This window comes from Aquitalea magnusonii (assembly GCF_003202035.1).
In the GTDB taxonomy this organism is placed as follows: domain Bacteria; phylum Pseudomonadota; class Gammaproteobacteria; order Burkholderiales; family Chromobacteriaceae; genus Aquitalea; species Aquitalea magnusonii.
The window spans coordinates 1-55090 of sequence record NZ_QJKC01000014.1 but is presented as its reverse complement, the minus strand read 5'-3'; the positions used below and the strand labels follow the sequence as shown (position 1 = coordinate 55090).

Here is a 55090-nt window from a genome sequence, read left to right as displayed (position 1 = left end):
GTGGCCGGCATGCTGACCGCCGCCGGCGGTGCCACGGCACATGTGGCCATTCTGGCGCGGGCACTGGGCATTCCGGCCCTGGTGGCCTGCGGGCCTGCCGCCCTGCAATTGCACAGCGGGCAACAGGTCTTGCTGGATGCCAGCCAGGGCTGCTGCCATCCCGCTCCGGATGAGCGCACCCTGAGCGAGGCGGCCACGCGCATCGCCGCGCTGGCCCAGCGACGACAGCACATGCAGGCCTGCGCCAATGCCGCAGCCGTCACGCTGGACGGCGTCAGCATCGAGGTGGCCGTCAATATTGCCAATGCCGATGAAGCCCGCGACGGCCTGCGCCATGGTGCGGACAGCGTGGGCCTGACCCGCACCGAATTCCTGTTTATCGACAGGCAGCAGGCACCGGATGCCGCCGAGCAGCAACAGGCTTACCAGGCGGTGCTGGATGCCATGCCGGAACGTCCCGTCATCATCCGCACCCTGGATGTGGGGGGCGACAAGGAACTGCCCTATCTGCAGCTGCCGGCCGAGGAAAATCCGGCGTTGGGCTTGCGTGGCATCCGCAGCGGCTTTGCCGACCCGGCCCTGCTCGACCTGCAGCTGAATGCCCTGTTGTCGGTACAGCCGCTGTCGCGGCTGCGCATCCTGCTGCCGATGATCAGTGAAGTGGACGAACTGTTGCGGGTACGACAGCGGCTGGAGCTGCTGGCCGGCCAACTGGGCTTGAGCGAGCGTCCGCAGCTCGGGGTGATGATCGAAGTGCCTGCCGCCGCCCTGCTGGCCGACCAGCTGGCCCGCCATGCCGACTTCCTCTCCATCGGCACCAATGACCTGACCCAGTACACCCTGGCCATGGACCGCTGCAATGCCACGCTGGCATCGCGGATGGATGCCCTGCACCCGGCGCTGCTGCGGCTGATCGCCATGACGGTGGCGGGCGCACGCCAGCATGGCAAGTGGGTGGGCGTATGCGGTGCGCTGGCCTCCGATCCGGTCGCGGTGCCGGTACTGGTCGGACTGGGGGTGAGCGAGCTGTCGGTCAGCCCCGGTCTGGTGCCGGAGATCAAGAGCCGCATCCGCGGGCTGGACTATGCCGAATGCCAGCGCGAAGCAAGCGCCATGCAGCGGCTGACGGCTGCCAGCGAAGTACGTCAACGCGCACAACACTGTTGGCCGGCTGCCTGAGCCGGCTTGCGGACAAAACAGGATGGCCGTCAGGCCATCCGATAAACTCAAGGAGGAGTAGAGGTGAGTACACAAAACAAGTTTGCCGGCATCCAGCAGCTGGGCCGTGCCCTGATGCTGCCGATTGCCGTGTTGCCGGTGGCCGGCCTGCTGTTGCGCCTGGGCCAGCCCGATCTGTTGGACATCAAGGTGATGGCCCAGGCTGGTGATGCCATTTTCGGCAATCTGGCGCTGATTTTTGCCATCGGCGTGGCCGTGGGCTTTGCCCGCGACAATAATGGCGCCGCCGGCCTGGCCGGGGCCATCGGCTATATGGTGCTGACCGCGGTGCTGAAAGTGATGCCCGACACGCTGCTGGGCTACGATGTCTTCAAGTCGCTGGTGCATCTCGATCCTGCGGGCAAGCCTTTCGCCATCAACATGGGGGTGCTGGCCGGCATTCTGGCCGGCCTGGTGGCCGGTGTGCTGTACAACCGCTACAAGGACATCAAGCTGCCCACCTATCTGGCCTTCTTCGGTGGCCGGCGTTTCGTGCCGATTGCCACCGGCTTTGCCATGCTGCTGCTGGGCGTGGTGTTGGGCCTGGCCTGGCCGCCGGTGCAGAACGGCATCGACGCGCTGGGCAAGTGGCTGATCGGGGTGGGGGAGATTGGCCTGTTTATCTACGGTGTGCTCAATCGCCTGCTCATCGTCACCGGCCTGCATCACATCCTCAACACCATCGTGTGGTTCCAGGTGGGTGATTACACCGATACGGCCGGCAAGCTGGTTCATGGCGACCTCACCCGCTTCTTTGCGGGCGACAGGAGCGCCGGCATGTTCATGAGCGGCTTTTTCCCGGTGATGATGTTCGGCCTGCCCGCGGCCTGCCTGGCCATGTATCGTGCCGCCAAGCCGGAAAACAAGGCCGCGGTGGGCGGCGTGCTGTTCTCGATGGCGCTGACGGCTTTTCTGACCGGGGTGACCGAACCGGTCGAATTCGCCTTCATGTTCCTCGCGCCGGTGCTGTATGCCATTCATGCCGTGCTGACCGGTGTTGCCATGGCGCTGATGTATGCACTGGGCGTGCACCTGGGCTTTGGCTTCTCCGCCGGCCTGTTCGACTACCTGCTCAATTTCGGCATTGCCCAGAAACCACTGCTGCTGCTGCCGGTGGGCCTGCTGTATTTCGTCATCTATTACGGCCTGTTCAGCTTCTTTATCCGCAAATTCAATCTGCAGACCATGGGGCGGGAAGATGCGCCGCAAGTCGCCGTGCAAGTGCTTGCCGGATCGGCGCGCGCACATGGCTTCATCCTGGCGCTCGGTGGGGCGGCCAACCTGAAAGCAGTGGATGCCTGCACCACCCGTCTGCGCCTGCAGGTGGCGGATAACGCCAAGGTGGACGAGGCTGCGCTCAAGGCCCTGGGCTCGCGTGGGCTGATCAAGCCGGCGGCTGGCAGTGTGCAGGTCGTGCTGGGGCCGGAGGCCGATCTGATCTCTGATGAAATCCGCACGGCCCTGCAGCAGGGTGTTGCGGTGACGGATAACGCAGCCCCGGCGGTGGTGGTGAGCAGCGTCAAGGCCGTGGCCAGCAGTGGCCAGCGTAACGACTGGCTGCAGGCCCTGGGCGGAGCAGCTAATGTAAAACATGTGGAGGCCGTGGCCGGCAGCCGCCTGCGGGTGGAAGTGGCCGATGCCAGCCTGGTGGATGAACAGGCCCTGCACGCCCTGGGCGCGCGTGGCGTGACCACATTTTCCGGCAATCTGCTACATGTGGTATTGGCAGAAGACCCTGCTCCTTTTGCCAGTTTGTTACAGGGCTGAGCACAGCCGGGCACTACAGGGCGGCGGGCCTTGCCCGACAAGGATTTCACCGCTTTGTTGGTAGCCTGCACACTACTTTTGTAGTCACTTGCTTACAGAGCAAAAGGAGCAGAAATTGAATGGCGCAGGGCACGCTTAGATGACCTTGCGCCATTATCATTTTGGAGGATGCATCATGACGTTGAAAGTTGCCATTAATGGTTACGGCCGTATCGGCCGCATGGTGGTCCGCGCCTGGCAGGAGCGCTTTGCTGACCGCGATATCGAGATCGTGGCCATCAATGACCTGGGCAAGCCGGAACTGCACGAACACCTCACCCGCTTTGACAGCGTGCATGGCCCCTTCGGTGGCACCATCGCACTGGAAGGCGATGCCCTGGTGGTGAACGGCAAGCCGATCAAGCTGCTGTCCATCCGTAACCCGGCCGAGCTGCCGTGGAAGGAACTGGGCGTGGACGTGGTACTGGAATGTACCGGCATCTTCACCAAACGCGACAAGGCCGCCCTGCATCTGGAAGCCGGTGCCAAGCGCGTGCTGATTTCCGCTCCGGCCAACGATGCCGATGCCACCGTGGTGTTCGGTGTCAACGACGATGTGCTCACCAGCGCCATGACCGTGGTATCCAACGCTTCCTGCACCACCAACTGTCTGGCTCCGCTGGTACAGCCACTGATCGATACCATCGGTATCGAACGTGGCCTGATGACCACCATCCATGCCTACACCAACGACCAGGTGCTGCTGGATACCGATCACTCCGACCTGCGCCGTGCCCGTTCTGCCGCCGTGTCGATGATCCCGACCAAGACCGGTGCCGCTGCTGCCGTCGGCCTGGTGCTGCCCAAGCTCAAGGGCAAGCTGGATGGCTTTGCCGTCCGCGTTCCGGTCAGCAATGTCTCGCTGGTCGACCTGACCTTCACCTCCTCGCGCGATACCACGGTGGAAGAGGTCAACGAGCTGATCACCGCCGCTGCCAAAGGCCGTCTGGCTGGCGTGCTGGCCGTCAACACCCTGCCGCTGGTTTCGCGTGACTTCCTGCACCACCCGGCTTCCAGCGTGTTTGATTCCACGCTGACCCGCGTCATCGCTGGCCGCGAAGTCAAGGTACTGTCCTGGTACGACAACGAGTGGGGCTTTGCCAACCGCATGCTGGACACCTCGCTGGCCTGGGTGGCTGCCAAGTAATCCGTCTCCCCCTGGTGGCGTCAGAACCACCAGGGGGAAACCGGTGCAGTAAACCCGGCAGGCATTGGTCAGAAGATGCCTGCCTGGGTGCTTCGTTCGTAGATGTGCTTCTATATGGTCTCTCCCAAGAGTTTGGCCGAAGAATCGTCGATTCTTCGGCCATTTTTTTGCCTGGGATGTACCGTGTCGGCCGCGGCTTTCAGTCGTCCTGCAGCAGTTGCGGCATGCGCGGTGCAACCGGCATGTCGATGATGATGGAGGTCTTGGTATCGCCAAACTGCATCAACTGGGCAATCAGTGCCTGCAGGCTGGGCATGGTATCGACTGCCACTTTCATCATCAGGCCGCTGGTGCCGGTGATGGAGGCGCACTCCAGTACCTGCGGCATATTGCGGATTCTTTCCAGCACCACGTAGTACTCCAGATGCTTCACCGTCAGCTCGATCATGCAGAAAATGGGCAGACCAACCTTGGCCGGATCGATCTGGGCATGGTAGCCGGTGATGACGCCTTGTGCTTCCAGCTTGGCCACCCGGTCGGCAATGGCCGGTGCCGACAGGTTCACCCGCCGGGCCAGTTCGGCAAAGCTGATACGGGCATTTTCATGCAGGGCAGCCAGAATTTTTTTGTCGAATTTATCCATACTACGAATCGAAAGTTTCATGGCTTAAAAAAGCCATTTTACAAGGCATTAATGCGAAAAATCCCATATTTTCACATTAAATTATTGCTGCCAGCTCCGTACAATGCCTGCCGTATCAGAGCTGTTTCGGCACTGTCCCGCCGGGATGGCTCTTGTCCGGATTCGTTGCTGATGGGTTCATTTGCATGTAACCCGTTTGAAACTGTCCTGGTGATCTCTTTGTCCCTGGTCTCAAGTCAGACAAACAAATTTTTGACGAAGGCCATTCCGGGTCTGCCTTGTGGCAGGCCCGTTTTTTTTGCCTGTTTTCCGGGCCAGGCATGGCAAGATGACAGCCTTGCCCCCTGTGCTGGCGCGTGCGGTAAAAGTTTCGGCAACTATTTAAGAAATGTCATATTTCTGTAATCGCTGGTTTTTATCCTTGCCATAATCAAACCGGGACTGGACCGATACATGGCTGCCAATATTTTGCTTGTTGAAGACGAACCGGCGATTCAGGAACTGATCGCCTTTAACCTCACCCAGGCGGGGCATCACGTCTTGCGTGCCAGCACGGCCGAAGCTGCCCTGACCCTGGTGCGCAATGCACTGCCCGACCTGGTGTTGCTGGACTGGATGCTGCCGGGTGCTTCCGGGGTGGATATCGCCAAGCGCCTGCGTTCGGACGAACGCACCAAGCACATCCCCATCATCATGCTGACTGCCCGCTCCGACGAGCAGGACAAGATTACCGGGCTGGAGTCCGGTGCGGATGACTACATCACCAAACCCTTTTCGCCGCGCGAGCTGCTGGCCCGCATCAAGGCCGTATTGCGTCGCCGCGCGCCGCAGATGACCGATGATGCGGTCGAGGTGCAGGGCTTGCGGCTGGACCCGATCACCCATCGCGTCAGTGGCAATGGCGGCACCATCGATCTGGGGCCGACCGAATTCCGCCTGCTGCATTTCTTCATGACGCACCCGGAGCGTGTACACTCGCGTTCCCAGCTGCTGGATCAGGTGTGGGGCGATCATGTCTTCGTGGAGGAGCGTACGGTCGACGTGCATATCCGCCGCCTGCGCAGTTCGCTGGAAACCACCGGCCATGATGCCCTGATTCAGACCGTTCGCGGCACAGGTTACCGTTTCTCCACCCAGCAGTGAGGCAGTCTTGCGAGAATTCCTGCAGCGTACCCTGGTTTGGCTGATTGTCATCCTCTTCATCGGCCTGGGCTTCTGGGCCTTCAGCGGCCCGATTGAAGGCCTGATCGCTGCCTGTCTCAGCCTGCTGGCCTGGCTGGGATTTCATCTCTATCACATTGCCCTGTTGCTGCGCTGGCTTGACCACCCCACGGCCGAACGGGTGCCGGATGGTTTCGGTGCCTGGCATACGGTGTTCATGACCTTGTACCGCACCATGCGTACCCAGATGCAGAGCAAGCGCAAGCTGACCAATGTGCTGGAGCGCTTCATCAATGCCGGCGAGGCCATGCCGGATGGGGTGGTGGTGCTGGACGAGCATGACCGTATCGAGTGGATCAACCCGATGGCGATGGAGCATCTGAACCTGGACCGCAAGCAGGATGTGGGTAACCAGATTCTCAATCTCATTCGCCAGCCCAGCTTTCATGCCTACATGAAAAACGCCAGCTTCAGTCAGCCGCTGGTGTTGCAGTTTACCCAGCCGCGCGAGCTGGTGATCTCGGTGCAGCTGGTGCCCTTCGATTCCACGCGCAAATTGCTGCTCAGCCGCGACATCACTTCGCTGGAGCGGGTGCAGACCGTGCATCGCGATTTTGTCGCCAATGTTTCGCATGAACTGCGTACGCCGCTGACGGTGGTGGGCGGTTTTCTCGAGACGCTGTCCGACATGGAAGAAGTGGATCAGGCCACACTCAGCCACTTTCTGCCGATGATGATGGAGCAGTCGCGGCGCATGCAAAGCCTGGTGGAAGATCTGCTGACCCTGTCGCGGCTGGAAAACAGCCCCAAGGCCGCGGTGGCGGAAAAGGTCAACATGCAGCTGATGCTGGATACCCTGATGGTGGAGGCCGAAGGCCTGTCGCAGGGCCGGCACCAGATCAGGCTGGAAAGGGATTGCAGCCAGTGGTTGTGGGGCAGTGCGCAGGAGCTGCATTCGGCGTTTGGCAACCTGGTATCCAATGCCGTGCGTTACACCCCGGAAGGCGGCGCCATCACCCTGTCGTGGAAGGCCGAAGGCGAACGCCTGCGTTTTTCCGTCAAGGACAGCGGCATTGGCATTCCGCGCGAGCATATCCCGCGGCTGACCGAGCGCTTTTACCGGGTGGATCGTGGCCGTTCCCGCGGCAATGGCGGCACCGGCCTTGGCCTGGCCATCGTCAAGCATGTGATTGCCCGCCACAACGCCAGGCTGGATATCAAGAGCGAACCGGACAAGGGCAGTACCTTCAGCGTGATTTTCCAGCGCGAGCGTTCCGCCGAACCGGAAAACGGCTCCCACAGCGCCTGATTGGCGCCATGGCTGGCCAGCAGGCTGCGCCGGCCACGGTCGGCCGGCTGGGCTGCTGGTCTGGCCAACCCTCGCCAGCCCGCCTCATGGCAGGTAGGATGGCAGCTTCCACCGCCAAGGAGCTGGCATGCTGCATCATGTGGTGTTGTTGCGTTTTACCGCGGCGTCCACGCCGTCCGACATTGCCGAAATCAGCCGGCGTTTTGCCGCCTTGCCTGCGCTGATCGCCGGCATCCAGTCCTTTGCCGGCGGGCCGGATTGCAGCCCGGAAGGCTTGCAGCAGGGTTTCACCCACGGCTGGCTGTTAAGCTTTGCCGACGCGGCCGCCCGTGATGCTTATCTGCACCACCCGGCCCACCTGGATTTCGTTTCTTTCCTCAAACCATTTGTTGATGACGTTTTAGTCAGTGATTTCCATGCAAGTTAACGGAAAATCGCTGCGTTTGGGGCTTGGCCTGCCTGCGCTGGCGCGCTAGGATATTCCTCCATAATGCAAACTACCCTGTTCCCGGACCACACCATGAATCGTCTGCAATCCATTCGTCAGTTCGGCCAGCGTATCTGGCTGGATAATCTGTCCCGTGAACTGCTGGCTTCCGGCCAACTGGCCACCTTGCTGCAAGAAGACGGCATTGCCGGCGTGACTTCCAATCCGGCCATTTTCTACAAGGCCATCAGCAGCGATGCCAGTTACCAGGGTGATCTGGCACAGCTGAAAAGCAATGCCGCGCTCAGCGCAGAGCAGCGCTACGAGGCACTGGTGGTGCCGGACATCCAGGCCGCATGCGACCTGTTGCTGGAGCAGTACCGCAGCAGCCAGGGCAATGATGGCTATGTCAGCCTGGAAGTGTCGCCGGCCCTGTCGCACGACGAAGCCGGCACGCTGGCTGCGGCACGCCGCTTGTGGTCCGAGATCGGCCGTCCCAACGCCATGATCAAGATCCCGGCCACGCCGGCCGGCATCCGCGCCTTCCAGACGCTCACGGCCGAGGGCATCAACGTCAACATCACCCTGCTGTTCAGCCTGCCGCAGGTGGAAGCGGTATGGGATGCCTATATCGACGGCCTGAGCGCACGCCACGCCGCCGGCAAGCCGGTGTCCGGCATCAAGGCCGTAGCCAGCTTCTTCCTGTCGCGGGTTGACAGCCTGCTGGACCCGCAACTGCCGGCAGCCTTGCAAGGCAAGACCGCCATTGCCCTGTCCAAGGTGGCTTACGCCCGCTATCAGCAGCGTTTCCATGGCAGCGAGTTTGCTGCGCTCAAGGCTGCCGGTGCCTGGCCGCAATTCCTGCTGTGGGCGTCCACCGGCACCAAGAACGCCGCTTACTCCGATGTGCTGTACGTGGAAAGCCTGATTGGCGATGAAACCGTCAATACCGTGCCGGATGGCACGCTGGCGGCCTTCCGTGATCACGGCGTGGCTGCGCTGACCTTGCCGCAGGATGCGCAGCAGGCCCAGATCACCCTGCTGGAGGTGGCTGAGGCCGATATCGACCTGGTGGCGGTCGGCGACAAGCTGCAGCAGGATGGGCTCAAGCTGTTTGAAGATGCATTCGCCGCATTGTTGCAACTAACGGCCTAAGACTGGCGGCAGCCGCTAACGCAAAAAGGATGCCTTGCGGCATCCTTTTAGGCTGCTGACAGCGTGATTTGGCAGGATTCTACTGGACCCGGCACAGCCGGGCCTTCCAGTTGACTTATCGACTCCGCAGCCTTTCCATCTACTCCCAATCCCCCCGCCCTTGCCCTGCAAGGGAGCCCCGCTTTCCTTCCAGAAAGCGCGAAGGCGTTTTGAAAGGATGCCTGACGGCATCCTTTTTTGCTTTAGGACCGGCGGGTGTTCAGCAGGCTTGCTGACGGCGCTGGGCCATGTGCTGGCCGGCCACGCGCAACTCCTCGGCATTCAGGGTGGCGGCTGCGGTCGGAATCAGCCAGGCCTCTTCCGATGCCGCATGCTCGCGGTACTGACGTACAAACTCGGCCACGGCATTTTCGCTGATGCTGTCGATTTCGCCATTGCGCAGGGCGCGCAGATCATCGCGAATGGCATTCCAGCAGGAATGCAGATAGCCGTGCTCGGCCTCCAGCTGTTCGATGCGCGGGGCTGCCGTGGGGACGCGCTCCAGCAGGATGGGGAACAGTTCTTCTTCCTCGTCGATATGGTGGGCGGGGCCGGCGACGTCAAAATAGCGGATCACGCCATCGATGGTGTTCTTTACCGCCTCATTCACGCCATGTTCGGCGATATAGCCCGGCAGCTTGTCCAGCTGGTCGCAGAAGCGGCGGATCTTGTCATGGCAGGCCAGCAGCATGTCCAGGGGTTGTTCGAAGCTGGCGCTGCCGGTGTTGCCGATATCATTCAGGGTAAGCATGGTGGGAAGCCTCAAGCTGGGTGAATGGATCGAGTGTGCCGTGCTGCATTGCAAAAAACCATGATTCTGCTCAAATGCGCGGCACTCGGTTCGCAGCGGCCGGCGCTGCTGGCACAATAGGACATTGTGCGCCCTGCCAGGGTGGCTTGCCCAGCGCAATGCGCGGGCGGGGGCAGGGTGGCGATGTGGCGGCGGCAAAGACCGGCGAGAAAGGCAGCAATGGACATTCCGTTTGAAATCAGGCCAATACGGCTGGACGACCCGCAACTGGCAGCCGCGGCGCTGCGTATCCAGCTGTTGGCGCATCAGGTGGAGTGCGCGTGGCTGGATTATCCCCAGCTGCCGCTGATGTGGCCTGATCTGGCTGCCGTGATGGCCTGCCGCGACCGTGTGCTGGGCGCCTTTGAGGGCAATGTGCTGCGTGGTGTGCTGGTGGCAAGCCAGCGCCAGCAGGGCGGCTGGCATATCGAGCGCACGGTGGTGGACCCGGCCTGCTTTGGCGATGGCTGGGGTTACCGCTTGCTCAATCATCTGCTGGCGGATGCCGACGAAGTCAGCGTGGATACCGCCGAGGTCAATGCCGCGGCGGTGGCGCTGTATCACAAGGCGGGTTTTGTGCTGGAACAGCGCTGGAAGGTGCCGGATGGCTTGGTGCTGTGGCGCATGGTCTATCAGGCCGGCCGTGTGCAGCCGGTGCTGCATCTGGATGCCAATGGCTGGGTGCGCGAAGCGCGACAGATTCCTTCACCCAATTGTGATGCCCGCGAGGGCGGGGCGGCCGAATTGCTGGTCATTCACAATATCAGCCTGCCGCCCTATCGCTATGGCGGGCAGGCCGTGTCGCAGCTGTTCACCAATACGCTGGACCCGGCGGAAGATCCTTTCTTTACCAGCATTCAGCACTTGCGCGTCTCAGCGCATTTCTTTATACGCCGCAGCGGACAGCTGTTGCAGTTTGTTTCCGTGCATCAGCGTGCCTGGCATGCCGGGGTGTCCAGCTGGCGCGGGCGCGAGCGTTGCAATGACTTTTCGGTAGGGATAGAGCTGGAGGGCTGCGATTTCGAGCCCTTTGCCGATGCGCAGTACCAGATGTTGCTGGCACTATTGCGCGAATTGCGCAGCCAGCTGCCCTTGCGCGGCATGACCGGACATGAGGATATTGCCCCGGGGCGTAAAACCGATCCCGGCCCTTACTTCGACTGGGCCAGGGTGCGAAGGGAAATCGACCTGCCGGCGTAGTGGCGTCACTACATAGTAAAATTTCAGCCGTTTTGCCTCATGTGGCCGACTGTTTTGCGTCGGCCATTTTTGTGCTCAGCGCGATGCCGGCGGCCGGTGACTGCCACCATTCAAGTGGCAAGTACTTGTATTGAATGGGATTTTATTGTGCCTGCTGGTGCTTTGTAATCGATTACATTGCATGAATATGGCATGGCAAATAAAAAAGGCAGGCTGAAAAGCCTGCCTTTTGATGTAGTTGCTTGACTACAGTTCGACTTGCGCGCCCAGTTCCACGACGCGGTTGGTCGGAATCTGGAAAAAGTCGGTGGCGCGCAGCGCATTCTTGCTCATCCACACAAACAGCCGTTCGCGCCAGCGTGCCATGCCCGGACGCTCGGTGGAGATGATGGTTTCGCGCGACAGGAAGAAGGAGGTATCCATCAGCTCGAAAGCCAGGCCATCGGCTTCGCACAGTTCCAGCACATTGAGCACGCTCGGGTCTTCCTTGAAGCCGTAGCGGGCCACCACGCGCCAGAACGAGGGTGACAGCTGCACCACTTCCAGCCGCGATTCATCGTTGATGTAAGGCACATCCTCGGTGCGGATGGTCATCAGCACGATACGGTCATGCAGCACCTTGTTGTGCTTCAGATTATGCAGGAGCGCATGCGGTACGCCATGCAGGGTGCTGGTGAGGAAGACCGCCGTGCCCTGCACACGGGTGGGCGGGAAGGCTTCCAGGTTTTCGATAAAGCTGTCCAGCGGCAAGGCCTGTTCGCGCAGGCGGTCAAACAGCAGTTTGCGGCCCTGTTTCCAGGTGGTCATCAGCAGGAAGATCACCATGCCCAGCACCAGCGGCAGCCAGCCGCCGGAGAACAGCTTGAGCAGGTTGGCGCTGAAGAAGGCGGCGTCGATGATGCCGAAGATAATGGTCACGCCCAGCGCCAGCGGCAGCGGCCAGCGCCAGTTGACCCGTGCCACCACGAAGAACAGCAGGGTGGTGATCAGCATGGTGCCGGTCACGGCAATGCCGTAGGCAGAAGCGAGGCTATCCGACGTCTGGAAGGTCAGCACGACTACCAGCACGGCAATCAGCAAGGCCCAGTTGACGAAGGGCAGGTAGATCTGGCCGATTTCCTTTTCCGAAGTATGGGAAATCTCCATGCGCGGGCTATAGCCCAGCTGGATGGCCTGGCGGGTGAGCGAGTAGGCACCGGAAATCACCGCTTGCGAGGCAATCACCGTGGCCAGGGTGGCCAGGATGATCAGCGGCAGCAGCGCCCATTGCGGGGCCAGCATGAAAAAGGGATTCTCAATGGCCTTGGGGTTCAGCATCAGCAAGGCACCCTGGCCGAAATAATTCAGCACCAGTGCCGGCAGCACCAGGCCATACCAGGCGCGGCGGATCGGTGTTTTGCCAAAGTGGCCCATGTCGGCATACAGCGCCTCGGCTCCGGTCAGTGCCAGTACCACCGAACCCAGGGTCAGATACGCACCAACACCGTGCTGGTAGAGGAAGCGAACGGCATGCAGGGGGTTGATGGCGGCCAATACCGCAGGCGCTTGCAGGATTTGCAGCAGGCCCAGCACGCCGATCGTGCAGAACCAGAAGGTCATGACCGGTCCGAACAACATGCCGACACTGGCCGTACCAAAGCGCTGCAGGATAAACAGGAAAACCAGCACCACGATGGCCAGGGGCAGGATGTACGGACCCATGCTGGGACTGAGCACTTTCAGGCCCTCGGCCGCTGACAGGACGGAAATGGCCGGGGTGATGATGGCATCGCCATAAAACAGCGAGGCACCAAACAGGCCCAGCAGCACCACCTTCCAGCGTGCCGAATGGGTGATGTAATGCCTGGCCAGCGCCATCAGCGCCATGATGCCGCCTTCGCCGTGGTTATCGGCACGCAGGACAAAGGCCACATATTTGATGGAAACCACAAAAATCAGCGACCAGAAAATCAGGGAAAGAATCCCCAGGATGTTATCCGGTGTGGTAGCCATGTTGTGGCTGGTGAAACATTGTTGCAAGGTATACAGCGGGCTGGTGCCGATATCCCCGTACACCACGCCCAGCGCAGCCAGCGTCAGGCCGGTCATGGCTTGTTTATTGTGAGCCTGCATGATTTGTGTGCGTTCTTTGTGTAGTTAAGCATGCAATGCCATCCGCTTTCCGTGTTTGTTGCGGCGCAAGAAAATCGAATGGCCTGTGAGCGCGAAGGTTACTACTGAGTCGGGGCAGCGCCAAGCTAATGCTGTGTTCCTGCCAGTTTTACCTTGGGCCATGTAGGGGGAAAACGACAAAGCGCCGCGGATTTTCCCCTGCTACCCTGCCAGCATGGGGCTGTGGACGGGATGCTTTCCCGCCAAGGCCGCAAAACGCTACAATCATCCCCATTTAGCCGAATACCAAGGACGCATCATGCGCGCATCGCAGTTTTTCATTTCCACCCTGAAAGAAGCCCCCGCCGACGCCGACATCACCAGCCAGAAGCTGATGATTCGTGCCGGTTTCATTCGCAAGCTGGCCGCCGGCATTTACTCCTGGATGCCGATGGGCCTGCGCGTGGTGCGCAAGGTGGAAAATATCGTGCGCGAAGAAATGAACCGTGCAGGTGCCATCGAAGTGTCGCTGCCAGTGGTGCAGCCGGCTGGCCTGTGGCAGGAATCCGGCCGCTGGGACACCATGGGCGAGGAAATGCTGCGCTTCAAGGACCGCCACGAGCGTGACTTTGCCCTGCAGCCGACCGCCGAAGAAGTGATTACCGACATCGCCCGCAGCGAGCTGCGCAGCTATCGCGCCTTGCCGAAAAACTTCTACCAGATCCAGACCAAGTTCCGCGACGAACGCCGGCCGCGTTTTGGCGTGATGCGTGGCCGCGAATTCACCATGAAGGATGCCTACTCCTTCGACCGCAGCGCTGAAGCGGCGGGTGCCAGCTACGAAAACATGTACAACACCTATTGCCGCATCTTCGACCGCCTGGGCCTGACCTACCGTGCCGTGGCGGCCGATACCGGTGCCATCGGCGGCGACCGCTCGCACGAATTCCAGGTGATTGCCGATACCGGCGAAGATGCCATCATCTACTGCCCGGACTCCGACTACGCCGCCAATATCGAGTTGGCCGAAGCCGTGGCCCCGGCCGGCGAACGCCCGGCCGCCACTGCCGCGCTCACCAAAGTACACACCCCCAAGGTCAAGACCATTGCTGACCTGGTGGCATTCCTGAACATCGACATCAAGAGCACGGTCAAGGCGCTGGTGGTGGAAGGCGCCGAAGGCGAGGCGGTACTGTTGCTGGTGCGCGGCGACCACGAACTGAACGAAGTGAAGGCTGAGAAAATCGCCGGCATCAAGAAACCGCTGACCATGGCCAGCCCGGCACTGATCCGCGAAGCCTTTGGTGCCAATCCGGGTTCGCTTGGTCCGGTGGGCTTCAAGGGCCGCATGATTGCTGACCGTACCGTGGCCAAGATGGCCGACTTTGTCATCGGCGCCAACGAAGACGACCAGCACTACACCGGTGCCAACTTCGGCCGCGACTGCGCCGAGCCGGAAGTGGCCGACATCCGCAATGTGGTGGCCGGTGACCCCAGCCCGGACGGCAAGGGCGTGCTGGCCATCCAGCGCGGCATCGAAGTGGGCCATGTGTTCTATCTGGGTACCAAGTACTCCGCCGCCATGAACGCCACCTTCCTCGACGAAGACGGCAAACCGAAACCGTTTGAAATGGGCTGCTACGGCATTGGTGTCACCCGTATCCTGGGCGCCGCCATCGAGCAGAACCACGACGACAAGGGCATCATCTGGCCGGACAGCCTGGCCCCGTTCAATGTGGTGATCTGCCCGGTGGGCTACGACCGCTCGGCCGAAGTGAAAGCCGCTGCCGACAGCCTGTATGAGGCCCTGCTGGCCAAGGGCGTGGATGTGATCATCGACGACCGTGGCGAGCGTCCGGGCGCCATGTTTGCCGACTGGGAGCTGATCGGTGCACCGCACCGCGTCACCATCGGCGACCGTGGTCTGAAAGAAGGCAAGGTGGAATACCAGCAGCGCCGTGATGCCACGGCAACGCCGGTTGCCGCAGATGCTATTCTGGAACATCTGCTCGCCAAGCTCGCCTGATGAAAATCCTCCTGACGCTGTGTGCCCTCACCACCATGCTGGCCTTGCCGCCGGCGTGGGCGGGTGCGCAGCGCGAGGAGGCGCTGGCCGCCAATGTGGCCTCGGCCATGAGCCGCACCATTGCCGATGTCAATGCGCCACGGCTGGTGTTCGATACGCCGCAGGAAGGCCAGGCCTGGCTGGCCGAGATGTCGCGCCGGCTGCAAAAGCGCATTCCGGATGCCTGGATGCGCGAGCGGCTGCTCACCGCCATCCAGTACGAAGCCACCCGCGCCGGACTGGACCCGCAGCTGGTGCTGGGGCTGATCCAGGTGGAAAGCGGCTTTAACAAATACGCCATCTCACCGGTCGGTGCCCGTGGCCTGATGCAGGTGATGCCTTTCTGGGTGCGCCAGATTGGCAATCCGCAGCACAATCTGTTCGAACTCACGCTCAATCTGCGCTATGGCTGCACCATCCTGCGCCATTATCTGGACATGGAGCGTGGCAATCTCTATCGCGCCCTGGGACGCTACAACGGCAGCCTGGGCCGGCCGGAATATCCCAATCTGGTGATTGGCGCCTGGAAGAAACAATGGTCCTGGACTGCGCCTGTACCAGTCAAAGTGGCTGGCAGTAACCTGCCTTTAGGCCAGTAGACTTTGCACGCAAATAGCGTGCATTTTTCTTTCCTCTTCGCTTGAGGATTTTGCATGTTCTCCCTCCCACGCACTGCCACCGCGCCGTTTTGTCCCTCCGAAGTCCAAGGCAGTATCCGCATCGACGCCCAAGCCACCTGGTGGCAGCGGCTGCGCCGCTTTGCCGGCCCCGGCCTGCTGGTGGCCGTCGGCTATATGGACCCGGGCAACTGGGCGACGGATATCGAGGCCGGCTCGCGTTTTGGCTATGGCTTGCTGTGGGTGGTGGCGCTGTCCAGCGTGGTGGCCATTGTGCTGCAGCTGATGGCGGCGCGGCTGGGACTGGTCACCGGCATGGACCTGGCGCAGGCCAGTCGCGAGCGTTACGGCCCGGCCGGGCGCCTGTTGCAGTGGCTGAGTGCCGAACTCTCGATCATCGCCTGCGATGTGGCCGAGGTACTGGGCTGCGCCCTGGCCTTCAAGCTGCTGTTTGGCGTGCCGCTGGCCTGGGGCGTGGGGCTGACGGCTTTCGACACCCTGATTGTGCTGGGGATGAAGGGCAAGGGCTTCCGCCAGATCGAGGCGGTGGTGCTGGGCTTGATTGCCACCATCGCACTGTGTTTTGCCATCCAGGTGTTCATGGTGGGGCCGGACTGGCAGGCAGTGGCGCGCGGCCTGTTGCCATCCAGCCCCGGTGCGGACCTGCATCAGGCGGTGGTGCTGGGGCTGGGCATCGTCGGTGCCACCATCATGCCGCACAATCTGTATCTGCATTCTTCCATTGTGCAGACCCGGCGGGTGGAGGGCGGGCGGCATGGCCTGCGCGACACGCTGGCGCTGTGCCGCGTGGATACTGTGCTGTCCTTGTTGCTGGCCATGCTGGTGAACGGGGCTATCCTGGTGCTGGCCGGTTCGGCCTTCCATGTGGCTGGCCAGCCGGTGGTGGATGATATCGAACAGGCCTACCGGCTGATCACGCCGCTGGCCGGCGGGGCGGCGGCGCTGCTGTTCGGCCTGGCCTTGCTGGCCTCCGGGCAAAGCTCCACCCTCACCGGTACGGTGGCGGGGCAGGTGATCATGGATGGCTTCCTGCAAGTGCGTATTCCCTGCTATCAGCGGCGGCTGATTACCCGTGGTCTGGCCTTGCTGCCGGCGCTGCTGGGCGTGCTGTGGCTGGGGGAAGGGGCTGTCGGGCGCATGCTGGTGTGGAGTCAGGTGGTGCTCAGCCTGCAATTGCCGCTGGCGATGTGGCCCTTGCTGCGTATCACCGCCGACCGGCAGCAGATGGGGGAATTTGCCTTGGCACCGGCCATGCAATTATTGGGCTGGCTGCTGTTCGTGCTGATTTGTGGTGCCAACCTGCTGTTGCTGGTGGGGCTGTAAATGAAAAAAGCCGCAGTGATGCGGCTTTTTTGCTGAAATGGCTAGCGCCTGGATCAGTCTTCCTGGGTTTGCAGCAGCTTTTTCAGCAGGCCGGCCAGTTGCACTTTTTCGGTCTCGTCCAGGTTTTCCATCAGCTCGGCTTCCGCCGCCAGATGATTGACCACGGCCTCTTCGATCACGGCAAAACCCTTGGCGCTCAGTGTCACAATTACGCCACGGCGGTCTTCCGGGTCGGGCGAGCGGGTGACCAGGCCGGCTTCTTCCAGCCGGTTGATGCGGTTGGTCAGTGCGCCGGAGGAAATCAGCACCATGCCCTGCAACTGGTTGGGCGACAACTGGTAGGGCTCGCCACGGCGGCGCAGTGCGGCCAGCACGTCGAATTCGCCGACATTCAGGTTGTAGCGGGCCAGATCCTGCAGTACCCGGCGGGTAATGAAATATTCCATCCGTACGATACGGCCGATAACCTGAGTGGACGAGGGGTCCAGGTCGGGACGTACTTCATTCCAGAGGGCGACGATACGGTCGATCTGATCGGGCTGTTGATGCATTCTGCGTGCTTCCAGGTAAGGGAGGGGCAAGGCTTTCCGTTCCGGGCGCAAAGAGTATCATGTGTTTGTGCTAAAATATCTTCACATAAAGATATTTGATCGTAACATATCGCCAGTGCACTGATTTTGCAGGCTGCGCTAGCCACCCAGCGAGGATGAGCCGGATGAAAACCGCAGTACGTGGCGCCATGATCAGTTTCCGGGCCGACCCCTTCCTCCATCCTGCCGCAGCGTGTCTGCACTATGACAGCGATGCCCTGATCATCATGGAAGACGGCAAGATCAGCGCCTTGGGTCCGGCTGCCAGCCTGCTGCCCGCCTTGCCGGCAGATGTCCCGCTGCAGCACTTTCCGCACGGCGTGCTGCTGCCCGGCTTTATCGATTGCCATGTGCATTATGCGCAGACCGAGATGATGGCGGCTTTTGGCGCACAACTCATCGACTGGTTGAATGACTACACCTTTGTCACCGAGCAGGGTTTTGCCGAGGGTGAACACGCGCGCGAGGTGGCACGGCTGTTTTTGCAAGAGCAGTTGCGCAATGGCGTGACCACGGCCTGCGTATTTGGCACCGTGCACCCGCATTCGGTGGACGTGCTGTTCGAAGAGGCGGCCCGCTACGGCTTGCGACTGATTGCCGGCAAGGTCTGCATGGACCGCCATGCACCGGCGGCACTGCTGGATACGGCGCAGGCCGCCTATGATGACTCGCTGGCACTGATACGGCGCTGGCATGGGCGCGGCCGGGCCGAATACGCGCTGACGCCACGCTTTGCTCCCAGCTGCAGCCCGGCACAGCTGGACGCGCTGGCCGTACTGGCCCGTGAGTATCCGGATGTGCTGATCCAGTCACATGTGGCGGAAAACCTCGATGAACTGGCCTGGGTGCAACAGCTGTTTCCACACTGCCGTGACTATGCCGATGTCTACGACCGGCACGGGCTGCTACGGCCACGGGCGGTCTTCGGCCACGGCATTCACTTGTCGGATGCGGAAATCGCCGCCTTTGCCGACAGCGGTGCGGCGCTGGCGCATTGCCCCACTTCCAACCAGTTTCTCGGCTCGGGCAGCCTGGACCTGCGCCGGCTCAAGCAGGGCGCACGACAGGTGGCGCTGGGGCTGGGGACGGATGTGGGCGCAGGCACCAGCTTTTCCATGCTGCAGACCATGCAAGCGGCCTATGTCGCGGCACAAAGCCACGGCAATGCGCTGACGGCGGTGCAAGCCTGGTATCTGGCCACCCGTGGCGGTGCCGCAGCACTGGGTATTGCCGACAAGGTGGGTAGCCTGGCGCCCGGCATGGAGGCCGATCTGCTGGTGCTGGACTGGTACTCGACACCGCTGATCACTTTTCGCATGCGCTATGCCCGCGATGTGCAGGACGCCCTGTTCATCCAGATGATGCTGGGGGATGACCGGGCGATTGCCGCGACCTATGTGGCTGGCCAGCTGGTTTACCAGCGTGCGGCCGCCGGCGGCAGCTAGTCTTGTCCGGCGCGACGGCCCTTGCCCGGATGGGGCGGTTTGGGCAGGGTGATCTGGCGGGTGCGGGCCAGGCGGTCGTGCAGGAACAGCCGCTCCTTGTCGTAGCAGGCCGCCAGATAGGGCAGCATGCACCAGGCCAGCGAAATCAGCAGCGCCTCACGGCCATGGCCCAGATTGCGCGACCAGGCCAGGTAGGAAATGGCCGGCATGCCGACAAACAGCAGCAGGCCGACGATATAGCGGAAACCGGCCTGGCGCCAATCCATCAGCTGTCCGTCATCCTGACGCACCACCTTCACCCGCCAGGCTTTCATGGCCACGGTCTGGCCGGATTTGACCCAGCTGCTGCCGAAATAGCCGAACAGCGCGCCGGCCAGCGCCAGCTGGGTGAGCAGGTCCAGCACTAGCGACTGCCCCAGCCAGGCTTGCAGGCCGGTCATGACGGCGGAAACGGTAAGCAGCAGTGCTGCAATCAGCAGCAATTCGTAAAGCTGGCTGCACAGGCGGCGACCAAGGCTGGCCGCGGTAAGGGTTGGGCTCATGATGATGATGGCAGGGTGATGCTCAGCCGGAAGCCTGGGGCTTGGGCTGGCTTTGTTTCAGGCGCTGGATGGCTTTTTCCCGCTCGGCAGGAGGCAGACCTTGCAGCGTTTTCCAGTTATTGCGGATTTGCTGGCGTTGCTCCAGCGTCAGGTCCGACCAGCTTTTCAGCTTGCTTTGCAGGCGCAGGCGGCCGGCCGGGTCCAGGCTGCGGTATTCCGGCACGATGGCCAGCAGGTTTTTCTTTTTCTCCGGTGCATAGCGGTCCCATTCGGCGGCCAGCGGGGCCATGACCGTCTGTTGCTCGCTATCCAGCTGATCCCAGCGCGGGTTGGTCAGCGGGCTGGCCAGTACCGGCGTGGCCAGCAGGCAGCCGGCCAGCAGCCAGGGCAGCAAGCGATGCAGCCTAGTCATGCAGGCTCCCCGAGAAGTGCGGTTCCATCAGCATTTCCAGCGGCAGCTCATGCGCCAGGATGGCGGCATCCACCGCTTCTTCCTCGACCAGCAAGCCCTCCATCAGCCACAGGCCGGTACCGGCCATCATGGCAAAACTCAGGGCCAGCAGGCTGCGGCGCAAGCCCTGGGTATGGCGTTGCAGCCAGAGCGACAGCTGCTCGCGCAAGCGCGGCGCTTCGCTGGCGCGCAGGTCAAAGCGGGCCAGGGCCAGCTCGCGGGCCTGGCGCAGTCGCTGCTGCTGGGGGGCACTGAGCTGATTGCCCGGTTGGTCGAGTATGGTGGTCACACTGTGCTTGAGCTTGTCGTTGGCACCGGCATGGGTCGCAGAATCTTGCGAGGGCTTCATAGCACCACTCCTTTTTGCTGCAGGATGGCCGCCAGCGTGTGGGTGGCGCGCGAGCAATGCGTCTTGACGCTGCCTTCCGAGCAGCCCATCACCCGTGCGGTTTCGGCGACATCCAGTCCTTCCCAGTAACGCAGCAGGAAGGCTTCCCGTTGACGATTGGGCAGCAGCTGCACCGCGCCATCGATCAGCTGGGCGACTTCCTTGCGGGCATACCATTTTTCCGGATTGCTGCTGGCCTCGTCTGCCGCGATGTTCAGCGTTTCCAGCGGATCGGCGCTTTCGTCCTCCTCGCGGGTGGGCAGCAGCGAAGACAGCAGGGTGCCAAAGAACTGACGCACCTTGGCACGGCGGAAGTGATCGCGAATGGTGTTTTGCAGGATGCGCTGGAAAATCAGCGGCAATTCCGCCGCCGGTGCATGGGCGTAGCGGTCTGCCAGCTTCATCATGGAGTCTTGCACGATGTCCAGCGCGTTTTCGTCATTGCGCACGGCGTACAGGGCTTGCTTGAAGGCGCGTCGTTCCGCCGACTGCAGAAAGTCGGCCATTTCCTTGCGGCTTGCCATGTGTAGGGGAAGATTCTGGTTGATGCCAACGAAAGATAGTAGCAGAGCCGGACAGGCAAGGCCACCCCGCGGATTTCCCTGTTTTTACCGTGGCTTAGCGTGTTTTTGCACCTGCACAAAAGCACTTGACCGCCATTTGAGGGATAAGCTAAGGTCTTTCATCACAACGGGATGAAACACAAGTCAATCGCCAAGATTGACTGCAAGACAAGACAAAGAGGCACAAGATGCAGATATCGGGCGCGGAAATCCTAGTCCGTTGCCTGCAGGAAGAAGGGGTCGAATTTTTGTTCGGCTACCCCGGCGGCGCGGTTCTGGAAATATATGATGCCATCTTCCGGCAGGAAAAATTCAAGCACGTTCTGGTGCGTCACGAGCAGGCTGCCGTACATGCGGCGGATGCCTACTCGCGTTCCAGCGACAAGGTGGGCGTGGCGCTGGTGACCTCCGGTCCCGGTGCCACCAATGCCGTCACCGGCATTGCCACCGCCTACATGGACTCCATCCCCATGGTGGTGATTTCCGGTCAGGTGGCCACACCCGCCATTGGCCTGGACGCCTTCCAGGAAGTGGACATGGTGGGCATTACCCGCCCGTGCGTGAAGCACAACTTCCTGGTGAAGGATGTCAACGATATCGCTGACACCATCAAGAAGGCATTCTACATCGCCAAGAGTGGCCGACCCGGCCCGGTGGTGGTGGATATTCCCAAGGATGTGACCCAGCAACGTGCCGAATTCCATTACCCGGAAAGCGTGCACATCCGTTCCTATGTGCCTGCCACCCGCGGCCATCCGGGACAGATCAAGAAGGCCATCAACCTTCTGCTGGAAGCCAAGCGTCCGTACATCTACGTGGGCGGTGGTGCCGTACAGGGCAATGCCGCAGCCGAAGTGACCGAGCTGGTCAAATCGCTGGGCCTGCCGTGTACCAACACCCTGATGGGCCTGGGTGCCTATCCGGGTTCCGATCCGCAATTCCTCGGCATGCTGGGCATGCACGGTACTTACGAAGCCAATATGGCCATGCAGTACTGTGATGTGCTGATCGCCGTGGGGGCGCGTTTCGACGACCGCGTCATCAGCGTGCCATCGCATTTCCTGTCGCAGCCGAAGAAGATCATCCACATCGACGTGGACCCGTCTTCCATTTCCAAGCGCGTGAAAGTGGACGTGCCCATCGTCGGCGACGTCAAGCATGTGCTGCGTGAAATGCTGGACATCCTGCGCCAGTCCGGCCAGAAACCGGATGCACAGCATCTGGCCAACTGGTGGAAGCAGATCGAAGAATGGCGCGGCCACAACAGCCTGCTGTACACCCCGTCCACCGAGCTGATCAAGCCGCAGTACGTGGTGGAAAAGCTGTATGAAATCACCGGTGGCAAGGCCATCGTCGCCTCCGATGTGGGACAGCATCAGATGTGGGCGGCCCAGTATTACAAGTTCGACAGCCCGAAGCAGTGGCTGAATTCCGGCGGCTTGGGTACCATGGGCTTCGGTTTGCCTGCAGCCATGGGCGCGCAACTGGCCAATCCGGATGCCACCGTCGCCTGTATTACCGGCGAAGGCTCCATCCAGATGAACATCCAGGAGCTGTCCACCTGCAAGCAGTACCACACACCGGTCAAGATCGTGGCGCTCAACAACCGCTATCTGGGCATGGTGCGCCAGTGGCAGGAATTCTTCTACGGCACCCGGTATTCCGAATCCTACATGGATGCGCTGCCGGATTTCGTGAAGGTGGCGGAAGCCTATGGCCACGTTGGCTTCAAGATCGAAAACCCGTCCGATGTCGAGCCGGTACTGCGCGAGGCCTTTGGCCCCGCCCTGAAGGAACGTCTGGTCTTCCTGGACTTCCGTACCGATCAATCCGAGAACGTGTTCCCGATGATCCAGAATGGCAAGGGTCTGGACCAGATGGATTTGCCGCCGCACATGCGCGACGTCCAGCAGGTCCCCTTCGAGAACAACCGTGACTACGGCAATATGTGCTGAGGCGGACGGTATGAGACATATTCTTTCGATTTTGCTGGAAAACGAAGCGGGCGCATTGTCCCGCGTGGTGGGGCTGTTTTCGGCCCGGGCTTACAATATTGACTCACTGACGGTGTCGACTACCGAGGATCCGACACTGTCACGGATGACGATCGTCACGCATGGTTCCGACGAAGTCATCGAACAGATCACCAAGCAGCTCAACAAGCTGATCGAGGTGGTCAAGGTGATAGACCTCAATGAATCCGAGCACATCGAACGCGAGATGATGCTGATCAAGGTGCGCGCTACCGGCAAGGACCGGGAGGAAATGAAGCGCATGGCGGATATTTTCCGCGGTCGCATCATTGATGTTACGGAAAAGACATACACCATCGAGCTGACTGGTACGAGCGACAAGCTGGGGGCCTTTATCGAGGCCATCGACCGCGCAGTGATCCTGGAAACGGTCCGTACTGGCGCATCCGGCATTGGCCGTGGTGAACGGGTTCTGAAAATCTGATATATCTATACATCTGACGGCGGGCCACAGCAGGTGGCCGCCCGGATAACAAGGGACAAAGCAAATGAAAGTGTATTACGACAAGGACGCGGATCTTTCCATCATCAAGGGCAAGAAAGTCGCCATCATCGGCTACGGCTCGCAAGGCCATGCCCACGCCCAGAACCTGAAGGAATCTGGCGTTGATGTGATCGTGGGTCTGCGCAAGGACGGCGCGTCCTGGAAAAAGGCCGAAGCGGCTGGCCACAAGGTGAAGGAAGTGGCCGAAGCAGTGAAGAAGGCCGATGTCGTGATGATTCTGCTGCCGGATGAATCCCAGCCGGACGTTTATCGCAACGAAATCGCCCCGAACATCAAGAAGGGCGCTGCCCTGGCTTTTGCCCACGGCTTCAACGTGCATTACAACCAGATCGTTCCGCGCGAAGACCTGGACGTGATCATGGTGGCCCCGAAAGGTCCGGGTCACACCGTGCGTTCCGAGTACGTGAAGGGTGGCGGCGTGCCGACCCTGATCGCCGTTTACCAGGACAAGTCCGGCAAGGCCCGTGACGTGGCCCTGTCCTATGCGGCTGCCAACGGCGGCACCAAGGGTGGCGTGATCGAAACCAACTTCCGCGAAGAAACCGAAACCGACCTGTTCGGCGAACAGGCTGTGCTGTGTGGCGGCGCGGTAGAACTGGTGAAAGCCGGTTTCGAAACCCTGACCGAAGCCGGTTACGCTCCGGAAATGGCTTACTTTGAGTGCCTGCACGAACTGAAGCTGATCGTCGACCTGATGTACGAAGGCGGCATCGCCAACATGAACTACTCCATCTCCAATAACGCGGAGTATGGCGAGTACGTGACCGGCCCGGAAGTGGTGACCTCTGCCACCAAGGAAGCCATGAAAAAGGCGCTGTATCGCATCCAGTCCGGTGAATACGCCAAGATGTTCATCCTGGAAGGCAAGACCAACTATCCGAGCATGACTGCCCGTCGCCGCCTGACCGCCGATCACCCGATCGAAAAGGTGGGTGCCGAACTGCGCGCCATGATGCCCTGGATCTCCAAGAACAAACTGGTCGACCAGTCCAAGAACTGATTTCGAAGTCAGTCAGTGTGCCAAAGCCGGGGAAACCCGGCTTTTTTCATGCAGGATGGGTGGTCGGCAGTGCGGGCGGACCGGCGCTTTTGCTGCCGGGGCCGGCTTGGATTAAAATCAGCGGCTCTGCGCGCATGCGCCCTTTGTCTAGATCGTCGACGTACTGACAGCCGGTCCGCGCCGGTGTGTGCTCAGCGCCGTACCGATAGCTTCGCTTACGGATAACACCATGATCCATGACCCCGTTCCGGGTAAGCCGTCCCTGCGCCGTCAGGGTATTTACCTGCTGCCCAACTCCTTTACCCTGGCGGCCTTGTTCGCCGGTTTCTACGCCATCGTGCAAGCGATGAACCAGAATTTCCAGATTGCTGCCGTTGCCATCTTTGTTGCCATGATCCTGGATGGCATGGATGGGCGGGTTGCCCGGCTGACCCATAGCCAGAGTGCTTTTGGTGCCGAGTTCGACAGCCTGTCGGACATGGTGAGCTTTGGTGTCGCCCCCGCGCTGGTGGCCTATGAATGGCTGTTGAAAGACATGGGCAAGCTGGGCTGGATGGTGGCATTCATCCACTGTGCCGGCGCCGCACTGCGGCTGGCCCGTTTCAACACCATGATAGGCAGTACCGACAAGCGCTGGTTTACCGGCCTGCCCAGCCCGGCAGCAGCGGCGCTGGTAGCGGGGCTGGTGTGGATCTGCCATGCCTATGACTACACTGGCCTGCCGGGTTTGAAGTGGGTTCTGCTGGGCTTTACCGCCTTTTCCGGCATCACCATGGTGACCAATGTCAAGTTCTGGAGCTTCAAGGAGATCCACCTGCGTCGCCGTGTGCCGTTTGTAATGCTGCTGGCGCTGGTGGTGGGCTTGCTATTGCTGATGTCGGAGCCGCCGCTGGTGCTGTTCGGCTTCTTTGTCTGCTATGCCCTGTCCGGCTATGTGATGGCAGGCTGGAATCTGCTGCGGCGCAAGCCGCTGCCGGCGGTCTCGCCCTGATTGTCGATCTGTGTGATCAAGCCCCGCTCCTGCCCCGGCAGCAGCGGGGCTTTTGCTTGATGCGGGTGGGTGATTGGACGGATTGGTCTGATATTTCTTATCGGATGGCAGGAAAATACTTGGCTGCAAGGCTAGGTTGACGCGGAGGGAAGTACGTTTTTTGTTATAAATTAGACTTAATGTCTAATAATTGTAAATTTGACACAGGTTTGACGATATTTTTGTCGTATGTTGCACTGCGGGTTTGACGTTATGTCGTCCAATCGCTACATTGAATCAAAACTTGCTGCAGGAGCACAACATGCAATTGGACATTGAACGACTCATTGACGACCTGGGCGGCCCCGGTGCGGTGGCAGAAGGCCTGAGCCGGATTTTTCCCGATGAGCCGGTCAGCCGTGCAGCAGTCTACAAGTGGAGAGAACGCGGCAGCCTACCGCTGGCGCAGTTGAACAAGTTGGCGCAATTGGCGGCAAGCCAGGGCAAGAGATTCGATTTCAACGATTACCTGAACGCAGCCGGGACAGCAGCACAGGGACAAGGGAGAGCATTCGACATGGGCGACCGTCTTTACATTTTTGATACCACCTTGCGTGATGGCGAGCAGTCGCCGGGCGCTTCCATGACCAAGGAAGAAAAGATCCGCATCGCCCGCCAGCTGGAACGTCTGGGTGTCGATGTGATCGAGGCCGGCTTTGCTGCCGCCAGCCCGGGCGATGCCGATGCCATCCACGCCATTGCCGAGGTGATCAAGGATTCCACCGTCTGTAGCCTGGCCCGTGCCAACGAGCGCGATGTGCGCGCCGCCGGTGAAGCCATCAAGCCGGCTGCCCGTGGCCGCATCCACACCTTTATTGCCACCAGCCCCATCCATATGGAAAAGAAGCTGCGCATGACGCCGGATGAGGTGGTGGAGGCTGCGGTAAAGGCCGTCAAGCTGGCGCGTGAATACACCGATGATGTCGAATTTTCCGCCGAAGACGCCTTGCGCTCGGATATCGACTTCCTCGCCCGCATCTTTGGCGAAGTGATCAAGGCCGGCGCCACCACGCTGAACGTGCCGGATACCGTGGGCTACGCCGTGCCGCGTGCCACCGAAGCCTTCTTCCGCGAGCTGATCAGCAAGACGCCGGGTGGCGACAAGGTGATCTGGTCGGCCCATTGCCACAACGATCTGGGCATGGCCGTGGCCAACAGCCTGGCTGCCGTATTGGGCGGTGCCCGTCAGGTGGAATGCACCATCAACGGTCTGGGCGAGCGTGCCGGTAATGCCGCGCTGGAAGAGATCGTCATGGCGGTGCGTACCCGCAAGGACATTTTTGCGGTGGAAACCCGTATCGATGCCACCCAGATCGTGCCGGCTTCCAAGCTGGTATCCACGGTGACCGGCTATCCGGTACAGCCGAACAAGGCCATCGTCGGTGCCAATGCCTTTGCCCACGAATCCGGCATCCACCAGGATGGCGTGCTCAAGCACCGCGAAACCTATGAAATCATGTCGGCAGAGAGCGTGGGCTGGAGTGCCAACCGCCTGACCCTGGGCAAATTGTCCGGTCGCAATGCCTTCAAGACCAAGCTGACCGATCTGGGCATCGTGCTGGACAGCGAAGAAGCGCTTAACGCCGCTTTTGCCCGCTTCAAGGATCTGGCCGACCGCAAGCGTGAAATCTTCGACGAAGACCTGCACGCACTGGTGTCGGACGAGCTGGTGGCCACCTTGCAGGAAGACTACAAGTTCGTGTCGCTGAAGGTGAATACCGAAACCGGCGAAGCACCGCAGGCTGCCATCGTGTTTGTCGAGCATGGCGTGGAAAAGCGCTGCGAATCCAGTGGCTCCGGCCCGGTGGATGCCGCCTTCAAGGCCATCGAAAGCACGGTCAACAGCCAGGCCGAACTGGAACTGTACTCGGTCAATGCCATTACCAAGGGTACCGAATCGCAGGGCGAAGTCACCGTGCGGCTGGCCAAGGATGGCCGTGTGGTGAATGGCCAGGGCGCGGATACCGATGTGATTGTCGCCAGTGCCAAGGCTTACCTGTCGGCGCTCAACAAGCTGAGCAACCGTCAGGAACGTGTGAAGGCACAAGGCAATGTCTGATTAGCAATACCTGCCGGGCCAGTCCCGTGCTGCTTTACCGTCTGCCGGATTTTCCCATCCCGTTCCCGGCAGGCGGGCAGGCAGCCACGGGCAAGCCCTGGCAAACCGGTTTCAGTCCACTCCGATATTGAAACCCTAAGGCTCACAAGGCCGCATCCATACAGCCCAGGCTCACAAGGCCAGCGTGGCAGATCGCCGACCCAGGAGGTCGGCGTCGCTGCGCTGGCGGGCTGGCCCCCGGTTTCCCGCATTACCCTTTCCCGCGCTATCATCCAGCCTGCTTCATAGATGCAAGGCAAACCCACCATGGCTCAAGGCTTTTTCATTACCGGCACCGATACTGAAATCGGCAAAACCCATTCCGCTGTCGCGCTGATCCGTCACTGGCAGGCACAGGGGCAGCGGGTAGTGGCGATGAAACCGGTGGCCTCCGGCTGCGAGATTCTGCCGGATGGCAGCTGGCTGAATGACGATGTGGCGCGGCTGGTGGCGGCCACCGGCCAGCAGGATCTGGACCTGATGAACCCCTACCGCTTTTTGCCGCCGGTCTCGCCGCATATCGCCGCACGCGAAGCCGGGGTGGAGATTGTGCTGGACACCATTGTCAGCCACTACCAGCAACTGGCGGCGCAGGCGGACACCGTGCTGGTGGAAGCCGCAGGCGGTTGGCTGGCCCCATTGGCCGAGGGTGTCTACATGGAAGACATGGCACGGGCGCTGCAACTGCCGGTGATTCTGGTGGTGGGCATGCGCCTGGGTTGCATCAACCATGCCTTGCTGACTGTGCGTGCCATTCAGGCATCCGGCTTGCAGCTGGCCGGCTGGGTGGCCAACCGGGTGGTGCCGCAGCAACTGGCCTATGCCGACAATCTGGCCACCCTGCAAGCCGCCATCGCGGCGCCCTTGTTGCTGGAGCTACCCTACGCGCCAGCCTGAGCGGTGCGCTCAAGCCGGCGTGCCGGCCAGCAACACACTGCTGAGTGACTGGAACAGCATGGCATCATCCGGGCCCAGCTTGTCCTGGGCCAGACTCAGATCGCGGCCCAGATTGCGTAGCCGCCAGTTGATTTCCTCGGTCACCAGCAGAATCTCCAGCTGCAGATCCTCCTCCTGCGCCAGCGGCTGGCTGGCTTGCATGCCGGTGCTGAACAGCGAGCGCTGGATGGTATCAAACTGGCCCATGCAGCGGCCGAGCGCCGCCTGACCAGCCGCCGTCAGCGTTTCTTCCTGCAGATTGAGCAGCAGGTGGGTGATTTCGCCGATGCGCTTGAGCAGCGCATGCAATGCCGCCATCGCCTGCGCCGACGTCGGCATGGCCGCCGTGTCCTTGTCCAGCTGCTGCAGTGCGCGGTGCATCACCGCCACCGCCGGGCGGTGAAATTCGCCGGGGATGATGCGCAAGGCAATATCCAGCCGCTGGCCGGGGTGGCTTTTCTGCAGCAGCCGGCAGCTAAGGTCGGCCACCGCGATCAGCTGGCCGGCAATGCCCAGCTGTTTTTCCTTTTCCCGGCGCGGGTAGCCGCTGCCATCCAGCCGCTCGTGATGCTGCAGCATGGCCAGGGCAATGGCCTCCAGCTGCGGATGCTGACCCAATTGCAGCATCTGCCGGTAAGCAATCAGCGGATGCACCATGCGGTGCCGCCATGCAAGCGGCGCGCTGCCCACGGCCACTTGGGCTGGGTGTCCGGCATCCAGATACAGTTCGCCGATGTCATGGAACAGTGCGGCCAGGGCGATTTGTTCCAGCAGCGCGCTGGATTGCCCGGTGCGCAAGGCCAGTCCCAGACTGAACAGGCAGCACAGCAGGCCGTGTTCCAGCAGCTGTTGTTGATCCAGCATGGCCAGCAAGACGGTGAGGGCAGGATTGAGGGGCAGGTTTTCCAACACGGCCAGGCAGGCATGCCGGTGTGTTGTTTTTTGCAGCAGCAGTTGTAACAGTGCTTGATCGGCCAGCAGCTGGTCGCTCTTTTCCCGTAACAGGCGGTGTGCGGCAAAATCAGGCAGAGCCAGGCTGGATTCCAGTGGCGAGCGCAGCTGCTGCTGTGGCAGCAGCTGGAAATGCCGTGGCTGCAGGCGGCTGCCACTGGTCAACAGAATGCTGCCATCGGGTGCGCTGATGGCATGCTCCACCACAATGGCCTGTCTGGCCAGCAGGCCGGACAGGGTGTGCAGGAAATGCGGATTGGCGCTGTATTGCGCACGGCTGGCATTGGACATGATCTGAGTTGCCGTCTGGACTGCTTGCGTTTTAGACCCACTGACAAAACCCACCACCCCGGCGTTGTGCCTCCTGGCCATTGTGCTGGTGCTGTCTGCGTCAGCCCGCCCTGAGCCGGGGCCTCTGCGCGGTGTTGTGCGTGGCTCTTAGCCAAAAAGCGCTAGGTGTATCCTCATTATTTGTCATCTCATTCCAATTACAAGTTTATGCTTTTGGTATGAAGATTGCCTTTTGCATTGCATCATGAAAGATTCTTGTTTTTATCTGCGGGTGACCTAGGATTTCAAGCAGCTGCTGATGATTGTTAATGTCAGCGCTTGAAAAGGCCAGTGTCACAGCCGGCTGGCCAGAGAGGGGGGGCCATGTCCTGCCGGTACCTGCCGGGCCGTACCGCTGCCAGCAGCCTGCTTGCCTGCACCGCCATGCAGGCCCGGGGCGCGGCCATCAATCTGCAAGCCCCCGCCACCTCGCTTGCCCGCCTGGAATACGATCTGCACACCATGCTGCTGCTGGTGACCGGCGGCATCTTCCTGCTGGTGCTGGCCGTCATGCTGTATGCCATCGTGCGTCATCGCAAGTCAGCCGGCCACGCCGCCAGACTATTTCACGAGAACACCACGGTGGAAATCATCTGGACGCTGATTCCACTGCTGATCCTGCTGCTGATCGCCTGGCCGGCGACCCGGGCGGTGCTGAACCAGAAAAGCACGCGCGGCGAGGAGCTGACCATCAAGATCACCGGCTATCAGTGGAAGTGGCGTTACGACTATCTCGACGACAATTTCGGCTTCATGAGCCATCTGGCCACGCCTGCCAGTGCCATTGCCGGTACGGCAGCCAAACCGGCCAATTATCTGCTGGAAGTGGATGAGCCGCTGGTGGTGCCCACCGGGCGCAAGGTGCGGCTGCTGCTGACGGCCAACGATGTCATCCACTCCTGGTGGGTGCCGCAGCTGGGCATCAAGCAGGATGCCATTCCCGGTTTTCTGCGCGATGCCTGGTTCATGGTGGATACCCCCGGCATTTATCGCGGCCAGTGTTCCGAGCTGTGCGGCAAGGACCATGGCTTCATGCCCATCGTGGTGGAGGCGCGCAGCCCTGAGGACTATGCGCGCTGGCGCGATGCGCGGCTGAAGCAGGCGGCAGCCAGTGCTGACGACCCGACCCGGGTATGGACGCTGGCGGCGCTGCGCGAGCGTGGTGAGAAGGTGTATGGCCAGAACTGCATTCCCTGCCATCAGGCGAACGGCAAGGGCATCCCTGGCAGTTTCCCGGCGCTGGATGGTTCGCCCGTGGTCAATGGCGACAAGGCCGGCCATATCAATATCGTGCTCAATGGCAGCCAGAAAAATCCCGCCATGCAGGCCTGGGGCAAGCAGTTGTCCGATACCGACATCGCGGCGGTCATCAGCTACGAGCGCAATGCCTGGGGTAATCACACCGGGCAACTGGTGCAGCCGGCCGAGATCAGGGCCGCCCGTGCCGGTGCCGCATCCTGAGGAGGGCAGCATGGCTATTGCCGGTCTTGCAGCAGTACCGCAGCAGTCGCACCGGCCGCATGGCTGGCGGCGCTGGCTGTTTGCCACCAATCACAAGGACATCGGTTCGCTGTATCTGTGGTTTGCCTTCTGCATGTTTCTGGTGGGCGGGGTGCTGGCCCTGTGCATAAGGGCCGAACTGTTTCGCCCCGGCCTGCAGTTTTTCCAGCCGGAGTTGTTCAACCAGCTCACCACCCTGCATGGGCTGATCATGGTGTTCGGCGCCATCATGCCGGCCTTTACCGGCCTGGCCAACTGGATGCTGCCGCTGATGATAGGTGCGCCGGACATGGCCTTTGCCCGCATGAATAACTGGAGCTTCTGGCTGTTGCCACCGGCCATGGCCTTGTTGCTGCTGTCCTTTGTGGTGCCTGGCGGCGCCGCGGCGGCCGGCTGGACGCTGTATGCGCCCTTGTCGGTGCAGCTGGGCATGGGCATGGATCTGACCATTTTTGCCATCCATATCCTGGGTATCAGCTCCATCATGGGGGCCATCAATATCGTGGTCACCATCATCAATCTGCGCGCCCCCGGCATGGGTATGATGAAGATGCCGATGTTTGCCTGGGCCAGCCTGATTACCGCCTATCTCATCATCGCCGTCATGCCGGTGCTGGCCGGTGCGGTGACCATGGTGCTGACCGACCGCCACTTCGGCACGCATTTTTTCAATGCCGCCGGTGGCGGCGACCCCATCCTCTACCAGCATGTGTTCTGGTTTTTCGGCCATCCCGAGGTCTACATCATGGCCTTGCCGGCCTTCGGCATAGTCAGCCAGGTGATTCCCACCTTTGCCCGCAAGCCGCTGTTTGGCTACACCTCCATGGTGTATGCCACCAGCTCGATTGGCGTGCTGTCCTTCATGGTGTGGGCGCACCACATGTTTGTCACCGGCATGCCGGCTACCGCCCAGCTGTTTTTCATGTACGCCACCATGCTGATCGCCGTGCCCACCGGGGTGAAGGTATTCAACTGGATAGCCACCATGTGGGAAGGCAGCATGAGCTTTGAAACCCCCATGCTGTTTGCCATCGGTTTCATCCTGCTGTTCACCATTGGCGGGCTGTCCGGCGTCACGCTCAGCGTGGCCGCAGTCGACGTGCAGCTGCATGGCAGCTACTACGTGGTGGCGCATTTTCATTACGTGCTGGTGGCCGGTGCCTTGTTCAGCCTGTTTTCCGCCGTGTATTACTGGTTTCCCAAGATGACCGGCAAGATGTATAGCGAGCGCCTGGGGCGGCTGCATTTCTGGTGGTCGCTGCTGTGGTTCAACGTCACCTTCTTTCCCATGCATTTTCTTGGCCTGGCCGGCATGCCGCGGCGCATTCCCGACTACGCACTGCAATTTACCCAGTTCAACCAGATTGCCAGCGTTGGTGCCTTCATGTTCGGCCTGGGCCAGCTGATTTTCCTGGTGAACATCCTGTACTCGCTGCGCCATGGCAAAACGGCTGCCCAGCAACCGTGGGAGGGGGGCAATACCCTGGAGTGGCGGCTGCCGACGCCTGCGCCGTATCACAGCTTCAGCGAGGCTCCGCAGCTGGATGTGGCGGAAAACGGCGTGGTGGTCGCCATGCAGGGCGGCAAGCACGGCTAGCGCGGGAGACCACCATGGCCAGCGGTATGCAGGCAGCCAATCTCACCCTGTTGCGCAGGTTGCTGCTGCTGGTGTTGCTGATGTTCGGTTTTGCCTGGGGGCTGGTGCCGCTGTACCGGGTGATTTGCGAGGTGACCGGTCTGAACCGGGTGGTGGTGGCCGATGCCATGCCGGGCCGGGATGCGGCACAGGTCGCGGCACGGCCGGTGGTGCTGCAACTGGATGCCATGGTGCAGCCGGGCCTGCCCTGGCAGGTAAGGCCGCTGCAATCGCGGCTGCAGGTGAAAACCGGGCAGTTCATCCAGCTGCAGTACGAGCTGCGCAATAACAGCCGGCAGCAGGTGGTGGGGCAGGCGATTCCGCGCTATCTGCCGGCCGAGGCGGCGGCTTATGTCAAGAAGCTGGAGTGCTTCTGTTTGCGCCAGCAGCTGTTTCAGCCGGGTGAGACACGGCGTTTTCCGGTGGTGCTGGTGATAGACCGGGCGCTGCCGGCCGCGATAGACAGCATCACCCTGTCGTACAGCGTGTTCGATGTACCGCAGGGGGAGGCCAGGCCATGAGCTGGTGGCGTGGCGTGCTGGCGGTGCTGGCGGCGTTTGCCGGTATCCGCCGGCAGCAGGCGGCACAGCAGGATGGACACCTGCGGCCGCTGCAGCTGATTGCCACCGCCTTGTTGCTGGTGGCGGCCCTTATCGGCTTGCTGCTGCTACTGGTGAACTGGATCAGCCATTGAGGAGAGCATCATGGCGCTACTGGATGAGCATGGGCCGGCGCAGTATTTCGTCCCCGCCCCGTCACGCTGGCCACTGCTGGGTGCCGTGGCACTGTTCTGCCTGGGACTGGGCGCGGCTTGTGCGCTGAACGGCATGCTGCCGGGCTGGTGGTTGCTGGCGCTGGGTGGGCTGATCCTGCTGCGCATGCTGTGCGGCTGGTTTGGCGATGTCATCCGCGAGAGCGTGGGCGGCCGCTATCACGGGCAGGAGGCGCTGTCCTTCCGCTGGGGCATGGGCTGGTTCATTTTCTCGGAAGTCATGCTGTTTGGCGCATTCTTTGCCGCGCTGTTCTGGGTGCGCCAGGTGGCGCTGCCGACGCTGGGCAGCCTGGATTACAAATTGCTCTATCCGGATTTTTCCGCCAGCTGGCCGCTGCAGACCGCCCCGGTGGCGGGGCCGGCTTATCAGGCCATGGAAGCCTGGGGGCTGCCGGCGCTCAATACGCTGATCCTGCTGTCTTCCGCGGTCAGCCTGACCTGGGCGCACTGGGGCCTGCTACTGGGGCGACGGGCGCAACTGAAGCTGGGCCTGTTGATCACCATCGTGCTGGGGCTGGGGTTTCTCTGCCTGCAGGCCATCGAATACCACCATGCCTGGACGGCACAGCAGCTGACATTGTCGGCGGGAGGCTACGGCATGACCTTCTACATGCTGACCGGCCTGCACGGCCTGCACGTCTTGCTGGGCAGTGTCATCCTGCTGGTGGTGTGGTTGCGGGTGCTGCGCGGACACTTCGACCAGCAACACCATTTCGCTTTCGAGGCGGCGGCCTGGTATTGGCATTTTGTCGATGTGGTGTGGCTGCTGCTGTTTGTCTTCGTCTACTGCCTGTAGCCGCAGCCAGCCTAGCTGGGCTGATGCGGACGCCACCAGCCAAACAGCACGCCCAGCAACAGCAGGATGAACAGGCCAATGGACAAGCCAAGCCGCAGGGTCAGCGAACGGATCAGCCGCTGTGAGCCGGACTCGGCCTTGAGCAGGCCGGACAGCCCCCAGAACAGGGCCAGCACGATGCAGGCAAGCAAAAAGACGATGACGATTTTCATGGCTGAGCCCTCCGGTGCTGCTGCGCCTGCAAAAACATGCTTTCAGTCTAGTGGCAAAAAGCGTAGTCGTGGGCTTCTGTTGCTCTGTGTGTTGTTACCTTTTGTATTGGCCTGCTGGCAGGTGTTGCGTGGCCGCGATGCCTTGCAGCGTGAACAGGCGCTGGCACGGGCGGGCAGCCAGCCGCTGCAGGCGTGGTCGGCGGTGCCGCTGACCCAGTCCCCGGATTATTCCCGCCGCAGCGTGGCAGGGGCCCGCCCGCTGGGGCCGGTGATCCAGCTGGGCAACAGCCTGCTGGACGAGCAGCCGGGAGCCAGGCTGCTGCTGCCGGTGCGGCTGGCGGATGACAGCATGCTGCTGCTCGATCTGGGCTGGCTGGCTGATTCCCGCCCGCAGCCAGCCTTGTTGCTGCCGCCGCAGTTGCGCGGGCAATGGTTGCCGTGGCATGGGCGCTGGACCTTGCCCGGCGCGCGGTCCGGTGTTGCCGGCCGGGTGGATGAGGTTGCCATGGCCAGTTTGCCGCAGGTGTATCCGGGCCGCTGGCGCCAGGGCGTGCTGGTGTTGCAGCCCGCGCTGCCGGGTTTGCAGATGTGGCCGCTGCAGCCCCCCTTGTCGGCACAGCGGCATTTTGCCTATGCCCTGCAATGGGCGGTGCTGGCGCTATGCCTGCTGCTATTGCTGCGGCCGCGCAGATGGAGGAAGGGATGAACCCGGGACGCTACAGCCGGCTGGTATTGCTGCTGATCGTGCTGCTCTGTCTGCTGCCGCTGCTGGCGGCCTGGTTCAGTTATCGCTACTGGCCACCGCAGGGCGGCAACAGCGCCGGCGACTTGCTGCCGATCCAGCCCTTTGCCGCCGCCAGCCGGGCGGACTGGCCTGGCAAGCGCTGGGTGCTGGTCGGGCAGTTTCAGGGCAGTTGCGAGCGGGCATGCCGCCAGCGCCTGTTCACCATGCGGCAGATTCATCTGGCCCAGGGCGAAGCTGCCGGGCGCTTGCAGCGGGTGCTGTTGTATAGCGCGGCGGCACCGGTGGCGGCAGATGGCTTCGTGCAGCTGGCCGTGGCACGCCAGCGCTTGCCGGCCCGAGCCGACGGTTTTTACCTGATCGACCCGCTGGGCAACCAGGTGCTGTTTTACCCGGATGCCCTGCGTCCGGACAAGATCATCAAGGAAGTGCAACAGCTGATGAAGGTTAACAACGGCTTGGGATGATGCCGTGCAGCTGCCGGCGTTGCGCGCTGGCAAGGAGGCCGCAATGAAAAAACTGGCCTGGCTGGCCCTGCTGCTGGCCTGTGTGGTCCTGCCGCTGGGGGCATATGTGCGTTTGTCGGATGCCGGCCTCGGCTGTCCGGATTGGCCGGGTTGTTACGGCCGGCTCAGTCCGGCCCATGCCGCCACGGCCATCGCGCAGGCCATGCAGCTGCAGCCGGATGGCCCGGTCAGCCCGGACAAGGCCTGGAAGGAAATGCTGCATCGCTACCTGGCGGGCAGTCTGGGGCTGTTGATCCTGTGGCAGGCGCTGCAAGCCTGGCGCAGCGGCCGGCAGCGGCGTGTCGCCGGCCTGCTGCTGCTGCTCTTGGCCCTTCAGGCGCTGCTGGGCATGTTGACGGTGACCATGCGCCTGCAGCCGCTGGTGGTCACCGCTCATCTGTTGCTGGGCATGAGCCTGCTGGCCGTGCTGTTGTGGCAGGCGGCCGGCAGCCGCTGGCCGGGCGTGCGGGTAAGGGCAGGCCAGCGCAGGCTGGCGTGGCTGTTGCTGTGCTTGGTGGCCGGGCAGATTGCTTTGGGTGGCTGGGTGTCGTCCCATCAGGCGGCGCTGGCCTGCCAGGGTTTTCCCCGCTGCAACGGCAGTTGGTGGCCATCATCTTCTCTGGCTGACGCCTTTGTGCTGCAGAGCGGAGCCTTGCCCATGGCCAGCCTGGTTGCCATGCACTGGCTGCACCGGCTGGGTGCGCTGCTGGTGATGCTGGTGCTGGGCCTGCTGTGCTGGCGTTTGTGGTCGATACCCGGTCTGCGTCGCCAATTGCTGTTGCTTCTGGCGCTAGGCTTGCTGCAGCCTATGCTGGGTGTGGCCAATGTGCTGTGGCTGCACCCCTTGCCCCTGGCGCTGGCCCACCATGCCGGGGCCATGCTGCTGCTGGCGGGCAGCAGCATGCTGCTGTGCCGGCTGCAGGTGCCGGCCGCTTATCGGCCCTTGCGCCAGCACTGGCTGGGCTGGCAGAGCCGCAGCAGTACCGTCCGGCCCTGGCGCGGTGGCATGTTGTCGCGCCGGCAGGGACACCGGAGAACGGCAAGATGGCCCTGTCTGCCAGTGTGAGACTGCAAGCCGGCTATGAGCATGCGCTGGCCATGCTGCAACTGGCCAAGCCGCGCGTGGTGGCGCTGATCGTGTTCTGCGCCGTGATCGGCATGTTGCTGTCACAGCCCGCGCTACCGGCCCTGCGGCGCTTACTGCCGGCCACGCTGGGTATTGCGCTGATGGCTGGCGCGGCGGCGATGCTCAACTGCCTGCTGGAGCATGCGCTGGATGCCCGCATGCAGCGCACCGCCTGGCGTGCCACGGCGCGGGGCAGCGCCGGGCGTGGCGAAACCCTGCTGCTGGCGGTGCTGCTGGGTGGGAGTGGCATGCTGCTGCTGTGGGGCTGGGTCAACGCGCTGACCGCCTGGCTGACGCTGGCCACCCTGCTGGCCTATGCGCTGGTGTATACCTTGCTGCTGAAACCATACACCCCGCAAAACATCGTCATCGGCGGCATCAGCGGGGCCATGCCGCCATTGCTGGGCTGGACGGCGATGACCGGGCAGGTCAGCCCGCATGCGCTGTTGCTGCTGCTGATCATCTACACCTGGACGCCGCCGCACTTCTGGGCGCTGGCGCTATACCGGCGTGCCGACTACGCCCGCGCCGGCCTGCCCATGCTGCCGCTGACGCATGGCCAGGGTTTCACCACCTTGTCCATTCTGCTGTACACCCTGCTGCTGACCGCCGTCACCCTGCTGCCGGTGGCACTGGGGGTGGCCGGCTGGCTGTATCTGCTGGCAGCGCTGGCACTGGACGGACGCTTCTTGTTTCTTGCTGTGCAACTGCATCGTCAGTATGCTGACGCCTTGGCTCGCCGCACCTTTTCCTGGTCGATCTGGTATCTGACCTGGCTGTTTGCCGCGATGCTGTCCGATCATTACTGTCTGCTACCGGTTTCCTGATGCGCCATCTGCTACGTTTGCTCTCCCTGTTCATCCTGTCCCTCGCACTGGCTGCCTGTGCGCCGCCGGCGGCTCCCAAGCTGGATCTCAAAGGCACGGACATGAGCGATACCCAGCTGGGCGGCGATTTCAGCCTGACCGACCATCAGGGCCGGCCACGCAAGCTGTCCGACTTCTCCGGCAAGGTGGTCGCGCTGTTCTTCGGCTATACCCATTGTCCGGATGTCTGCCCCACCACCATGCTGGAATACGCCACGGTCATGAAAAAGCTGGGCGCGGACGCTGACAAGGTGCAAGTCCTGTTTGTCACGGTAGATCCGGAACGGGACACCACGGCGGTGCTGGCCGGCTATGTGCCGCACTTCGACCCCCGTTTTGTCGGCCTTACCGGCAGCACGGCGCAGATCGAGCAGGTCAAGTCGGCCTACAAGGTGGTGGCACAGAAAGTGGCCGTGCCGGGTGGCGCTTATACGGTCGACCACAGTGCCGGCTCCTATCTGTTCGACAAAAGCGGAAAATTGCGGGTTTATGAGGCTTATGCCACGCCGGCAGACAGTCTGACTCATGATATTCGTCAGCTGTTACGCTAGAATTCAGGCAATCACCCAACCTTGACTGCGGAAAGAAGCGCCCATCGTGAGCGAAGACAACACCCCCGGTATGCTGCACGGCGACCATGCCCAGCCCGATCTGACCAGGTATATCCTGGCCACCCCGGTTGAGGTCGTGCATCATCTGACGTCTATCGCCAAGTCCGGGCATATGGTGACGGTGTTTTCCAACAAGGGAAAAACCTTCATTCTCACGCGCTTTCTGGAGGTGGATGCCAGGCAAGGCGTGCTGTTGCTCGACTGGGGGGCCGACCCGGCCACCAATGAACAGCTGCTGAACAGCGAGCGCAATGTATTCGTCTGCTCGCCGGACGGGGTCAAGACCCAGTTTGTCACCGGCGCAGCCCGCAAGGTGGTGCTGGACAGTGGTCCGGCCTTCGAGGTGGACCTGCCCGAGCAGGTGATCAAGCTGCAGCGGCGCGAGTTTTTCCGCATCCAGACCCCGGTCAGCAATCCGGTCAGCTGCCATATTGCCGACTACCCCGGCCGGCCGCTGGATCTGGTGCTGTTCGACATCAGCCTGGGTGGCTGCAGCCTGTGGCTGCCGGCACCGCATGCGCCCGGTTTCGAGCTGGGCCAGAAATACCAGAATTGTTCACTCGAATTGAAACCGCTGGGCAGTTTGCGGGTGGGTATCGAAATCCGCCACCGCCTGACCACCCAGCTGCGCAACGGCAATGAAGCCGTCCGTGCCGGTTGCGCCTTTCTCAATATGACTCCGTCGTCAGAAACGCTGGTGCAGCGTTATGTCGGCCAGCTGGAGCGCGAACGGCGCGCCCTGGTCGGCTGATGGCGGTTTCCCTTCTTTTCCTATTGCCTGCTTAATATCATGACCCTGACTATTGCCCTGTCCAAAGGGCGCATCTTTGAAGAAACCCTGCCCCTGCTGGCTGCCGCCGGCATTGTTCCGGCGGAAGATCCGGAATCCTCGCGCAAGCTCATCATCGAGACCAATCATGCCGATGTACGGCTGGTGATTGTAAGAGCGTCCGATGTCCCCACCTATGTTCAGTATGGCGCGGCCGACCTGGGCATTGCCGGGCGCGACGTGCTGATCGAACACGGTGGAGATGGCCTGTACCAGCCGCTGGACCTGAATATCGCCAAGTGCAAGATGATGGTGGCGGTGGAAAACGGTTTCGACTACCAGAATGCGGTGCGCCAGGGCGCCCGCCTGAAGGTGGCCACCAAGTACCCGAAAATCGCCCGCGAACACTTTGCCGCCAAGGGCGTGCATGTGGACATCATCAAGCTGTATGGCTCGATGGAACTGGCACCGCTGGTCGGCCTGGCCGATGCCATCGTCGACCTGGTATCCACCGGCGGCACGCTGCGCGCCAACAATCTGGTGGCGGTGGAGCACATCATCGACATCAGCTCGCGGCTGGTGGTGAACCAGGCTGCGCTCAAACTCAAATACGACCGCATCCAGCCGGTGCTGGATGCCTTTGCCTCTGCCGTGCCGGCATAAGGCAGGAACGGAATCCCATGCTGAAACTGTCTTCTACCCAAGCTGATTTCCAGCAGCAGCTGCAAGCCCTGCTGGCTTTTGAAACCGCGCAGGACCCGGCGGTGGACAGCGCGGTTGCCGCCATCTGCGATGACGTCAAGGCGCGTGGCGATGCCGCCGTGCTGGAATACACCAACCGCTTCGACCGCATGCAGGCCAGCACCATGGCCGAGCTCACCCTGTCGCGCGCGCAGCTGGAAGCCGCCTGGCATCGTTTGCCGGCCGAGGTGCAACAGGCACTGAGCGCCGCTGCCGAGCGCGTGCGCCGCTATCATGAAAAGCAGCTGGCCCACTCCTGGAGCTACGAGGACGAAGACGGCACCCTGCTGGGTCAGCAGGTCACGCCGCTGGACCGCGTCGGCATCTATGTGCCGGGCGGCAAGGCGGCCTATCCCAGCTCGGTGCTGATGAACGCCATGCCGGCCAAGGTGGCAGGTGTCGCTGAAATCATCATGGTGGTGCCCACCCCGCAGGGCGAGCGTAACGACCTGGTACTGGCCGCCGCCTTCATCGCCGGCGTGGACAAGGTATTCACCTGTGGCGGCGCCCAGGCGGTGGCCGCGCTGGCCTATGGCACCGAAACCATCCCGCAGGTGGACAAGATCACCGGACCGGGCAATGCCTATGTGGCCGCCGCCAAGCGCCGCGTGTTCGGCGTGGTGGGCATCGACATGGTGGCCGGCCCGTCCGAGATCCTGGTGATCTGCGACGGCAACACCCCGGCCGACTGGATCGCCATGGACCTGTTCAGCCAGGCCGAGCACGACGAAATCGCCCAGGCCATCCTGCTGTGCCCGTCGGCGGAATATATTGCCGAAGTGGAAGCCAGCATTGCCAAGCTGCTGCCCAGCATGCCGCGCCGCGCCATCATCGAAGCCAGCCTGGGCAACCGTGGTGCGCTGATTCAGGTGCGCGACCTGGCAGAAGCCTGCGAGATTGCCAACTACATCGCGCCGGAACATCTGGAATTGTCGGTGAGCGAGCCGGAACAGCAGCTGCCGCTGCTGCGCCACGCCGGTGCCATCTTCATGGGACGGTTCACCTCGGAAAGCCTGGGCGACTACTGTGCCGGACCCAACCATGTGCTGCCCACCAGCCGCACGGCGCGTTTTGCCAGCCCGCTGGGGGTGTACGACTTCCAGAAGCGCTCCAGCCTGATCCGCGTTTCTGCGGCCGGGGCACAAAAGCTGGGCAAGATCGCCAGCGTGCTGGCGCATGGCGAAGGCCTCACCGCCCACGCCCGCGCGGCCGAGCTGCGTCTGGAACCCTGAGCCCGCCCGATCGTTCCGCGTTGAACATGGCCAGACAGTGTCTGGCCATGTTTTTGCCAGCCCGGCCATGGGCGGCGGCGGACATGGCCGGGTAGCCCAAACCGGCCGAACACGGTAGGATAGCCACCTGCTGCGTTGTCCTGACAACGCCCCCTGTTGACCTGCATGGCTGGCCCGGTTGCCATGACCGCTACAGCCCCATCGTGATGACATTGACTGCCAAGCAACTGGTCCGTCCGGAAATCGCCGGAATCAAGGCCTACCATGTATCTGATGCCGCCGGCCTGCTCAAGCTGGACGCCATGGAAAACCCCTATGCCTTGCCGGCCGCCCTGCGCGCCGAACTGGGGCAATGCCTGGCCGAGGTCGCCATCAACCGTTATCCCGATCCGCATGGCGGCGGGCTGAAGGACGAACTGAAGGCGGCGTTTGCCATCCCGGCAGCGGCCAGCGTGCTCTTGGGCAATGGTTCGGACGAAATCATCACCCTGATCGCCCAGGCGCTGGCGCGTCCCGGTGCGGTGATGCTGGCGCTGGAGCCGTCCTTCGTCATGTACCGCATGAACGCGCTGTTCTCCGGCCTGCAGTATGTGGGTGTGCCGCTGCATGCCGATTTCAGCCTGAACCTGCCGGCCTTGCTGGAGGCCATTGCCACCCATCAACCGGCGGTGGTGTTCCTGTCTTATCCCAATAATCCCACCGGCCCGCAGTTCGCCCGCGACCAGGTACTGGCCGTGCTGGATGCCGCACCGGGACTGGTGGTGGTGGACGAGGCCTATCAGGCCTTTGCCAGCGACAGCCTGATGGACCTGGCTGGCAGCCGTCCCAATCTGCTGGTGATGCGCACGCTGTCCAAGCTGGGGCTGGCCGGCCTGCGCCTGGGTTATGCCGCCGGCCCGGCCGAGTGGATGGACGAGCTGGACAAGGTACGCCCGCCCTACAACATCAATGTACTGACCCAGGCCGCCGCCCGTTTTGCGCTGCGCCATCTGGATGTGTTCATGCAGCAGGCGCAAACCCTGTGCGACGAACGCCAGCGCCTGTTGCAGGCGCTGCGCCAGTTTACGGCGACCACCGTTTTTGATTCGCAAGCCAATTTCATCACGCTACGGGTGCCGGATGCCGGTGAGCTGTTTGCATGGCTGAAGAAAAATGGCATCCTGATCAAGAACTTGCATGGCAGCCACCCGCTGCTCGACAACTGCCTGCGCATTACCGTGGGCAGCCCGGAAGAAAACACGGCCGTGCTTGCCGCACTGGGCCGCTACTTTGCCTGAAATCATGAGAACCGCATCCGTTACCCGCAATACCCTGGAAACCCAGATCACCGTCACCATCAATCTGGATGGTCATGGCTGCAGCCATTTCGATACCGGCGTGCCTTTTCTCGATCACATGATGGACCAGATCGCCCGCCATGGCCTGATCGACCTGGACATCGTCGCCAAGGGTGACCTGCACATCGATGCCCACCATACGGTGGAAGACATCGGCATCACCCTGGGCCAGGCTTTTGCCAAGGCCATTGGCGACAAAAAAGGCATCCGCCGCTACGGCCATGCCTACGTGCCGCTGGACGAAGCGCTCAGCCGCGTGGTGATCGACCTCTCCGGTCGTCCCGGCCTGGTGTACAACGTCGATTACACCCGCGCCAGCATCGGCCAGTTCGATGTCGACCTGTTCTCCGAGTTTTTCCATGGCTTCGTCAACCACAGCATGGTGACCCTGCATATCGACAATCTGCGCGGTGTGAACAGCCACCATCAGGCCGAAACCATCTTCAAGGCCTTTGGCCGCGCACTGCGCATGGCCTGTGAAGTGGACGAACGCATGGGTGGTGCCACACCGTCCACCAAGGGCACGCTGACGGCCTGAGCCGCAGGCCATCTCCACCTGAATAGTTAGGGGCATGATGAAAGTCGCAGTAATCGACTATGGCATGGGCAATCTGCACTCGGTGCTCAAGTCCATCCAGGCAGTCAATGAAACCGGGGCGGATATTTTCCTCAGCCGCGACCCGGAAGCCATCGTCAAGGCGGACAAGGTGGTGTTTCCCGGCCAGGGTGCCATGCCGGACTGCATGCGCGAGCTGAACAGCTACGGTCTGGCCGAGGCAGTACGTGAAACCACGCAGACCAAGCCGTTTTTTGGCATCTGCGTGGGTGCGCAGTTGCTTTTCCAGCACAGTGAAGAGGGCGATACCCCCGGACTTGGCTTGTTTCCGGGCAATGTGGTCCGTTTTTCGGCTAACCTGACTGACGCCGCTGGCGAGCGCCTGAAGGTGCCGCACATGGGCTGGAACCGCGTTTACCAGACCGTATCCCATCCGCTGTTTACCGGGATCGAGGATGGCGAGCGTTTCTATTTTGTCCACAGTTACCATTTCGCCCCGGCCGATGCGACGCTGACGCTGGCGGAAAGTGAGTACCCGGACAGGTTTTCCTGTATCGTCGGGCGTGGCAATATCTTTGCGACGCAATTTCATACCGAAAAGAGCCACCGTGCCGGACTTCAGATGATGAAGAACTTCCTGGCATGGGACGGCAGTGTTTAACTTACGTTGATCTAGCACCATGCTGCTTATACCCGCTATCGACCTCAAGGATGGTCAATGCGTACGCCTGAAACAAGGCGTTATGGACGATGCCACCGTGTTCTCTGACGATCCGGTCAAGGTGGCCACTCACTGGCGAGACCAGGGAGCCCGTCGTCTGCATCTGGTTGACCTGAACGGTGCCTTTGCCGGCAAACCCAAGAACCTGAATGTCATCCGCTCGATTCTGCAGGAAGTGGGCGATGACATGCCGGTTCAGCTGGGTGGCGGCATCCGCGATCTGGACACCATCGAAAAATACCTCGACATGGGCCTGTCCTACGTCATCATCGGGACGGCGGCGGTGAAAACCCCCGGCTTCCTGCACGATGCCTGCGATGCCTTCCCCGGTCAGGTGATTGTCGGCCTGGATGCCAAGGATGGCATGGTGGCCATCGATGGCTGGGCCAAGATCACCAATCACAATGTGATTGACCTGGCCAAGCGTTTCGAGGACTACGGCGTCAATTCGGTGATCTACACCGACATCGGCCGCGACGGCATGATGAACGGCGTCAATATCGAAGCCACCGTCAAGCTGGCACAGGCCCTCACCATCCCGGTCATCGCCTCGGGCGGCCTGACCAATCTGGATGATGTGCGCAATCTGTGCGCGGTGGAAGACGAAGGCATCGAAGGCGCCATTACCGGACGGGCCATCTACGAGGGCAGCATCGACTTTGCTGCCGCGCAGACGTTGGCCGACGAACTGTCCGAGGCCTGATCCTGCCTTAAACCCCAGCTTGGCCGAAGACTCTTCGGCCAAGCTTTTTTTGTGTCGTGAACATGACTCTGGCCAAACGCATTATTCCCTGCCTGGACGTGACTGCCGGTCGCGTCGTCAAGGGCGTCAACTTTGTCGGGCTGCGCGATGCCGGCGACCCGGTGGAAATCGCCCGTCGCTACAATGAACAAGGCGCTGACGAACTCACCTTTCTGGACATTACCGCCAGCTCTGACGACCGTGACCTGATCCTGCATGTGATCGAGTCGGTAGCCGAGCAGGTGTTCATCCCGCTGACGGTGGGTGGCGGCGTGCGCAAGGTGGAAGACATCCGTCGCCTGCTCAACGCCGGTGCCGACAAGGTCAGCATCAATACCGCGGCGGTGACCAATCCCGAGCTGGTGCGCGAAGCCGCCGCCAAGTTTGGCAGCCAGTGCATCGTGGTAGCGGTGGACGCCAAGGCGGTCACCCCGGAAAACGACCGCTGGGAAGTGTTTACCCATGGCGGGCGCAACCGTACCGGCATCGATGCCGTGGAATGGGCGCAGAAGATGCAGGAATACGGCGCCGGGGAAATCCTGCTCACCAGCATGGACCGCGATGGCACCAAGATCGGCTTCAACCTGCCGCTGACCCGTGCCGTGTCCGAAGGCGTGGGCATTCCGGTCATCGCCTCCGGCGGGGTGGGCAATCTGCAGCATCTGGTGGATGGCGTAAAGCTGGGCAAGGCTGATGCCGTGCTGGCTGCCAGCATTTTCCATTTCAGCGAATACACCGTGCGCGAGGCCAAACAGGCCATGCGTGACGCAGGCATCGAGGTAAGGCTATGAGCCACTGGCTGGATGAAGTCAAATGGGATGCCCAGGGCCTGGTGACCGCCATTGCCCAGGACAGCGCCACCGGCCGCGTGCTGATGGTGGCCTGGATGAACCGCGAGAGCCTGCAACTGACCGCCGACACCGGCATTGCCCACTACTGGAGCCGTTCACGGCAGAAACTGTGGAAGAAGGGTGAGGAGTCCGGCCATCTGCAAACCGTACAGGAACTGCGACTGGACTGTGACGGCGACGTGGTGGTGATGCAGATCCAGCAAGCCGGCGGCATTGCCTGCCATACCGGCCGCGAAAGCTGCTTCTATCGCCGTTTTGAAAATGGCGGCTGGACGGTGGTGGATGCCGTGCTCAAAGACCCGGACGCCATTTACCAGCACAAGCATTGAGTTGCGCCGTGTCAAACGGCTGCCATCCGCAGCCCTTACAATGGCAGGTCGCCTTCGGGCGCTAACGGCCGATGTGTGAATCGGCCTATACTTGCCGAATTCCCAGTATGCAAAGGTGAAGCATCATGACCTTCGATGTGCTCAAGACTGTAGCCGATACCCTGGAAGCCCGACGCGAAGCGAGCCCCCAGTCCTCCTATGTGGCCTCGCTGTTTCACAAGGGTGAAGACGCCATTCTGAAAAAAGTGGCAGAAGAGGCGGCTGAAACCATCATGGCCTCCAAGGACAAGGACAAGCTGCATCTGGTGCGCGAAGTGGCCGACCTGTGGTTTCACACCATGGTCTTGCTGGCTTATCATGGCCTGCGCCCGGAAGATGTGCTGATGGAGCTGCATCGCCGTGAAGGCATTTCCGGCATCGACGAAAAAGCCTCCCGTCCTTCCTGAACCATTCGTACAGGACCAAGCAATGAGTGACTGCATTTTCTGCAAGATCGCCGCAGGGGACATCCCTTGCAACAAGATTTACGAAGACGCCGATGTCGTCGCCTTTCATGACATCCGCCCGATTGCGCCGGTGCATTTCCTGATCATTCCCAAGCTGCATGTGGCCTCGCTGGCCGACTGTGGCCCGGAACACGAAGCCTTGCTGGGCCGCATCATGGGCCTGGTGCCGAAGCTGGCAGCAGAGCAGGGCATGAGCGCCGGCTTCAAGACCGGCATCAATACCGGGCGTGGCGGCGGCCAGGAAGTGTTCCACCTGCATGTGCATGTTTTCGGCCACAAGGGCTGAACGGTTTTGACGGTGCGCCGCTTGCCGGCGCGCCAGACTATTTGGAAAGGAAGTGGCAATGGGTTCTTTCAGTATCTGGCACTGGCTGGTGGTGCTGTTGATCGTGGTGCTGATTTTCGGCACCAAAAAACTGAAAAACGTGGGTGAAGACCTGGGCGGCGCGGTGCGTGGCTTCAAGGAAGGCATGAAGGGCGAGAACGACAAGGCCGACAAGCCTGCCGAAACCGGCCGCATCATCGACAACGAATCCGACAAGAAATAACCCACAGGGCGCGCCGTGTTCGATATCAGTTTTGGTGAGATCCTCCTGATCGGCATCGTGGCCCTGGTGGTGCTGGGGCCGGAGCGGCTGCCCACCGTGGCCCGCACCCTGGGGGCGCTGGTGGCGCGCGCCCAGCGTTTTGTTGCCAGCGTCAAGGCCGACATCCATCAGCAGGCCAATCTGAGCGGGCTGGATGGCCTGCGCAATGATATCCAGGATGCGGCCAACAGCTTCAAGTCGCAGATGGAGGCCGAGGTGCAAGGTGTGCGCCAGGTGATGGCCGAGCAGTCCGCCCAGTTGCAGCAGCTGTCCGGCGAGGCCAGTGCGCCCTTTGCCGAGGCCGAACGCAGCATTCATGGCGCGCTCGATCTGCAGGCCCCTGCCGCGCCGGCTGCCGTGGCGTCGGCACTGGTGGTGGAAAACAGTGCGGCCGAACCGCCCGTACGCGACGAAAACCAGCTCGACCTGTTTGATGATCTTCCCCCGGCTGCTGCGCAGCCTGCTACCGAATCCCGCCCTCACGCATGAACGAACAACCTCTGCTTGCCCACCTGCTGGAATTGCGTACACGGCTGGTGCGCGCCATTCTGGGACTGCTGCTGGTGTTTCTCGGCCTGTTTCACTGGTCTGGTGACATCTACCACCTGCTGGCCAAGCCGCTGCTGGATGCGCTGCCCAATGGCGGCAGCATGATCGCCACCGAAGTCACCGCCACCTTTTTCGTGCCGATGAAGCTCACCATGCTGGTGGCCTTCCTCATCTCGCTGCCCAATACCCTGTACCAGATCTGGGCCTTTGTCGCTCCCGGCCTGTACAGCCATGAAAAGAAGCTGATCCTGCCCTTGGTGGTGGCCAGCGTGCTGCTGTTTTTGCTGGGGATGTGCTTTGCCTATTTCCTGGTGTTTCCGGTGGCGTTTCATTTCTTTTCCATGATGACGCCCAGCGGGGTGAGCATGATGACGGACATCGACAAGTATTTGTCCTTCGTCATGGGCATGTTCCTGGCCTTTGGCGTCACCTTTGAAGTCCCCATCATCGTCATCGTGCTGGTGCGCATGGGGGTGGTGTCGGTGGCCAAGCTGCGCGAGGGCCGGCCTTATGTCATCGTCGGTGCCTTTGTGGTGGCCGCCGTGGTGACGCCCCCCGATGTGCTGTCGCAAACCATGCTGGCGGTGCCGCTATGGTTGCTGTACGAAGCAGGCATCATCATGGCTGCATGCATGACGCGTCCCGCGTCGGCCGAACCCGCCGGAAATCAGGAAAAATGAACCGCAAACTGTTTCACTATGGAGCCACCGCCAGTCTGGTGGCGCTGATTCTGCTGACCCTGGCCTGGGAGCTGTGGCTGGCGCCGCTGCGGCCGGGTGGCTCGTTTCTGGCACTGAAAGCGGTGCTGCTGCTGGCGCCGCTGATGGGCATCCTGAAAGAGCGGCTGTATACCTATCAGTGGTCCAGCATGTTCATTCTGGCTTTCTTTACCGAAGGCATCATGCGCAGCTGGGCGGACCACGGCCTGTCGCAGACGCTGGCCCTGTGCGAGGTGGCGATCAGCGTGGTGTTTTTTGCCTGCGTGCTGGGCTTTGCCCGAACTTTCAAACGCCCGGCACATTGAGCGCTTGCTGCGGTAATTGATCGAAAACCTGTCTTTAATGGCAGGTTTTTGTTTTTAGCGGCGGATTTTAATAAAGTGATGAAAGTCCGCAGAGAATTTTCTGTTTTTTTTAATCAATTATTTTAATTAATTGAAAGAATTTGCCGATATAAAAGCTTCCATTAGAATGTCGGCATTAACGGCGACCCGCTCAACAGTCGCCAACAACAAAAGCATATTGAGGGCAGCGCATGCATTCCCCTTCCCCGGAACCGCAACATAGCTCCATTCCCCTGCAGGCAACCCATCTGGATCCCTTGCTGGACTGCCTGTTCGCGCTGGCGCGATCCTATGGCATCAATGCCACCCGCGAGTCGCTGGTGGCGGGTATTCCCCTGATCAACAACCGGCTGAATCCCTCGATGTTTTCGCGCTCGGCGCGGCGCATCGGCCTGACTTCACGCGTGGTGCGCCAGCCGCTGGACAAGCTGCGCGAGCAGCTGCTGCCAGCCGTGCTGCTGTTGCACGGCGACGAGGCCTGCATTCTGCGCGGCATCGATCGCGAAAGCGGCATGGCGCGGGTGAGCTTTGCCGAGCTGACCGAAGCGGAAACCAGCATCCCGCTGGCTGATCTGGCGGAGAAATATGCTGGTCTGGCCATTTTCGTGCGGCCGCGCTTCAATTTCGAACGCCGCGCGCCCGAGCTGGGTGATATCCGTTCGCGCCACTGGTTCTGGCAGACGGTTTATGGTGGCCTGCCGCTGTATCGCGATTCGATGATTGCCGCCTTGCTGATCAATCTGTTTGCGCTGGTCATTCCACTGGTGTCGATGAATGTCTACGACCGGGTGGTGCCCAATATGGCGACCGAAACGCTATGGGTACTGGCCATTGGCGGTCTCCTGGCGCTGATTTTCGATTTCCTGCTGAAAATGACCCGCGCTTATCTGATCGATCTGGCCAGCAAGCGGGTGGACGTGACCCTGTCCAGCCTGATCATGGAACGGGTGCTGGGCATTCGCATGGAAGCGCGGCCGGCCTCGGTCGGGGCGTTTTCGTCCAATTTGCGCGCCTTTGAAACGGTGCGCGATTTCATCGCCTCGGCCTCCATTACCGCGCTGATCGACCTGCCCTTCGTGCTGATCTTCCTGCTGGCCATCCTGTGGGTGTCGCCGCTGCTGACCTTGCCGGTGGTGGTGGGCGGGCTGCTGATGATCGTGTTTGCCTTGCTGATCCAGGAAAAGATGAAGGAGCTGACCGAGGCCACCCTGCGTGCCTCGGCCCAGCGCAATGCCCAGCTGGTGGAGAACCTGGCCGGCCTGGAAACCATCAAGATCCTGGCGGCGGAAGGCCAGCAGCAGGGGCATTGGGAACAGGGCACGCTGTATCTGGCCCAGGTGGGCGCGCGGCTGAAGCTGCTGGCCACCTCGGCCAATACCTTTGCCGGCTTCATCACCCAGCTGGTATCCATCGTGATGCTGGTGCTGGGGGTGTACCAGATCATGGACGGCAATACCTCGCAGGGCGGGGTGATTGCGGCGGTGATGCTGTCCGGCCGTGCCATGGCACCGCTAGGCCAGCTGGTGGGGCTGCTGACGCAGTACCACAATGCCAAGACCTCGCTGTCTTCGCTGGACGGTTTCATGAAGATGCCGGTGGAGCGCGAACAGGATGCCAATTTCTTCCATCGCACCAGTTTTCAGGGGGAGATCGAATTCCGCAATGTGTCGTTCAGCTACCCGGACAATCCGCAGGTGGCACTGCGCAATGTGTCGTTCAAGATCAGGGCGGGCGAGCGGGTGGCGATCATCGGCCGTGTCGGCTCCGGCAAGAGCACCCTGCAAAAGCTGATTCTTGGCCTGTTCCGGCCGACGGAGGGCTCGGTGCGGGTGGACGGTATCGATATCAACCAGATCGATCCGGCCGAGTTGCGCCGCCATATCGGTTATGTGCCGCAGGATTCGGTACTGTTCTATGGCACCTTGCGCCAGAACATCGCCATGGGCGCACCGCATGCACACGATGCCAGCATTGCCGCCGCGGCCGAGCTGGCTGGCCTGGCCGAGTTCATCAACGGCCACCCGCAAGGCTTTGACATGATCATCGGCGAGCGTGGCGACTCGCTGTCCGGCGGCCAGCGCAAGGCTGTCACCATCGCCCGTGCCTTGCTGAATGCGCCGCCCATCCTGCTGATGGACGAACCGACCAGCAATATGGACAACAGCACCGAAAACCAGATCAAGCAGACGCTGGTCAAGGTCATGGCCGGCAAGACCATGATCATGGTCACCCACCACAATTCATTGCTGGAGCTGGCCGACCGCCTGATCGTGATCGACAACGGCGCCATTGTCGCCGACGGGGAAAAGGCCGCGGTGATCCAGGCCCTGCAGCAGGGCCAGGTAGGGAGGGCGAACTGATGAAAACGACCTGGAAGCAAAGGCTGCAAGGCTGGATAGTGCGCGGTCAGGACAAAACCGCGCCCTACTGGGACAAGCTGATGGACTGGGCCGCCGCGCGCGACCTGCAAGACCGGCTGGACTTCGCCACCGATGGCGACTGGGCCATTCTGGAACAAAATCCGGGGCGGCCGCGGGTGTTTGTCTGGACCATGCTGGCCTTGCTGCTGGTGGCCCTGCTATGGGCGGCATTCTCGCAAATCGATGAAGTGGCCCGCGGTGAGGGCAAGGTGGTGCCGGTTTCGCAAAACCAGCATATCCAGAGCCTGGATGGCGGCGTGGTGTCGAAGATTCTGGTGAAGGAAGGCCAGATCGTGCAAAAAGGCCAGCTGCTGCTGAATATCGACAATACCCGCTTTGTTTCCTCGCTCAACGAAAACCAGGCGCAATACCTGTCCCTGCTGGGCAAGGCGGCGCGGCTGCGTGCCATCGCCAATAATGTGCCGTTCGAGCTGCCCAAGGAAGTCACCACGCAAGCGCCCGATGTGGCCAAGCAGGAAATGGATCTTTACCTGACCAAGCGCCGCGAACTGGAGGCTACGGTATCCATTGCCCGCCAGGAAGTGACCCAGCGTACCCAGGAATTGAGTGAGGTGCGTGCCCGTTACGAACAGGCACAGCAAGGCTTGCAACTGACCCAGCGTGAACTGGCGGTGACCAAGCCGCTGAGGGAGTCCGGCGCGGTGTCCGATGTCGACCTGCTGCGCCTGCAGCGCGATGTATCGCGCTATCAGGGGGACCGCGACATGGCTGCGGCGCAGATCCCCAAGCTGCAATCCGCCATCAGCGAGGCCAATCACAAAATCCAGGAAGTGGAACTGAATTTCCGCAATCAGGCCAGCGCCGATCTGTCCGACACCATGGGCAAGATCAACAGCCTGTCCGCCGGCAGTTCCGGCCTGGCCGACAAGGTGAAGCTGTCCGAGGTACGCTCGCCGGTGAAGGGCGAGGTCAAGCGCCTGTTCGTCAACACCATCGGTGGTGTGGTGCAGCCGGGCAAGGACATTCTGGAAATCGTGCCGCTGGAAGATTCGCTGATGATCGAAACCCGCGTTTCGCCGCGCGACATCGCCTTTCTGCGCCCCGGCCAGCGCGCCATGGTGCGCTTTACCGCCTATGACTACACGGTATATGGCGGCATGGAGGGCAGCTTGCAGGAAATCGGCGCCGACACGGTGACCGATGACAAGGGCAATGCCTTTTATATCGTCAAGGTCCGAACCAAACAGGGAGCGCTGGGCGAAAAACACCTGCCCATCATTCCGGGCATGGTGGCCCAGGTGGACATCATGACCGGCAAGAAGAGCATTCTTTCCTATCTGTTGAAACCGGTGCTGCGCGCCAAGGCAGAGGCTTTGACCGAACGATGAGCGACAGTGTGATCCTGATTACCGCCAGCCCGGCGCTGGCCGACTACTGGGCCGACAGCCTGGGCCTGCAAGATGCCGTGCGCCTGGCTGATCTGGCCGCGCTCAACCGCCATGGCGTGGCCGCCGACAGCCTGGTGCTGGTTGATCTGGCCCAGCAACACGTGGAGGAGCAGGACATCGTCCAGGCCTGCCGCCATTGCCGGGTACTGGCCTTGTCCTCGCAGCCCAGCGATGCGGAAGGTTTGTACTGGCTGCAATGTGGCGCGGTGGGCTATGCCCATGCCATGAGTACGGGCGACCTGCTGCAACAGATGTTCGAGACCGTCGCCGCAGGTGGTACCTGGGTAGGCCGCAGCATCATGCAGCAATTGTGTGCCCGTTTTGGCAGCCGCCTGCCGGTGACGCCGGCATCGCCACTGGCCGCCAAATTGTCCGAGCGCGAACTGGCGGTGGTGGAGGCGCTGCGCCAGGGCAAGGCCAACAAGGAGATTGCCCGCTTGCTGGATATTTCCGAGCGCACGGTCAAGGCGCACCTGACCTCGGTATTCCAGAAATTCGGCGTGGAAGACCGCCTGCAACTGCTGCTCAAGCTCACCGGCGGTTAGTCCTGTCGCCATCAGCCTGCACAGCCGCCGCGCCGCCCTGGTACGGCGGCTTTGATTTTTTACAGAGCTAAGAAATTTCTGAAAATAATTAGGAAATTGCCCTTCGGTACAATAGGTTTTTCCCGGCTGTCTGACTAATCTGGGCGCAATACTTATTGCGTCTTCAGGAGTCAGTCATGAATGCCCCCGCGATCCAAGGTCAGGTTGTTGCCATCCACGGTATTGTCAAAGTCATCGATGCCCAAGGGCACGAGCGCATTCTCAAGGCTGGCGACATCATTCAGCCAGGCGAGCATGTCGTGCTGCTGGATGGTGCCACACTGACCGTCTCCCGCGCCGGTGGCGACAGCATCACGGTGGATGGCCCGCGTGATCTGGCACTGACTGACGAAACCCTCACGCCGCAAAGCACCGACAAGAGCGAGGCCGCCGTGGCCAAGCTGGCCCCGGAAGCGCAACAAGTATTGGCCGCCCTGGAAAATGGCCAGGATCCGCTGGCGCAGCTCGACTCCGCTGCTGCCGGTCTGAACGCAGGCGGTGCCACCGATGAAGGCAGCCACAGCTTTGTCCGCCTGGTGCGCATCAGCGAAACCCTCAACAGCCTCAGCCTGGACAATAACGCCACGGCCGAAGTCGTTGTGCCCACCGTACAGGGCGAGACCTTCAGCACCACACCTGCGCAAGCGCTTACGGCTACCACGCCCATCAGCGTTTCCATCGAGAACATCAGCGCCACCAATAATGCCACCCCCACCATCCACGGTACCGGCATTCCCGGCCTGACCGTCGTGGTGAGCAATGCCGCCGGCACCGTTATCGGCAGCGCGGTCGTGGGAAGCGACGGCAACTGGCAGCTGACGCCGTCGTCGAAGCTGCCGGATGGCACCGACACCCTGATTGCCACCAGCACCAATGCGGCCGGTTCTTCCGCCAGCGCCACCGGTACCGCCATCATCGATACCACGCCGCCGGCCACGCCGACGGTGACCATCGCCGAACATAATGATCCCAACGGCGTGATTGGCGCTGGCGATCTGGTCAACGGCAAGGTGGAAGCCACCGTCAAGCTGGATGCCGCTGATCTGGCCAAGAACGGCAGTGCCACCATCGTGGTCAACGATGGCGGCCATACCACCACGCTGGTGGTGCATAGCGATGGCAGCGTGACCGGTGCCGATGGCACGGTCAGCGGCAGTTACAACAATGGCACCGTCACCATCAGCATGACGCCGCCGGCACAGGACGCCGCCGTCACCATCACCGCCACCCAGACTGATGCCGTGGGCAATACCTCCGGCCAGGGTAAAGACAGCGGTACGCTGGATACCACCGCCCCGTCGGCACCGACCGTGGTCATCGCCACCGATGCCAACCACGACGGCTACATCAACAAGGCCGAGCAGGGCAGTGCGACGACGGATACCGTCAACATCGGCCTGCCGGCAGATGCCAAGGCAGGCGATACGCTGAACGTCACCATCAATGGCGTGGCGCAAGCTGGTCATGTGCTGACCGCTGCTGAAATTACTGCAGGTCAGGTCGTTCTCACCCCGGCTGCCCCGGGAGATGGTGCAACGCTGACGGTGACTGCCTCCATCACCGATCCGGCAGGCAATACCTCGGCCACCGGCACTAACAGCGCCAAGCTCGACCTGAGCGCCACCATCACCATCAGCAGTGATGGCAGTGGCAGCGATCATGTCTATAACAGCAGCGAAAGCGGCGCCGCCGTGGTCAGCGGCAGCACCACGGGCGTGGAAGCCGGCCAGACTGTCACCGTCACCTTCACCGACAGCGCCAACCACGTGGTCACCACCACGGCGACCGTGGCAGCCAATGGCAGCTGGACCGTTCCGGCCAGCAGCCTGAGCGGCCTGGTGGATGGCCCGGTGACCGTGAAAGCCACGGTCAGCGATGTGGCCGGCAATACCGCCAGCGCCAGCAATACCGACAGCAAGGATACGGTGGCCACCATTGCCATCAGCAGTGATGGCAGTGGCAGCGATCACGTCTACAACAAGACCGAAAGCGGCGCGGTGGTGGTCAGCGGCAGCACCACGGGGGTGGAAGCCGGCCAGACCGTCACCGTCAC

The 55090-nt window shown here is 61.6% G+C and carries 57 protein-coding genes and 1 pseudogene (1 of these 58 cut by a window edge); 48 read left to right on the top strand and 10 right to left on the bottom strand.

The features are described 5' to 3' along the window. The 3 genes from ptsP to gap form a co-directional block, all read left to right on the top strand. On the top strand, positions 1-1179 hold the final stretch of the coding sequence (gene ptsP / locus DFR38_RS15105) for a phosphoenolpyruvate--protein phosphotransferase (protein ID WP_110313585.1). Its footprint begins 1323 nt before the window's first position; the window shows 1179 of its 2502 coding nt (coding positions 1324-2502); its start codon lies beyond the left edge, outside the window; its stop codon occupies positions 1177-1179. Between the two features lie 63 nt (positions 1180-1242). After that, positions 1243-2985: an N-acetylglucosamine-specific PTS transporter subunit IIBC gene (gene nagE, locus DFR38_RS15100; protein ID WP_059284681.1), complete on the top strand. Its 1743-nt coding sequence runs from the start codon at positions 1243-1245 to the stop codon at positions 2983-2985. Between the two features lie 175 nt (positions 2986-3160). After that, positions 3161-4171, top strand: coding sequence for a type I glyceraldehyde-3-phosphate dehydrogenase (gap, locus tag DFR38_RS15095; protein ID WP_110313584.1), 1011 nt, complete (start codon positions 3161-3163; stop codon positions 4169-4171). A gap of 199 nt (positions 4172-4370) precedes the next feature. Here the strand turns inward: gap and DFR38_RS15090 are convergent, their stop codons facing one another. Then, on the bottom strand, positions 4371-4814 hold the full coding sequence (locus DFR38_RS15090; RefSeq protein ID WP_059284682.1) for an Lrp/AsnC family transcriptional regulator: 444 nt from the start codon (positions 4812-4814) through the stop codon (positions 4371-4373). 453 nt (positions 4815-5267) lie between these two features. Here DFR38_RS15090 and phoB point away from each other — a divergent pair, with 453 nt between their 5' ends. The 4 genes from phoB (at position 5268) to tal (ending at position 8866) form a co-directional block, all read left to right on the top strand. Beyond that, a complete protein-coding gene (gene phoB, locus DFR38_RS15085; RefSeq protein WP_059284683.1) occupies positions 5268-5957 on the top strand; it encodes a phosphate regulon transcriptional regulator PhoB in 690 nt (229 codons plus the stop codon). 7 nt (positions 5958-5964) lie between these two features. Beyond that, the gene (gene phoR / locus DFR38_RS15080) at positions 5965-7284 is read left to right on the top strand and encodes a phosphate regulon sensor histidine kinase PhoR (protein WP_059284684.1); all 1320 of its coding nucleotides are present in this window, start codon (positions 5965-5967) and stop codon (positions 7282-7284) included. A 127-nt stretch (positions 7285-7411) separates the two neighbouring features. After that, a complete protein-coding gene (locus DFR38_RS15075; RefSeq protein ID WP_059284685.1) occupies positions 7412-7711 on the top strand; it encodes a Dabb family protein in 300 nt (99 codons plus the stop codon). A gap of 93 nt (positions 7712-7804) precedes the next feature. Then, complete coding sequence (gene tal / locus DFR38_RS15070; protein WP_059284722.1) at positions 7805-8866, top strand: transaldolase; 1062 nt, start codon at positions 7805-7807, stop codon at positions 8864-8866. Between the two features lie 259 nt (positions 8867-9125). On the opposite strand, the gene DFR38_RS15065 is transcribed toward tal, so the two are convergent. Beyond that, positions 9126-9656 (bottom strand): hemerythrin domain-containing protein, encoded by a 531-nt coding sequence (locus tag DFR38_RS15065; protein ID WP_059284686.1) that lies wholly within the window; start codon positions 9654-9656, stop codon positions 9126-9128. Positions 9657-9839: 183 nt separating this feature from the next. Between DFR38_RS15065 and DFR38_RS21785 the strand changes: the two are divergent. Together DFR38_RS21785 and ampD are read left to right on the top strand one after the other, a co-directional pair. Next, positions 9840-10316: pseudogene (locus DFR38_RS21785) on the top strand (GNAT family N-acetyltransferase); the annotation flags it as partial. A 3-nt stretch (positions 10317-10319) separates the two neighbouring features. Further along, positions 10320-10895, top strand: coding sequence for a 1,6-anhydro-N-acetylmuramyl-L-alanine amidase AmpD (gene ampD, locus DFR38_RS21580; RefSeq protein ID WP_239688512.1), 576 nt, complete (start codon positions 10320-10322; stop codon positions 10893-10895). A gap of 246 nt (positions 10896-11141) precedes the next feature. Here the strand turns inward: ampD and kup are convergent, their stop codons facing one another. Further along, complete coding sequence (gene kup, locus DFR38_RS15055) at positions 11142-13007, bottom strand: low affinity potassium transporter Kup (RefSeq protein WP_059284688.1); 1866 nt, start codon at positions 13005-13007, stop codon at positions 11142-11144. Positions 13008-13305: 298 nt separating this feature from the next. Here kup and DFR38_RS15050 point away from each other — a divergent pair, with 298 nt between their 5' ends. The 3 genes from DFR38_RS15050 to DFR38_RS15040 are packed head-to-tail and all read left to right on the top strand — an operon-like array spanning position 13306 to position 17012. Beyond that, a complete protein-coding gene (locus DFR38_RS15050; RefSeq protein ID WP_059284689.1) occupies positions 13306-15012 on the top strand; it encodes a proline--tRNA ligase in 1707 nt (568 codons plus the stop codon). After that, entirely contained in the window at positions 15012-15650 is a 639-nt protein-coding gene (locus DFR38_RS15045) for a lytic transglycosylase domain-containing protein (protein WP_059284690.1), read from the top strand. Before DFR38_RS15050 ends, DFR38_RS15045 begins: the two co-directional genes overlap by 1 nt. A gap of 54 nt (positions 15651-15704) precedes the next feature. Then, positions 15705-17012 carry an Nramp family divalent metal transporter gene (locus tag DFR38_RS15040; RefSeq protein ID WP_110313583.1) on the top strand — a complete coding sequence of 436 codons (1308 nt, stop codon included), beginning with the start codon at positions 15705-15707 and terminating at the stop codon, positions 17010-17012. Positions 17013-17065: 53 nt separating this feature from the next. Here the strand turns inward: DFR38_RS15040 and DFR38_RS15035 are convergent, their stop codons facing one another. Beyond that, entirely contained in the window at positions 17066-17563 is a 498-nt protein-coding gene (locus DFR38_RS15035; protein ID WP_059284691.1) for a MarR family winged helix-turn-helix transcriptional regulator, read from the bottom strand. A 164-nt stretch (positions 17564-17727) separates the two neighbouring features. Between DFR38_RS15035 and guaD the strand changes: the two genes are divergently transcribed. Continuing rightward, positions 17728-19047 (top strand): guanine deaminase, encoded by a 1320-nt coding sequence (gene guaD / locus DFR38_RS15030; protein WP_059284692.1) that lies wholly within the window; start codon positions 17728-17730, stop codon positions 19045-19047. Here guaD and DFR38_RS15025 read toward each other — a convergent pair. The 4 genes from DFR38_RS15025 to DFR38_RS15010 are packed head-to-tail and all read right to left on the bottom strand — an operon-like array spanning position 19044 to position 20952. Then, entirely contained in the window at positions 19044-19589 is a 546-nt protein-coding gene (locus DFR38_RS15025) for an RDD family protein (RefSeq protein ID WP_059284693.1), read from the bottom strand. The two genes, guaD and DFR38_RS15025, sit on opposite strands and share 4 nt — an antisense overlap. A gap of 22 nt (positions 19590-19611) precedes the next feature. Continuing rightward, positions 19612-20001, bottom strand: coding sequence for a DUF3106 domain-containing protein (locus DFR38_RS15020; RefSeq protein ID WP_082693267.1), 390 nt, complete (start codon positions 19999-20001; stop codon positions 19612-19614). After that, entirely contained in the window at positions 19994-20389 is a 396-nt protein-coding gene (locus DFR38_RS15015) for a DUF3619 family protein (RefSeq protein ID WP_059284695.1), read from the bottom strand. The genes DFR38_RS15020 and DFR38_RS15015 overlap by 8 nt, the downstream gene beginning before the upstream one ends. Continuing rightward, positions 20386-20952: an RNA polymerase sigma factor gene (locus DFR38_RS15010; protein WP_059284696.1), complete on the bottom strand. Its 567-nt coding sequence runs from the start codon at positions 20950-20952 to the stop codon at positions 20386-20388. The genes DFR38_RS15015 and DFR38_RS15010 overlap by 4 nt, the downstream gene beginning before the upstream one ends. 227 nt (positions 20953-21179) lie before the next feature. Here DFR38_RS15010 and ilvB point away from each other — a divergent pair, with 227 nt between their 5' ends. The 6 genes from ilvB to bioD all read left to right on the top strand — a co-directional run bounded on the left by ilvB (position 21180) and on the right by bioD (position 28554). Further along, a complete protein-coding gene (gene ilvB, locus DFR38_RS15005; RefSeq protein ID WP_059284697.1) occupies positions 21180-22946 on the top strand; it encodes a biosynthetic-type acetolactate synthase large subunit in 1767 nt (588 codons plus the stop codon). Positions 22947-22956: 10 nt separating this feature from the next. Next, positions 22957-23448, top strand: a complete 492-nt coding sequence (gene ilvN / locus DFR38_RS15000) for an acetolactate synthase small subunit (protein ID WP_059284698.1) — start codon at positions 22957-22959, stop codon at positions 23446-23448. Between the two features lie 64 nt (positions 23449-23512). Then, positions 23513-24529, top strand: a complete 1017-nt coding sequence (gene ilvC / locus DFR38_RS14995) for a ketol-acid reductoisomerase (protein ID WP_045845777.1) — start codon at positions 23513-23515, stop codon at positions 24527-24529. Between the two features lie 229 nt (positions 24530-24758). Next, positions 24759-25520: a CDP-diacylglycerol--serine O-phosphatidyltransferase gene (pssA, locus tag DFR38_RS14990; protein ID WP_059284699.1), complete on the top strand. Its 762-nt coding sequence runs from the start codon at positions 24759-24761 to the stop codon at positions 25518-25520. 301 nt (positions 25521-25821) lie between these two features. Further along, on the top strand, positions 25822-27618 hold the full coding sequence (locus DFR38_RS14985) for a 2-isopropylmalate synthase (protein WP_059284723.1): 1797 nt from the start codon (positions 25822-25824) through the stop codon (positions 27616-27618). 306 nt (positions 27619-27924) lie between these two features. Beyond that, entirely contained in the window at positions 27925-28554 is a 630-nt protein-coding gene (gene bioD, locus DFR38_RS14980) for a dethiobiotin synthase (RefSeq protein WP_059284724.1), read from the top strand. 9 nt (positions 28555-28563) lie between these two features. On the opposite strand, the gene DFR38_RS14975 is transcribed toward bioD, so the two are convergent. Beyond that, positions 28564-29835 carry an HD-GYP domain-containing protein gene (locus DFR38_RS14975; RefSeq protein WP_059284700.1) on the bottom strand — a complete coding sequence of 424 codons (1272 nt, stop codon included), beginning with the start codon at positions 29833-29835 and terminating at the stop codon, positions 28564-28566. Between the two features lie 363 nt (positions 29836-30198). Between DFR38_RS14975 and coxB the strand changes: the two genes are divergently transcribed. Genes coxB through DFR38_RS14950 form a run of 5 tightly spaced genes read left to right on the top strand, consistent with a single transcriptional unit; the run spans position 30199 to position 34578 of the window. Continuing rightward, a complete protein-coding gene (coxB, locus tag DFR38_RS14970; RefSeq protein ID WP_082693269.1) occupies positions 30199-31335 on the top strand; it encodes a cytochrome c oxidase subunit II in 1137 nt (378 codons plus the stop codon). 10 nt (positions 31336-31345) lie between these two features. Beyond that, positions 31346-32971: a cytochrome c oxidase subunit I gene (ctaD, locus tag DFR38_RS14965; protein ID WP_059284726.1), complete on the top strand. Its 1626-nt coding sequence runs from the start codon at positions 31346-31348 to the stop codon at positions 32969-32971. A gap of 14 nt (positions 32972-32985) precedes the next feature. Further along, on the top strand, positions 32986-33531 hold the full coding sequence (locus DFR38_RS14960; RefSeq protein WP_059284701.1) for a cytochrome c oxidase assembly protein: 546 nt from the start codon (positions 32986-32988) through the stop codon (positions 33529-33531). After that, positions 33528-33704 (top strand): DUF2970 domain-containing protein, encoded by a 177-nt coding sequence (locus DFR38_RS14955; RefSeq protein WP_082693270.1) that lies wholly within the window; start codon positions 33528-33530, stop codon positions 33702-33704. Before DFR38_RS14960 ends, DFR38_RS14955 begins: the two co-directional genes overlap by 4 nt. 10 nt (positions 33705-33714) lie before the next feature. Then, positions 33715-34578: a cytochrome c oxidase subunit 3 gene (locus DFR38_RS14950; protein ID WP_059284702.1), complete on the top strand. Its 864-nt coding sequence runs from the start codon at positions 33715-33717 to the stop codon at positions 34576-34578. Between the two features lie 11 nt (positions 34579-34589). On the opposite strand, the gene DFR38_RS14945 is transcribed toward DFR38_RS14950, so the two are convergent. Next, the gene (locus tag DFR38_RS14945; protein WP_059284703.1) at positions 34590-34790 is read right to left on the bottom strand and encodes a DUF2909 family protein; all 201 of its coding nucleotides are present in this window, start codon (positions 34788-34790) and stop codon (positions 34590-34592) included. A gap of 88 nt (positions 34791-34878) precedes the next feature. Here DFR38_RS14945 and DFR38_RS14940 point away from each other — a divergent pair, with 88 nt between their 5' ends. From DFR38_RS14940 to DFR38_RS14830, 24 genes are all read left to right on the top strand, one after another. Further along, on the top strand, positions 34879-35496 hold the full coding sequence (locus DFR38_RS14940; RefSeq protein ID WP_158527744.1) for an SURF1 family cytochrome oxidase biogenesis protein: 618 nt from the start codon (positions 34879-34881) through the stop codon (positions 35494-35496). Continuing rightward, positions 35493-35999, top strand: a complete 507-nt coding sequence (locus tag DFR38_RS21270; protein ID WP_158527743.1) for a hypothetical protein — start codon at positions 35493-35495, stop codon at positions 35997-35999. Before DFR38_RS14940 ends, DFR38_RS21270 begins: the two co-directional genes overlap by 4 nt. 43 nt (positions 36000-36042) lie before the next feature. Further along, the gene (locus tag DFR38_RS14935) at positions 36043-37104 is read left to right on the top strand and encodes a COX15/CtaA family protein (RefSeq protein ID WP_110313581.1); all 1062 of its coding nucleotides are present in this window, start codon (positions 36043-36045) and stop codon (positions 37102-37104) included. Further along, positions 37083-37991: a heme o synthase gene (locus DFR38_RS14930; RefSeq protein ID WP_110313580.1), complete on the top strand. Its 909-nt coding sequence runs from the start codon at positions 37083-37085 to the stop codon at positions 37989-37991. Before DFR38_RS14935 ends, DFR38_RS14930 begins: the two co-directional genes overlap by 22 nt. Beyond that, on the top strand, positions 37991-38581 hold the full coding sequence (locus DFR38_RS14925) for an SCO family protein (RefSeq protein WP_110313579.1): 591 nt from the start codon (positions 37991-37993) through the stop codon (positions 38579-38581). The genes DFR38_RS14930 and DFR38_RS14925 overlap by 1 nt, the downstream gene beginning before the upstream one ends. Positions 38582-38627: 46 nt before the next feature. Then, positions 38628-39392, top strand: a complete 765-nt coding sequence (locus tag DFR38_RS14920) for a flagellar brake protein (RefSeq protein WP_239688839.1) — start codon at positions 38628-38630, stop codon at positions 39390-39392. Between the two features lie 39 nt (positions 39393-39431). Continuing rightward, entirely contained in the window at positions 39432-40073 is a 642-nt protein-coding gene (gene hisG, locus DFR38_RS14915; RefSeq protein WP_059287418.1) for an ATP phosphoribosyltransferase, read from the top strand. A 17-nt stretch (positions 40074-40090) separates the two neighbouring features. Beyond that, a complete protein-coding gene (gene hisD, locus DFR38_RS14910) occupies positions 40091-41383 on the top strand; it encodes a histidinol dehydrogenase (RefSeq protein ID WP_110313578.1) in 1293 nt (430 codons plus the stop codon). 206 nt (positions 41384-41589) lie between these two features. Continuing rightward, the gene (gene hisC, locus DFR38_RS14905) at positions 41590-42660 is read left to right on the top strand and encodes a histidinol-phosphate transaminase (protein WP_059286609.1); all 1071 of its coding nucleotides are present in this window, start codon (positions 41590-41592) and stop codon (positions 42658-42660) included. A 4-nt stretch (positions 42661-42664) separates the two neighbouring features. Then, positions 42665-43258 (top strand): imidazoleglycerol-phosphate dehydratase HisB, encoded by a 594-nt coding sequence (gene hisB, locus DFR38_RS14900; RefSeq protein ID WP_059286608.1) that lies wholly within the window; start codon positions 42665-42667, stop codon positions 43256-43258. Between the two features lie 37 nt (positions 43259-43295). After that, on the top strand, positions 43296-43937 hold the full coding sequence (hisH, locus tag DFR38_RS14895; RefSeq protein WP_059286611.1) for an imidazole glycerol phosphate synthase subunit HisH: 642 nt from the start codon (positions 43296-43298) through the stop codon (positions 43935-43937). Between the two features lie 19 nt (positions 43938-43956). Further along, complete coding sequence (gene hisA / locus DFR38_RS14890; RefSeq protein WP_059286607.1) at positions 43957-44700, top strand: 1-(5-phosphoribosyl)-5-[(5-phosphoribosylamino)methylideneamino]imidazole-4-carboxamide isomerase; 744 nt, start codon at positions 43957-43959, stop codon at positions 44698-44700. A 62-nt stretch (positions 44701-44762) separates the two neighbouring features. Continuing rightward, positions 44763-45530 (top strand): imidazole glycerol phosphate synthase subunit HisF, encoded by a 768-nt coding sequence (gene hisF / locus DFR38_RS14885; RefSeq protein WP_059286610.1) that lies wholly within the window; start codon positions 44763-44765, stop codon positions 45528-45530. Further along, positions 45527-45919: a phosphoribosyl-AMP cyclohydrolase gene (gene hisI, locus DFR38_RS14880; protein ID WP_059286606.1), complete on the top strand. Its 393-nt coding sequence runs from the start codon at positions 45527-45529 to the stop codon at positions 45917-45919. The genes hisF and hisI overlap by 4 nt, the downstream gene beginning before the upstream one ends. Positions 45920-46044: 125 nt before the next feature. Further along, positions 46045-46365: a phosphoribosyl-ATP diphosphatase gene (locus tag DFR38_RS14875; RefSeq protein ID WP_059286605.1), complete on the top strand. Its 321-nt coding sequence runs from the start codon at positions 46045-46047 to the stop codon at positions 46363-46365. Positions 46366-46387: 22 nt separating this feature from the next. Next, positions 46388-46711 carry a histidine triad nucleotide-binding protein gene (locus DFR38_RS14870; protein ID WP_059286604.1) on the top strand — a complete coding sequence of 108 codons (324 nt, stop codon included), beginning with the start codon at positions 46388-46390 and terminating at the stop codon, positions 46709-46711. A gap of 58 nt (positions 46712-46769) precedes the next feature. Then, positions 46770-46973 (top strand): Sec-independent protein translocase subunit TatA, encoded by a 204-nt coding sequence (gene tatA / locus DFR38_RS14865; RefSeq protein ID WP_059286603.1) that lies wholly within the window; start codon positions 46770-46772, stop codon positions 46971-46973. Between the two features lie 15 nt (positions 46974-46988). Further along, on the top strand, positions 46989-47501 hold the full coding sequence (gene tatB, locus DFR38_RS21900) for a Sec-independent protein translocase protein TatB (RefSeq protein ID WP_059286602.1): 513 nt from the start codon (positions 46989-46991) through the stop codon (positions 47499-47501). After that, positions 47498-48241 carry a twin-arginine translocase subunit TatC gene (gene tatC, locus DFR38_RS14855; RefSeq protein ID WP_059286601.1) on the top strand — a complete coding sequence of 248 codons (744 nt, stop codon included), beginning with the start codon at positions 47498-47500 and terminating at the stop codon, positions 48239-48241. The genes tatB and tatC overlap by 4 nt, the downstream gene beginning before the upstream one ends. After that, positions 48238-48585, top strand: a complete 348-nt coding sequence (locus DFR38_RS14850; protein WP_059286600.1) for a DUF2069 domain-containing protein — start codon at positions 48238-48240, stop codon at positions 48583-48585. Before tatC ends, DFR38_RS14850 begins: the two co-directional genes overlap by 4 nt. A gap of 230 nt (positions 48586-48815) precedes the next feature. Continuing rightward, positions 48816-50984: a type I secretion system permease/ATPase gene (locus DFR38_RS14845; RefSeq protein WP_059286599.1), complete on the top strand. Its 2169-nt coding sequence runs from the start codon at positions 48816-48818 to the stop codon at positions 50982-50984. Then, positions 50984-52393 carry an HlyD family type I secretion periplasmic adaptor subunit gene (locus DFR38_RS14840; RefSeq protein ID WP_059286598.1) on the top strand — a complete coding sequence of 470 codons (1410 nt, stop codon included), beginning with the start codon at positions 50984-50986 and terminating at the stop codon, positions 52391-52393. Before DFR38_RS14845 ends, DFR38_RS14840 begins: the two co-directional genes overlap by 1 nt. After that, entirely contained in the window at positions 52390-52998 is a 609-nt protein-coding gene (locus DFR38_RS14835) for a helix-turn-helix transcriptional regulator (RefSeq protein ID WP_059286597.1), read from the top strand. Before DFR38_RS14840 ends, DFR38_RS14835 begins: the two co-directional genes overlap by 4 nt. A gap of 176 nt (positions 52999-53174) precedes the next feature. Next, on the top strand, positions 53175-55090 hold a 1916-nt coding region (locus DFR38_RS14830; protein WP_146215986.1), incomplete at its 3' end, for a retention module-containing protein.

What these genes read in the sequence shown, in the direction of transcription:
- DFR38_RS14835 (WP_059286597.1), top strand. Translation starts at nt 52,390, where the DNA reads ATGAGCGACAGTGTGATCCTGATTACCGCCAGCCCGGCGCTGGCCGAC.
- DFR38_RS15015 (WP_059284695.1), bottom strand. Translation starts at nt 20,389, where the DNA reads ATGAAGCCCTCGCAAGATTCTGCGACCCATGCCGGTGCCAACGACAAG.
- ilvN (WP_059284698.1), top strand. Translation starts at nt 22,957, where the DNA reads ATGAGACATATTCTTTCGATTTTGCTGGAAAACGAAGCGGGCGCATTG.
- kup (WP_059284688.1), bottom strand. Translation starts at nt 13,007, where the DNA reads ATGCAGGCTCACAATAAACAAGCCATGACCGGCCTGACGCTGGCTGCG.
- DFR38_RS14945 (WP_059284703.1), bottom strand. Translation starts at nt 34,790, where the DNA reads ATGAAAATCGTCATCGTCTTTTTGCTTGCCTGCATCGTGCTGGCCCTG.
- DFR38_RS14935 (WP_110313581.1), top strand. Translation starts at nt 36,043, where the DNA reads ATGAAAAAACTGGCCTGGCTGGCCCTGCTGCTGGCCTGTGTGGTCCTG.
- DFR38_RS14845 (WP_059286599.1), top strand. Translation starts at nt 48,816, where the DNA reads ATGCATTCCCCTTCCCCGGAACCGCAACATAGCTCCATTCCCCTGCAG.
- DFR38_RS14870 (WP_059286604.1), top strand. Translation starts at nt 46,388, where the DNA reads ATGAGTGACTGCATTTTCTGCAAGATCGCCGCAGGGGACATCCCTTGC.
- DFR38_RS14925 (WP_110313579.1), top strand. Translation starts at nt 37,991, where the DNA reads ATGCGCCATCTGCTACGTTTGCTCTCCCTGTTCATCCTGTCCCTCGCA.
- DFR38_RS15045 (WP_059284690.1), top strand. Translation starts at nt 15,012, where the DNA reads ATGAAAATCCTCCTGACGCTGTGTGCCCTCACCACCATGCTGGCCTTG.
- DFR38_RS14950 (WP_059284702.1), top strand. Translation starts at nt 33,715, where the DNA reads ATGGCGCTACTGGATGAGCATGGGCCGGCGCAGTATTTCGTCCCCGCC.
- DFR38_RS14975 (WP_059284700.1), bottom strand. Translation starts at nt 29,835, where the DNA reads ATGTCCAATGCCAGCCGTGCGCAATACAGCGCCAATCCGCATTTCCTG.
- hisF (WP_059286610.1), top strand. Translation starts at nt 44,763, where the DNA reads ATGACTCTGGCCAAACGCATTATTCCCTGCCTGGACGTGACTGCCGGT.
- ilvB (WP_059284697.1), top strand. Translation starts at nt 21,180, where the DNA reads ATGCAGATATCGGGCGCGGAAATCCTAGTCCGTTGCCTGCAGGAAGAA.
- coxB (WP_082693269.1), top strand. Translation starts at nt 30,199, where the DNA reads ATGTCCTGCCGGTACCTGCCGGGCCGTACCGCTGCCAGCAGCCTGCTT.
- DFR38_RS14850 (WP_059286600.1), top strand. Translation starts at nt 48,238, where the DNA reads ATGAACCGCAAACTGTTTCACTATGGAGCCACCGCCAGTCTGGTGGCG.
- DFR38_RS14985 (WP_059284723.1), top strand. Translation starts at nt 25,822, where the DNA reads ATGCAATTGGACATTGAACGACTCATTGACGACCTGGGCGGCCCCGGT.
- DFR38_RS15025 (WP_059284693.1), bottom strand. Translation starts at nt 19,589, where the DNA reads ATGAGCCCAACCCTTACCGCGGCCAGCCTTGGTCGCCGCCTGTGCAGC.
- hisD (WP_110313578.1), top strand. Translation starts at nt 40,091, where the DNA reads ATGCTGAAACTGTCTTCTACCCAAGCTGATTTCCAGCAGCAGCTGCAA.
- tatA (WP_059286603.1), top strand. Translation starts at nt 46,770, where the DNA reads ATGGGTTCTTTCAGTATCTGGCACTGGCTGGTGGTGCTGTTGATCGTG.
- DFR38_RS15075 (WP_059284685.1), top strand. Translation starts at nt 7,412, where the DNA reads ATGCTGCATCATGTGGTGTTGTTGCGTTTTACCGCGGCGTCCACGCCG.
- DFR38_RS15010 (WP_059284696.1), bottom strand. Translation starts at nt 20,952, where the DNA reads ATGGCAAGCCGCAAGGAAATGGCCGACTTTCTGCAGTCGGCGGAACGA.
- hisB (WP_059286608.1), top strand. Translation starts at nt 42,665, where the DNA reads ATGAGAACCGCATCCGTTACCCGCAATACCCTGGAAACCCAGATCACC.
- guaD (WP_059284692.1), top strand. Translation starts at nt 17,728, where the DNA reads ATGAAAACCGCAGTACGTGGCGCCATGATCAGTTTCCGGGCCGACCCC.
- ctaD (WP_059284726.1), top strand. Translation starts at nt 31,346, where the DNA reads ATGGCTATTGCCGGTCTTGCAGCAGTACCGCAGCAGTCGCACCGGCCG.
- phoB (WP_059284683.1), top strand. Translation starts at nt 5,268, where the DNA reads ATGGCTGCCAATATTTTGCTTGTTGAAGACGAACCGGCGATTCAGGAA.
- tatC (WP_059286601.1), top strand. Translation starts at nt 47,498, where the DNA reads ATGAACGAACAACCTCTGCTTGCCCACCTGCTGGAATTGCGTACACGG.
- hisH (WP_059286611.1), top strand. Translation starts at nt 43,296, where the DNA reads ATGAAAGTCGCAGTAATCGACTATGGCATGGGCAATCTGCACTCGGTG.
- hisC (WP_059286609.1), top strand. Translation starts at nt 41,590, where the DNA reads ATGACATTGACTGCCAAGCAACTGGTCCGTCCGGAAATCGCCGGAATC.
- DFR38_RS15020 (WP_082693267.1), bottom strand. Translation starts at nt 20,001, where the DNA reads ATGACTAGGCTGCATCGCTTGCTGCCCTGGCTGCTGGCCGGCTGCCTG.
- hisI (WP_059286606.1), top strand. Translation starts at nt 45,527, where the DNA reads ATGAGCCACTGGCTGGATGAAGTCAAATGGGATGCCCAGGGCCTGGTG.
- DFR38_RS15090 (WP_059284682.1), bottom strand. Translation starts at nt 4,814, where the DNA reads ATGGATAAATTCGACAAAAAAATTCTGGCTGCCCTGCATGAAAATGCC.
- DFR38_RS14930 (WP_110313580.1), top strand. Translation starts at nt 37,083, where the DNA reads ATGGCCCTGTCTGCCAGTGTGAGACTGCAAGCCGGCTATGAGCATGCG.
- DFR38_RS14875 (WP_059286605.1), top strand. Translation starts at nt 46,045, where the DNA reads ATGACCTTCGATGTGCTCAAGACTGTAGCCGATACCCTGGAAGCCCGA.
- pssA (WP_059284699.1), top strand. Translation starts at nt 24,759, where the DNA reads ATGATCCATGACCCCGTTCCGGGTAAGCCGTCCCTGCGCCGTCAGGGT.
- hisA (WP_059286607.1), top strand. Translation starts at nt 43,957, where the DNA reads ATGCTGCTTATACCCGCTATCGACCTCAAGGATGGTCAATGCGTACGC.
- DFR38_RS14840 (WP_059286598.1), top strand. Translation starts at nt 50,984, where the DNA reads ATGAAAACGACCTGGAAGCAAAGGCTGCAAGGCTGGATAGTGCGCGGT.
- ampD (WP_239688512.1), top strand. Translation starts at nt 10,320, where the DNA reads ATGGTCTATCAGGCCGGCCGTGTGCAGCCGGTGCTGCATCTGGATGCC.
- DFR38_RS14960 (WP_059284701.1), top strand. Translation starts at nt 32,986, where the DNA reads ATGGCCAGCGGTATGCAGGCAGCCAATCTCACCCTGTTGCGCAGGTTG.
- DFR38_RS15035 (WP_059284691.1), bottom strand. Translation starts at nt 17,563, where the DNA reads ATGCATCAACAGCCCGATCAGATCGACCGTATCGTCGCCCTCTGGAAT.
- DFR38_RS21270 (WP_158527743.1), top strand. Translation starts at nt 35,493, where the DNA reads ATGAACCCGGGACGCTACAGCCGGCTGGTATTGCTGCTGATCGTGCTG.
- tal (WP_059284722.1), top strand. Translation starts at nt 7,805, where the DNA reads ATGAATCGTCTGCAATCCATTCGTCAGTTCGGCCAGCGTATCTGGCTG.
- DFR38_RS14955 (WP_082693270.1), top strand. Translation starts at nt 33,528, where the DNA reads ATGAGCTGGTGGCGTGGCGTGCTGGCGGTGCTGGCGGCGTTTGCCGGT.
- DFR38_RS15050 (WP_059284689.1), top strand. Translation starts at nt 13,306, where the DNA reads ATGCGCGCATCGCAGTTTTTCATTTCCACCCTGAAAGAAGCCCCCGCC.
- hisG (WP_059287418.1), top strand. Translation starts at nt 39,432, where the DNA reads ATGACCCTGACTATTGCCCTGTCCAAAGGGCGCATCTTTGAAGAAACC.
- gap (WP_110313584.1), top strand. Translation starts at nt 3,161, where the DNA reads ATGACGTTGAAAGTTGCCATTAATGGTTACGGCCGTATCGGCCGCATG.
- DFR38_RS15065 (WP_059284686.1), bottom strand. Translation starts at nt 9,656, where the DNA reads ATGCTTACCCTGAATGATATCGGCAACACCGGCAGCGCCAGCTTCGAA.
- bioD (WP_059284724.1), top strand. Translation starts at nt 27,925, where the DNA reads ATGGCTCAAGGCTTTTTCATTACCGGCACCGATACTGAAATCGGCAAA.
- DFR38_RS15040 (WP_110313583.1), top strand. Translation starts at nt 15,705, where the DNA reads ATGTTCTCCCTCCCACGCACTGCCACCGCGCCGTTTTGTCCCTCCGAA.
- ilvC (WP_045845777.1), top strand. Translation starts at nt 23,513, where the DNA reads ATGAAAGTGTATTACGACAAGGACGCGGATCTTTCCATCATCAAGGGC.